General features: G+C 62.4%; 44 protein-coding genes, 1 tRNA gene, 2 rRNA genes and 1 pseudogene (1 of these 48 running past the window's edge). 26 read left to right on the plus strand and 22 right to left on the minus strand.

Going from position 1 to position 55,142, the window contains the following annotated elements:
• The 5 genes from DT068_RS26535 to DT068_RS26560 form a co-directional block, all read left to right on the plus strand.
• Positions 1-1,875 (plus strand): 23S ribosomal RNA (locus DT068_RS26535) (it extends 869 nt beyond the left edge of the window).
• A gap of 64 nt (positions 1,876-1,939) precedes the next feature.
• A 5S ribosomal RNA gene (rrf, locus tag DT068_RS26540) occupies positions 1,940-2,054 on the plus strand.
• 20 nt (positions 2,055-2,074) lie between these two features.
• Positions 2,075-3,640, plus strand: a complete 1,566-nt coding sequence (locus tag DT068_RS26545) for a hypothetical protein (protein WP_162914475.1) — start codon at positions 2,075-2,077, stop codon at positions 3,638-3,640.
• 133 nt (positions 3,641-3,773) lie between these two features.
• The gene (locus DT068_RS26550; protein ID WP_162914476.1) at positions 3,774-4,406 is read left to right on the plus strand and encodes a hypothetical protein; all 633 of its coding nucleotides are present in this window, start codon (positions 3,774-3,776) and stop codon (positions 4,404-4,406) included.
• A 355-nt stretch (positions 4,407-4,761) separates the two neighbouring features.
• Positions 4,762-5,994, plus strand: coding sequence for a hypothetical protein (locus DT068_RS26560; RefSeq protein WP_119392916.1), 1,233 nt, complete (start codon positions 4,762-4,764; stop codon positions 5,992-5,994).
• Here DT068_RS26560 and DT068_RS26565 read toward each other — a convergent pair.
• Both DT068_RS26565 and DT068_RS26570 read right to left on the minus strand, forming a co-directional pair.
• Entirely contained in the window at positions 5,978-6,412 is a 435-nt protein-coding gene (locus tag DT068_RS26565; RefSeq protein WP_119392917.1) for a GtrA family protein, read from the minus strand. The two genes, DT068_RS26560 and DT068_RS26565, sit on opposite strands and share 17 nt — an antisense overlap.
• On the minus strand, positions 6,400-7,920 hold the full coding sequence (locus tag DT068_RS26570) for a UbiA family prenyltransferase (RefSeq protein WP_368905266.1): 1,521 nt from the start codon (positions 7,918-7,920) through the stop codon (positions 6,400-6,402). The genes DT068_RS26565 and DT068_RS26570 overlap by 13 nt, the downstream gene beginning before the upstream one ends.
• A 162-nt stretch (positions 7,921-8,082) precedes the next feature.
• Here DT068_RS26570 and DT068_RS26575 point away from each other — a divergent pair, with 162 nt between their 5' ends.
• Both DT068_RS26575 and DT068_RS26580 read left to right on the plus strand, forming a co-directional pair.
• The gene (locus DT068_RS26575) at positions 8,083-8,724 is read left to right on the plus strand and encodes a glutathione S-transferase family protein (protein WP_119392918.1); all 642 of its coding nucleotides are present in this window, start codon (positions 8,083-8,085) and stop codon (positions 8,722-8,724) included.
• Between the two features lie 60 nt (positions 8,725-8,784).
• Positions 8,785-9,090, plus strand: coding sequence for a hypothetical protein (locus tag DT068_RS26580; protein ID WP_119392919.1), 306 nt, complete (start codon positions 8,785-8,787; stop codon positions 9,088-9,090).
• 146 nt (positions 9,091-9,236) lie between these two features.
• Here DT068_RS26580 and DT068_RS26585 read toward each other — a convergent pair whose 3' ends face one another.
• A complete protein-coding gene (locus tag DT068_RS26585) occupies positions 9,237-10,415 on the minus strand; it encodes a patatin-like phospholipase family protein (protein WP_119392920.1) in 1,179 nt (392 codons plus the stop codon).
• 129 nt (positions 10,416-10,544) lie between these two features.
• On the opposite strand from DT068_RS26585, the gene DT068_RS26590 reads away from it, so the two are divergent.
• Positions 10,545-11,327: a 3-hydroxybutyrate dehydrogenase gene (locus DT068_RS26590; RefSeq protein ID WP_119392921.1), complete on the plus strand. Its 783-nt coding sequence runs from the start codon at positions 10,545-10,547 to the stop codon at positions 11,325-11,327.
• Between the two features lie 19 nt (positions 11,328-11,346).
• Positions 11,347-12,096 carry an acetoacetate decarboxylase gene (locus tag DT068_RS26595; RefSeq protein ID WP_119392922.1) on the plus strand — a complete coding sequence of 250 codons (750 nt, stop codon included), beginning with the start codon at positions 11,347-11,349 and terminating at the stop codon, positions 12,094-12,096.
• A gap of 148 nt (positions 12,097-12,244) precedes the next feature.
• Here DT068_RS26595 and DT068_RS26600 read toward each other — a convergent pair whose 3' ends face one another.
• Positions 12,245-12,664: a MerR family transcriptional regulator gene (locus DT068_RS26600; protein ID WP_119392923.1), complete on the minus strand. Its 420-nt coding sequence runs from the start codon at positions 12,662-12,664 to the stop codon at positions 12,245-12,247.
• 49 nt (positions 12,665-12,713) lie between these two features.
• On the opposite strand from DT068_RS26600, the gene DT068_RS26605 reads away from it, so the two are divergent.
• A complete protein-coding gene (locus tag DT068_RS26605; protein WP_119392924.1) occupies positions 12,714-14,840 on the plus strand; it encodes a heavy metal translocating P-type ATPase in 2,127 nt (708 codons plus the stop codon).
• 96 nt (positions 14,841-14,936) lie between these two features.
• Entirely contained in the window at positions 14,937-17,270 is a 2,334-nt protein-coding gene (locus DT068_RS26610) for a bifunctional diguanylate cyclase/phosphodiesterase (protein WP_119392925.1), read from the plus strand.
• Here DT068_RS26610 and DT068_RS26615 read toward each other — a convergent pair whose 3' ends face one another.
• Both DT068_RS26615 and DT068_RS26620 read right to left on the minus strand, forming a co-directional pair.
• Positions 17,271-18,452: an MFS transporter gene (locus DT068_RS26615; protein WP_162914477.1), complete on the minus strand. Its 1,182-nt coding sequence runs from the start codon at positions 18,450-18,452 to the stop codon at positions 17,271-17,273. It lies immediately after the preceding gene.
• A 511-nt stretch (positions 18,453-18,963) separates the two neighbouring features.
• A complete protein-coding gene (locus tag DT068_RS26620; protein WP_162914478.1) occupies positions 18,964-19,857 on the minus strand; it encodes a CHAD domain-containing protein in 894 nt (297 codons plus the stop codon).
• 267 nt (positions 19,858-20,124) lie between these two features.
• On the opposite strand from DT068_RS26620, the gene DT068_RS26625 reads away from it, so the two are divergent.
• Positions 20,125-20,201, plus strand: a tRNA-Met gene (locus tag DT068_RS26625).
• Between the two features lie 39 nt (positions 20,202-20,240).
• Here the strand turns inward: DT068_RS26625 and DT068_RS26630 are convergent.
• On the minus strand, positions 20,241-21,152 hold the full coding sequence (locus DT068_RS26630; RefSeq protein ID WP_119392967.1) for a LysR substrate-binding domain-containing protein: 912 nt from the start codon (positions 21,150-21,152) through the stop codon (positions 20,241-20,243).
• Positions 21,153-21,286: 134 nt separating this feature from the next.
• Here DT068_RS26630 and DT068_RS26635 point away from each other — a divergent pair, with 134 nt between their 5' ends.
• Positions 21,287-21,574, plus strand: coding sequence for a SemiSWEET family sugar transporter (locus DT068_RS26635; RefSeq protein ID WP_119392928.1), 288 nt, complete (start codon positions 21,287-21,289; stop codon positions 21,572-21,574).
• 411 nt (positions 21,575-21,985) lie between these two features.
• Here DT068_RS26635 and DT068_RS26640 read toward each other — a convergent pair whose 3' ends face one another.
• Complete coding sequence (locus tag DT068_RS26640; RefSeq protein WP_119392929.1) at positions 21,986-23,293, minus strand: alpha/beta hydrolase; 1,308 nt, start codon at positions 23,291-23,293, stop codon at positions 21,986-21,988.
• Between the two features lie 501 nt (positions 23,294-23,794).
• Here DT068_RS26640 and DT068_RS28470 point away from each other — a divergent pair.
• Positions 23,795-24,001 (plus strand): annotated as a pseudogene (locus DT068_RS28470) (hypothetical protein); the annotation flags it as partial.
• A gap of 220 nt (positions 24,002-24,221) precedes the next feature.
• Here DT068_RS28470 and DT068_RS28230 read toward each other — a convergent pair.
• The 3 genes from DT068_RS28230 to DT068_RS26655 all read right to left on the minus strand — a co-directional run bounded on the left by DT068_RS28230 (position 24,222) and on the right by DT068_RS26655 (position 28,018).
• The gene (locus DT068_RS28230; protein ID WP_162914479.1) at positions 24,222-25,523 is read right to left on the minus strand and encodes an alpha/beta hydrolase; all 1,302 of its coding nucleotides are present in this window, start codon (positions 25,521-25,523) and stop codon (positions 24,222-24,224) included.
• A gap of 604 nt (positions 25,524-26,127) precedes the next feature.
• Entirely contained in the window at positions 26,128-27,063 is a 936-nt protein-coding gene (locus tag DT068_RS26650) for an ATP-grasp domain-containing protein (protein ID WP_119392931.1), read from the minus strand.
• A gap of 97 nt (positions 27,064-27,160) precedes the next feature.
• The gene (locus DT068_RS26655; RefSeq protein WP_162914480.1) at positions 27,161-28,018 is read right to left on the minus strand and encodes an ATP-grasp domain-containing protein; all 858 of its coding nucleotides are present in this window, start codon (positions 28,016-28,018) and stop codon (positions 27,161-27,163) included.
• A 306-nt stretch (positions 28,019-28,324) separates the two neighbouring features.
• Here DT068_RS26655 and DT068_RS26660 point away from each other — a divergent pair, with 306 nt between their 5' ends.
• From DT068_RS26660 to DT068_RS26675, 4 genes are read left to right on the plus strand one after another with little or no spacing between them, the layout of a single operon-like run.
• Positions 28,325-29,860: an amidohydrolase family protein gene (locus DT068_RS26660; protein ID WP_119392933.1), complete on the plus strand. Its 1,536-nt coding sequence runs from the start codon at positions 28,325-28,327 to the stop codon at positions 29,858-29,860.
• Positions 29,857-31,698, plus strand: a complete 1,842-nt coding sequence (locus tag DT068_RS26665) for a S41 family peptidase (RefSeq protein WP_119392934.1) — start codon at positions 29,857-29,859, stop codon at positions 31,696-31,698. Before DT068_RS26660 ends, DT068_RS26665 begins: the two co-directional genes overlap by 4 nt.
• 12 nt (positions 31,699-31,710) lie before the next feature.
• On the plus strand, positions 31,711-32,757 hold the full coding sequence (locus tag DT068_RS26670) for a uracil-DNA glycosylase family protein (RefSeq protein ID WP_119392935.1): 1,047 nt from the start codon (positions 31,711-31,713) through the stop codon (positions 32,755-32,757).
• Complete coding sequence (locus tag DT068_RS26675; RefSeq protein WP_162914481.1) at positions 32,711-32,926, plus strand: hypothetical protein; 216 nt, start codon at positions 32,711-32,713, stop codon at positions 32,924-32,926. Before DT068_RS26670 ends, DT068_RS26675 begins: the two co-directional genes overlap by 47 nt.
• Before the next feature lie 12 nt (positions 32,927-32,938).
• Here DT068_RS26675 and DT068_RS26680 read toward each other — a convergent pair whose 3' ends face one another.
• The 4 genes from DT068_RS26680 to DT068_RS26695 all read right to left on the minus strand — a co-directional run bounded on the left by DT068_RS26680 (position 32,939) and on the right by DT068_RS26695 (position 37,034).
• Positions 32,939-33,871: an ATP-grasp domain-containing protein gene (locus DT068_RS26680; RefSeq protein WP_119392937.1), complete on the minus strand. Its 933-nt coding sequence runs from the start codon at positions 33,869-33,871 to the stop codon at positions 32,939-32,941.
• A 122-nt stretch (positions 33,872-33,993) separates the two neighbouring features.
• The gene (locus DT068_RS26685; RefSeq protein WP_162914482.1) at positions 33,994-35,637 is read right to left on the minus strand and encodes a L,D-transpeptidase family protein; all 1,644 of its coding nucleotides are present in this window, start codon (positions 35,635-35,637) and stop codon (positions 33,994-33,996) included.
• 259 nt (positions 35,638-35,896) lie between these two features.
• Complete coding sequence (locus DT068_RS26690; RefSeq protein ID WP_119392939.1) at positions 35,897-36,295, minus strand: DoxX family protein; 399 nt, start codon at positions 36,293-36,295, stop codon at positions 35,897-35,899.
• 112 nt (positions 36,296-36,407) lie between these two features.
• Positions 36,408-37,034 carry a TetR family transcriptional regulator gene (locus DT068_RS26695; RefSeq protein ID WP_368905269.1) on the minus strand — a complete coding sequence of 209 codons (627 nt, stop codon included), beginning with the start codon at positions 37,032-37,034 and terminating at the stop codon, positions 36,408-36,410.
• A gap of 206 nt (positions 37,035-37,240) precedes the next feature.
• Between DT068_RS26695 and DT068_RS26700 the strand changes: the two genes are divergently transcribed.
• Entirely contained in the window at positions 37,241-37,495 is a 255-nt protein-coding gene (locus DT068_RS26700; RefSeq protein ID WP_119392940.1) for a GlsB/YeaQ/YmgE family stress response membrane protein, read from the plus strand.
• Between the two features lie 25 nt (positions 37,496-37,520).
• Here DT068_RS26700 and DT068_RS26705 read toward each other — a convergent pair whose 3' ends face one another.
• Complete coding sequence (locus tag DT068_RS26705; protein ID WP_119392941.1) at positions 37,521-38,549, minus strand: trans-3-hydroxy-L-proline dehydratase; 1,029 nt, start codon at positions 38,547-38,549, stop codon at positions 37,521-37,523.
• A 67-nt stretch (positions 38,550-38,616) separates the two neighbouring features.
• On the opposite strand from DT068_RS26705, the gene DT068_RS26710 reads away from it, so the two are divergent.
• Complete coding sequence (locus tag DT068_RS26710; protein WP_119392942.1) at positions 38,617-39,156, plus strand: TIGR00645 family protein; 540 nt, start codon at positions 38,617-38,619, stop codon at positions 39,154-39,156.
• On the opposite strand, the gene DT068_RS26715 is transcribed toward DT068_RS26710, so the two are convergent.
• The 4 genes from DT068_RS26715 to DT068_RS26730 form a co-directional block, all read right to left on the minus strand.
• Complete coding sequence (locus tag DT068_RS26715) at positions 39,100-40,536, minus strand: sodium:proton antiporter (RefSeq protein WP_119392943.1); 1,437 nt, start codon at positions 40,534-40,536, stop codon at positions 39,100-39,102. The two genes, DT068_RS26710 and DT068_RS26715, sit on opposite strands and share 57 nt — an antisense overlap.
• 78 nt (positions 40,537-40,614) lie before the next feature.
• Positions 40,615-41,775: an acetyl-CoA acetyltransferase gene (locus tag DT068_RS26720; RefSeq protein ID WP_119392944.1), complete on the minus strand. Its 1,161-nt coding sequence runs from the start codon at positions 41,773-41,775 to the stop codon at positions 40,615-40,617.
• Positions 41,776-41,818: 43 nt separating this feature from the next.
• Positions 41,819-43,195, minus strand: a complete 1,377-nt coding sequence (locus DT068_RS26725) for a glutamine synthetase family protein (RefSeq protein WP_119392945.1) — start codon at positions 43,193-43,195, stop codon at positions 41,819-41,821.
• An 18-nt stretch (positions 43,196-43,213) separates the two neighbouring features.
• The gene (locus tag DT068_RS26730; protein WP_119392946.1) at positions 43,214-44,566 is read right to left on the minus strand and encodes an aspartate aminotransferase family protein; all 1,353 of its coding nucleotides are present in this window, start codon (positions 44,564-44,566) and stop codon (positions 43,214-43,216) included.
• A gap of 126 nt (positions 44,567-44,692) precedes the next feature.
• On the opposite strand from DT068_RS26730, the gene DT068_RS26735 reads away from it, so the two are divergent.
• Positions 44,693-45,550: a D-amino-acid transaminase gene (locus tag DT068_RS26735; RefSeq protein WP_119392969.1), complete on the plus strand. Its 858-nt coding sequence runs from the start codon at positions 44,693-44,695 to the stop codon at positions 45,548-45,550.
• Between the two features lie 286 nt (positions 45,551-45,836).
• Here DT068_RS26735 and betA read toward each other — a convergent pair whose 3' ends face one another.
• Positions 45,837-47,492 (minus strand): choline dehydrogenase, encoded by a 1,656-nt coding sequence (gene betA / locus DT068_RS26740; RefSeq protein WP_119392947.1) that lies wholly within the window; start codon positions 47,490-47,492, stop codon positions 45,837-45,839.
• A gap of 116 nt (positions 47,493-47,608) precedes the next feature.
• Positions 47,609-48,511, minus strand: a complete 903-nt coding sequence (locus DT068_RS26745; protein WP_119392948.1) for a MurR/RpiR family transcriptional regulator — start codon at positions 48,509-48,511, stop codon at positions 47,609-47,611.
• Positions 48,512-48,704: 193 nt separating this feature from the next.
• On the opposite strand from DT068_RS26745, the gene DT068_RS26750 reads away from it, so the two are divergent.
• The 5 genes from DT068_RS26750 (at position 48,705) to DT068_RS26770 (ending at position 55,016) form a co-directional block, all read left to right on the plus strand.
• Positions 48,705-49,484, plus strand: coding sequence for an N-formylglutamate amidohydrolase (locus DT068_RS26750; RefSeq protein WP_119392949.1), 780 nt, complete (start codon positions 48,705-48,707; stop codon positions 49,482-49,484).
• Positions 49,485-49,518: 34 nt separating this feature from the next.
• Positions 49,519-51,000: an amino acid permease gene (locus DT068_RS26755; protein ID WP_119392950.1), complete on the plus strand. Its 1,482-nt coding sequence runs from the start codon at positions 49,519-49,521 to the stop codon at positions 50,998-51,000.
• Positions 51,001-51,066: 66 nt separating this feature from the next.
• Positions 51,067-52,443 carry a glutamine synthetase family protein gene (locus DT068_RS26760; RefSeq protein WP_368905273.1) on the plus strand — a complete coding sequence of 459 codons (1,377 nt, stop codon included), beginning with the start codon at positions 51,067-51,069 and terminating at the stop codon, positions 52,441-52,443.
• Positions 52,444-52,455: 12 nt separating this feature from the next.
• Entirely contained in the window at positions 52,456-53,850 is a 1,395-nt protein-coding gene (locus DT068_RS26765) for an aldehyde dehydrogenase family protein (RefSeq protein ID WP_119392952.1), read from the plus strand.
• 5 nt (positions 53,851-53,855) lie between these two features.
• Positions 53,856-55,016 carry an iron-containing alcohol dehydrogenase gene (locus tag DT068_RS26770; protein WP_119392953.1) on the plus strand — a complete coding sequence of 387 codons (1,161 nt, stop codon included), beginning with the start codon at positions 53,856-53,858 and terminating at the stop codon, positions 55,014-55,016.
• Positions 55,017-55,142: the final 126 nt, after the last annotated feature.

Below are 55,142 nucleotides of genomic sequence, written 5' to 3' on the forward strand. Positions count from 1 at the left end.
ATAGGATTACCAAACCTAACCAAACTCCGAATACCTGGAAGTAATGTGCAGCAGTCACACGGTGGGTGCTAACGTCCATCGTGAAGAGGGAAACAACCCTGACCTACAGCTAAGGTCCCCAAATCGTGGCTAAGTTAGGAAGGATGTGAGGATCCCAAAACAACCAGGAGGTTGGCTTAGAAGCAGCCATCCTTTAAAGAAAGCGTAACAGCTCACTGGTCTAAATAAGGGTCTTTGCGCCGAAAATGTATCGGGAATTAAGCCATGTACCGAAGCTTAGGGTGTGTACGCAAGTATACGCGGTAGCGGAACGTTCCGTAAGCCTGTGAAGGAGGACCCGTGAGGGCCTCTGGAGGTATCGGAAGAGCGAATGCTGACATGAGTAACGAGAGGAGTGTGAGAAACACTCCCGCCGAAAGTCCAAGGGTTCCTGCGTAAAGCTAATCTGCGCAGGGTGAGCCGGCTCCTAAGGCGAGGGCGAAAGCCGTAGTCGATGGGAACCACGTTAATATTCGTGGGCCAGCAGGTGGTGACGAATTCAAGAAGCTGTCTGAAGTTATCGGATTCCGAAGGCAGTCAATGAGTTCCAGGAAATAGCCCCTGCATCAGACCGTACCCGAAACCGACACAGGTGGACAGGTAGAGTATACCAAGGCGCTTGAGAGAACGATGCTGAAGGAACTCGGCAAATTACCCTCGTAACTTCGGGATAAGAGGGCCCCGTCGGTGGGCAACCATTGGCGGGGGGCACAGGCTAGGGGGTGGCGACTGTTTAACAAAAACACAGGGCTCTGCGAAATCCTAAGATGACGTATAGGGCCTGACGCCTGCCCGGTGCCGGAAGGTTAAGAGGAGGGGTGCAAGCTCCAAATCGAAGCCCCGGTAAACGGCGGCCGTAACTATAACGGTCCTAAGGTAGCGAAATTCCTTGTCGGGTAAGTTCCGACCTGCACGAATGGCGTAACGACCTCCCCACTGTCTCCAGCATCGGCTCAGTGAAATTGAATTCCCCGTGAAGATGCGGGGTAATTGCGGTCAGACGGAAAGACCCCGTGCACCTTTACTATAGCTTTACACTGGCATTCGTGCTGGCATGTGTAGCATAGGTGGTAGGCTTTGAAGCGGAGGCGCTAGCTTTCGTGGAGCCGAAATGTGAAATACCACCCTTGTTGACATGGATGTCTAACCGCGATCCCTTATCGGGGTCCGGGACAGTGTATGGTGGGTAGTTTGACTGGGGCGGTCGCCTCCCAAAGAGTAACGGAGGCGCGCGATGGTAAGCTCAAGCTGGTCGGAAATCAGCTGTCGAGTGCAATGGCATAAGCTTGCCTGACTGCGAGACTGACAAGTCGAGCAGAGTCGAAAGACGGTCATAGTGATCCGGTGGCCCCATGTGTGGAGGGCCATCGCTCAACGGATAAAAGGTACGCCGGGGATAACAGGCTGATGATTCCCAAGAGTCCATATCGACGGAATCGTTTGGCACCTCGATGTCGGCTCATCACATCCTGGGGCTGGAGCAGGTCCCAAGGGTTCGGCTGTTCGCCGATTAAAGTGGTACGTGAGCTGGGTTCAAAACGTCGTGAGACAGTTTGGTCCCTATCTGCCGTGATTGTAGGAGAATTGAGAGGATTTGTCCTTAGTACGAGAGGACCGGGATGAACGCACCTCCGGTGGACCTGTTATCGCGCCAGCGGTACAGCAGGGTAGCTATGTGCGGACGGAATAACCGCTGAAGGCATCTAAGCGGGAAATCCACCTCGAAACCATTTCTCCCTTGAGAACCGTGGAAGACGACCACGTTGATAGGCCAGGTGTGGAAGCGCTGTAAGGCGTGGAGCTTACTGGTACTAATCGTTCGAACGGCTTGATCGTTCTCATTTTCAATACCCATCGGGTATTGTCGGAAAAACCTAGTTGATTGTCTGTCTTTCGCCGGCCTGGTGGCTATGGCGAGGTGTCTGAACCCGATCCCATCCCGAACTCGGTCGTTAAACGCCTCAGCGCCAATGGTACTTCGTCCTAAGACGCGGAAGAGTAGGTCGCTGCCAGGCCTGCAAAAGACAGACCGAGAATGTGCAAACAACTTCTTCACCATTCCATCAAAACCCGCCGCGCGAGCAATCGCCGGCGGGTTTTTTGTTGTGGCAATAGTGCGCTAGTCTTCTCCCCCATGAGCAAGGAGAAAACCGGGCAGCCTGCCGTGTCGCAGCTCGACATGCGCGCTCACATTTCGCATTTTGGCGGTGCTCTTGGTTACGCCAAATGGTGCCGCAAAAACTCGCTGAAGTTTCTCGCCGGGAAAACGCCGGAGGAAATCGCGGCGGAACAGAAACTGTGGGCGCAGGAGAACACCCGCCGCTCGACCCAGTATGTGCGCTCTCCCGAGAAGCTGATTGAGGATATTTGCTTCGGGCGGATTTCATGGAGGGGTGTCGAGAGCCTTGACTGGCGGAGACTTGCGCGCGCCGTCGCGCTTACCCCGAGCGACACGCCATCGCGCGAATCACTTCTCGAACTTCTGCTCAAAATCAGGAAGGTATCGCCTCGTTTTCTGGTGGAGAGCGCAGTCTTTGGAGTGCGCGAGTTTCCCTGTGCTGTCGCTATTTGCAGCCTGCACGAACGGCGTAATCAATGGCTGAGGAAGCCCGAAGACTGGGTGCCGCCGCCCGACATCTGGGAGGCGAGAGTCTTTTCGCCGGCGGACAAGTGGAGGCGCGAGCTCGGCTCGTTGATTCGCCATCTCATGGTTGATCATCCGGTCCCGCTTTTCATGGATCAGGCGTGGCTCAGGACCGGAAAGAATGCTGAGTCGTTTCGCGAGCTGTATCTGCATGTGGGCAGCGGTAAGGACATCGGATCCGCCAGATTGCCCGTGCAACTCACTCCGGCGATGGCGGATCACATAATGCTGGTGCCCGGCGACTGCATGATCGAAAGCGCGCTGCTCTGGGGACAGATCCATGGTCTGGGTGGCGACAGAGGCCTGGCGGAAGCTGTTATTGGCAGCCGGTCCGGGATGATCTTGTCCCACAATGATTTCTGGCTTTCCGTATATAGCTTCCTCATCGTCCATCCGGACTTCGATCGCCGCAAGATAGGCTCGTTGATGGATTTCCTCTGGGCGCGAAAGTTTGCTCGGAGGAGAGGCTATGACAACGAGGGACGTCGGATCATCATTCCGCCACCACAGCCCGACCTTGCAATGACGGACCTGTCACCGGAAGTGCTTTCACTGCAGATCGACGCGTGGCTCCGCGAGACGGGACCGAAGTGGGACTATTTTTCGCCGGCCCAGCCGAAATCGGGCTTCAGTGGGCTTGAGATTCAGCAAGGCACCAGCACCTGGCGGATCGTCGAGCTACTCTCTCCCGCCGAACTGCGGGATGAAGCGCTGCGCATGAATCATCAACTCATATTCGCGCCTGATATCAGGGCGAAGCGACAATCTTATTCCTTCTGGTCCCTGCGGCGCGAAACGCCGTTCGGAACCCAAAGGCGACAGACAATAATGGTGTCGCAGAGGGGCGAAATCCTGGTGGCGCTCGGCAGGGGTGGCTACCCGCCCAAGGCGAGTGATTTCAGTATCTTGCAGATATGGTCGGAGCGCGCCGGGCTCGATATCGAACCTCTTTACTAGACTAAGCTATCTCTTTCATGCGAAGGGCGCCTCCGCCAAGCACCATTCTGTTCAAATTGCCACTTCGGCTTTACGCAGTATTGACGCCGGCGTGCTGAACTGGGCGCATCAGCACCAACACCGGAACCGTCTCGTGACGCAGGTTAGAGCCGACAAGATTGCGCCGCACCTCTGGACTCGGCTCGCTTTACTCGGCCCCGGCGACCTGTCCGTCAACCAAGCTGCCGTGGTGCAGCCCGAGTCCCTCATGGTTACCGGTCACGGCAGCCCCAACGACGCGCTGTGGTCCGAGATGGTGGAGATCGGTTGGACACGCGAAATCAGGTTGGACCAGCCGGTCCTCACCGCCTCGCGCGCATTCGCTTTCACCGACGCAGGCATCCGCGTCATGACGGAGGCGCTCGCCGAACTGGCCCGCCAGAGGGCGGCGCTGCTCGCAAAGATCGGGGGTTACAGCCCGGGTTCGGCACCCGCTAGCGTGACAGCGGTCTGTGAACGGATCGGCTATCTGTCGACAAAGCTCCTTGCCTTGCTGATCATGGCAAAAGGCCGGGCCTCCGAAACTCACGAAGGCGGCGGCCGTCACGCCGAATACCTGGCAGCCTTGGAGGCGATCGCGCGCGGTGTCGAAGCCGCGGCCCGCGCCGTCGGGGATGCTATCGCAGCCGGACCCGACAGCGACGACGGACGCGATTGGCTCGACCGGACGACCAAGGCGCTCGACTATGCCGACCACATGCTCGGCCTTCGGACGGAACGGTCTTAAGACTGAAGGCATTCGTGTCGCTCGTAACCGTCCGATGAGGGCTGCTGGCTTGCGGGAAGAAAACTACCGTTGAAACGGGAGCAAATCAGAGAATGACGCGTGCGCCTTTTCAAATTCTTCTTTTCCCCTTTCGCGCAGCCCGCTTCTGCGTCAGAGTTTCAGAGCTTTCGTCCGGCCATTAACGCGCCGGAGGAAACGGAGAGGCCGGCGAGCCATGGCCGGAAATGATGGGTGCAGGGGCTTCTTAACAATCTCCTCAACCCGAAGGGCCTGCTCGGCAGCCTTCAACCGGGCCTCAAGCGAATCAGCCGCACTTCCTCTATGATTCGCCTCCGCAATTGCCAGGGGCGGGAACATGCGCGCGGGCATCGAAACCATGGGGAAACGCAATCTGCTGCTCCTGCTGGGGGCGGGAGCCTTGTGCGTGCTGCTGCTGGCGGTGGCCTTCTTTAGGGCCTTGACCGAGGCCGGCGGCACCAATGCCTATGCGCTCGTCGCCGAGGGCCTGCTGTCCGGCAGGTCCGACGTGTCGGCCTGCTTCGGCGCGGATTGCGGCATGCGCGACGGCAAGACCTATATCGTCTTCCCGCCTTTCCCGGCGCTCCTCGCGATGCCGCTGGTCGCGCTGTTCGGCATCTACACCAAGGGCTTCGTCGCCCTCTCGATCGCGCTCTGGGCGGCAGCCCTTGCCTTGTGGAACCGCATCTTCAGGAGCTACGGCCTCTCCGACGACCAGCGGCTGTGGCTGGTGGCCGCGATCGGCTTCGCCAGCCCTCTTTACTATGTGGTGCTGCGCGGCGACGGCGTCTGGTTCTTCGCCCAGTCGGTCGCCTTCTTCTTCATCGCTCTTGCCATCCATGAGGTGGTGGTGGGCCGCCGTCCGGTGACGGCGGGGCTGGCGCTCGGCTGCGCGCTCCTGTCGCGGCAGATGTCGATCTTCTATGCGCCGCTGCTTCTGCTGCTGGCCTTCCGGCCGGACGAGCCGCTCCTGCGCATCACTGCAGCGCGCATCGCCGCCGCTTTCAAGCTCGGCCTGCCGATCCTCGCCGCTCTCGCCGTCTATCTGGCCTATAACTACTGGCGCTTCGGCGATCCTCTCGATTCGGGCTACAATACTATCCAGTTCACCGCCGATGGCAGCGTGCTCGGTGAAAGAGTGGCGGCTTACGGGCTATGGAATATCCACTATGTTCCGTTCAACCTGTTCTACTTCCTGCTCCAGGGTTTCCACGCCGATTTCACCGGCCCGGCGCGCTTGACGCTCGGCAGTCTCGACAATGCCGGCACCGCCATACTGGCGGCCAGCCCTTGGCTGCTGCTGCTGTTCTTCACACGCCTCGGCCGCATCGAGTTCTTCGCTCTTCTGCTGATCGCGGGCTTTTCGGCAGCGCTCCTGTTCTACCACTCCAACGGCTTCAGCCAGTACAATGCGCAGCGCTATGTGCTGGACTGGCTGCCGGCGGCGCTGCTCGTTCTGGTGCCCGCGCTCACCCAGGCGCGGCTCGAGATCTTCCGGCTGCTGGTCACCTGGGGCGTCGTGCTCAATGTGGCGACGGTCGCGGTGCTGGCGCTCACGAAGTCGGGTTAGTCCGCGGCTTCACCCGGAAGGTGATCTCGCGATGGGCGATATAGTTGGCGGCGGCGCCAACCGCGATTGCCGCGCCGTGCGCCAAGGCCTCGATGATCGGTGATCGTCCGGCGATGAACTCGCCCAGGGCCACGAGGCCCAGCGCCGTGACGAGGACGAGGACGGCCACCGCGATGTTGACCGCGATGAAGGCGATGATCTGGCCCATCAGCGAGCGGTCGCTCGCCGTCCACACATAGCGCCGGTAGAGCAGGAAGCCCGCCAGCATGCCGATCGCATAGGCGACCATGACGGCAGTCCCGAAAGGCATCCACAGAGAGAGGATCATGCGGGCGAACCAGCTCACCGCCGCGGCAAGCGTGCCGCAGACCAGGAAGGCGAGCAGCGGCCCCTCGAGCCTCGCGATCAGGCGAGCCATGGCAGTCGGTTCCCGAAAGCCGCGGCGAGGAAAGCGAGACCGAGGGCGGCGCCGAGCACGAGGCTCGGCCGGTCCCGCAGGGCGAAAGCAACCGGATCGTCATCGAGCTCGCCGCGCTGCGACAAAAGCCAGATGCGCGACAGCCACAGAAGGATGATCGCCGGCGCGAACCACAGGAATTCCGGCGCGCCATAGAAGGCGGCACGGAAGGCGTCGGCGGAGAGATAGAGCGACAGCAGCACTACCGACGAGAGCGCCGAGCCGACGCCCAGGGCCAGAAGGAGGGGCTCGTCGCGCGTGTCATAGCCGCGGCCGACGCTCTTCTCCATGGCATAAGCGCGCAGGCGGACCAGCTCGACATGGCGCTTGGCGAGCGAGATCGAGAAGAACAGCGCCATCGAGAAGACGAACAGCCAGGGTGACAGCGCCGCACCGATGGTGACGACGCCGAGCAGCAGCCGCAAGGTGAACAGTGCGGCGAGCGCCATGACATCGACGATCGGCACCCGCTTCAGCTTGAAGGAATAGAGCAGCGTCGTCGCGCCATAGAGGGCCAGGACGGCGGAACCCGCCGGACCCAAGGCAAGGGCGAGCCCCGCCGCGATGGCGAGGAGGCCCGGAACCAGCAGCAGGGCCACCGGAATGGGCATGCGTCCCGAAGCGAGGGGGCGGTTGCGCTTCGACCAGTGCTTGCGGTCATCGGCGAGATCGGACAGGTCATTCACCAGATAGGTGGCGGAAGCCAGGAGGCCGATGGCGAGGAAGGCGAGGCCGGCATCGAGCCAGGCGTCGACATTCCCGAGCTTGCCGGCGAGCGCCACCGGGGCGAGGACGAGCGCGTTCTTGGCCCATTGCTGCAGGCGGATCGATTTGAGCAGGCTCTTTGCGGTGAGGCGGGGGCCGTCGAAATCGACCGTCGGCTTGCCGAGCGCCCGCGCCTTGCGGCGTGTGGCCTGGGAAGCGCCGACGGTCACGACGCCCGCAGCATGTCTCCAGATATGGAGATCGGCCGGTGAATCGCCCGCATAGATGAAGCCTTGTGGATATTCGGCCCGAAGCGTGTCGGCCTTGCGAGCGCCCTTGAGGTTGCGCGCGCCATCAGAAGCGATGACCCGGCTCAGTAAGGCAAAACGGCGCCTGAAGCGGCTGGCGAGCAGCTCGTCCGCGGCGGTCGCCAGCACCACCGGCCGGCCGGCCCGCATCTCATTCTCGGCCAGGGGGACAAGCCCCTCATTGGCAGGGATGAGGTCGGTGTCGAGGGGGGCGATGGCTGCGAGCTTGCGCTTGAGATGCGCGCGCCCGCCGGCCAGCAGCCAATAGAAGCAGGAGAACACCACCAGGATGTTGCCGCGCAGGGCGACGACGAAGCTCTCGAACAGGAGGTCGCCGGCGATCAGGCAGCGGTCGAGGTCGAGGATCAGCGGCACGGTGAGGGGCATTTCGGCGAAATGCGACACCGTCTGGGCCTCCTGGACGCTTTTTTGCGCCCTTCTGCGCCGATTTGACATGGACCTGTGCACTCCCGGATTGGAGCAGGTCACCGAGCACGAACCGTGCCATCGGCCGCGCCGGGATGGCAGAGGCTCGGTTAAGATTAACGGCCGGCGCTGGACAGGCGGCGCCGATCCGGGTTTATGGACCCCGGACAGAAGCCTGCCGGGGGAGGACAGATGACACGCTACAAGCTTTATGGACGCTATGGCTGGGGCTCCGTCCTCACCGAGGCGCAGCTCGACTGGTATGGATTGGCCTTTGACTTCGTCGATGCTGGCGATCTCTTCGAGGACGCGTCGGCGCGCCGGTCGCTCGGCAAGCTCAATCCCCTGGCGCAGGTTCCCGTTCTCATCCTTCCCGACCAGCAGGTGATGACCGAGAGCGCCGCCATCACGTTCCATCTCGCCGATGCGGCGGGCAGCCATGAGCTTGTGCCGCAGTCCGGCGAGCCGGCGCGGCCGCGCTTCCTGCGCTGGCTCATCTTCATCGTCGCCAACATCTATCCGACCTTCACCTATGCCGATGTGCCAACCCGCTTCGTTCCGGACGGGAAGGCGGCGACAGGCTTCCGCGCCAATGTGGATGATTACCAGAAGAAGCTCTGGCGCATGGTCGAGGCGGAGGCGGGAGCCCCCTGGTTTCTCGGCGAACGGTTCTCGGCGCTCGATATCTATATCGCGGTGATGACGCGCTGGCGGCCCAATCGCCCGTGGTTCGAGGCGAACACGCCGAAGCTCGCGGCGCTGGCGGATCGCGGCAGCGACCTTCCCAAGCTCAAGCCGGCGCTCCTGCGCAATTACCCGCCGGAGACGGACTGAGCCTGTCCTTCCGGCGAGAGGCGCGGTATCCTTGCATCGTTCACAAGGGAGGTTCCCGTCATGCTGCGTATCCTGATTCCCTCGGCCAGCCTGCTTGCCCTGATGGCTTTCGCCGCAAGCGCGGAGGAGATAGAGGTCTTGGGCTGCGCCGCGGCGGGCGTTGAGCCCAACTGCATCATCCTCGAGGCGGCGGGCAAGACCTACAATATCACGGCCGCGCAGCCGACGCCGGTACCGGGGACCTATGGCAGGCTCAAAGGCACCATCGCCGACAAGATGTCGACCTGCCAGCAGGGCGTGATCGTCGATCCGGCCACCTGGGAGGTGGAGCCCGGCAAGCAATGTCCGGTCGAGACGTCGCAATAGATTTACCCTCTCCCTTGTGGGGAGGGTCGGCCCAAAGGGCCGGGGTGGGGGTCGGGTGGTCTCTCCGCATTTTGCAAGCGGAAGTACTGCGATACCACCCGACCCCCACCCCTAACCCCTCCCCACAAGGGGGAGGGGAATTTAAGCTAAGCCCCGCGGCGCAGGCCCTCGGCGAGACGGTGCACGTCATGCACCCAGATGCCGCCGCCATCGGGCGGCAGATCGAGCCACTGCTTCTGCTTCAGCGTATTCAGCGTGTCCTCATAGCCCGATTGCCAATGCTCGCGCATCGAGGTGCCGGAAAATTCGTAATCCTTGGCGTGCCCCTCATAGGCCTTCTGCTGATAGATCAGGTGGATGATGGTGAGTTCGGGCAGGTCCGAGAGCTCCTTGATCCAGCGCGCCTCGTCCTCGCTGAGATCCTTCTTGGGGATACGGGCAAGGGCGGCATGGGTGCGCAGCTTCCATTTCTGCAGCTTCCGGTACATGTCGGTGTTGTAGCGGGTGCGCGAGGAATACATGATGTCCTTATGGCGGCCCATGACGTCGGCCATCTCGCGCGGCAATGTGCCCCGGGCGCTGAACAGATCGACCTGGAAGACCAGCGTGTTCAGGCTGTCCTCCTGCTCGAGCAGATGCTGCAGCGGCGTGTTGGAGACGATGCCGCCGTCCCAGAAATAATCGGTGCCGATCTTCACCATCGGCAATGCCGGGGGCAAGGCACCGCTCGCCATCACATGCTCCGGCGTGATCTCCTCGTCGCGATTGTCGAAATAGACGAAATTGCCGGTCAGCACATTGACGGCACCGACCGAGAAGCGCGATCGGTGCTCGTTGATCAGCGAGAAATCGACGAGGTCGAGCAAAGTGTCGCGCAAAGGGGCGCTGTCATAGAAGCTCGTCGCGGTCCTGGCACCTGCCGGGCTGAACCACGGGTTCATCACGTGCGGGCGAAAGAAGCCCGGCTGGCCGTCGTTCAATGTCATGTAGGATGAGATCGAGTTGCGCATGCGGCGGAACATGTCGCCATCCGGCGTGAAGGACCAGATCTTGCGGGCGGTGATGCGTTCCCAGAACTCGCGCAAGCGGGCAAGACGACGCTCGCGCGGATTGCCGGCGATGATCGCGGCGTTGATGCCGCCGATCGAGACGCCGGTCACCCAGTCGGGCTCGATCCCGGCTTCATGAAGCGCCTGATAGACGCCCGCCTGATAGGCGCCAAGCGCGCCGCCGCCCTGGAAGATAAGGGCAACACGTTCGCAGCGTGCCGGCCGCCAGCCAACGCTTTTCTGACCGGCCGCCGGCTGTTCGACTTTCTTGTCCATGATCCGCCCCGAATTTTTCTCGTCCCCGGAAGCAAACCAATGCGGTGTGACACGCGCATGACGCCTTGTTGTCACAAGACTTAAATGAAACCTCCGTTAGCTCAGTTTCATCGTCCAGGGAGCTGAGACATGACGACAGAGAGAAGCGCCATCGTCACCGGATCGACGAGCGGCATCGGGCTTGCGATTGCGACGGCGCTGGCGCAGTCCGGCCACGACGTGATGCTGAACGGCCTCGGCAAGCCCGAAGAGATCGAGGCCACCCGAGCACGCCTCGCCGATCAACATGGCGTCGAGGTGCTCTATAGCGGCGCCGACATGTCGAGCCCGGAAAGCGTAGGCGAAATGGTGGCCAAGGCCGAGCAGGCCTTCGGCAAGGTCGATATCCTTGTCAACAATGCCGGCATCCAGCATGTGGCGCCGATCGAGGAATTCCCGGCCGGAAAATGGGACCAGATCCTCGCCATCAACCTGTCCGCGTCCTTCCATACGATCCGGCATGCGCTGCCGGGGATGAAGAGCCGCAAATTCGGCCGCATCATCCAGCTCGCCTCCGCCCATGCGCTGGTGGCATCGCCCTTCAAGAGCGCCTATGTCGCGGCAAAGCACGGCATCGCCGGCCTCACCAAGACGGTGGCGCTGGAAGGTGCGGAGCATGGCGTCACCGCCAATGCCGTATGCCCGGGCTATGTGCTGACTCCCTTGGTCGAGAAGCAGATCCCCGAACAGGCGAAAGCACGCGGCATCTCGGAAGATGCCGTCATCCGCGATGTGCTGCTGGCGGCGCAGCCAACCAAGCGCTTCGTCACGGTGGAGGAAGTCGCCTCCCTGGTCCTGTTCCTCGCCGGCGATACGGCGGGCTCGATCACCGGTGCCATCATCCCGATCGATGGCGGCTGGACCTGCCACTAACTCATCTGGGGATCGTTCCATGCGCATCGCCGATATCCTCGATCTGCCATCCATGCCGCTGGCGGGACCGAGCTATCCCAAGGGGCCGTATCGTTTCGTCAACCGCGAATACATGATCATCACCTATGAGACCGATGCGGAGCTCGTCCGCGAGCAGCTGCCGGAACCGCTCGAGCCCGTCGAGCGGCCGCTGGTTCATTACGAATGGATCAGGATGCCGGACAGCTCGGGCTTCGGCAGCTACACGGAATCCGGCATGGTCATTCCCTGCCGCCACCAGGGCGCGGAGATGAGTTTCGTGGCCCAGATGTATCTCGATGACGATCCGCCGATCGTCGCCGGGCGCGAGATCTGGGGCTTCCCCAAGAAATATGCGCATCCCAGGCTCGAAGTGGTGAAAGACACCCTGACCGGCACGCTCGACTATGGCGGCCAGCTCGTCGCCATGGGCACCATGGGCTACAAGCATGAGAGCATGGCGGGCAATGGCGAGAAGACCACCGCCATATTGAGCAAGACGCAAGTCAACCTGAAGATCATCCCGGGCGAGGACGGGCGCCACGATATCTGCGAGCTCATCGCCTATAATCTCACCGAGATCACCGTCAAAGGCTCATGGATCGGGCCGGGGCGGCTCCATCTCGTGCCGCATGTCAATGCGCCGGTCGCCGATCTGCCAGTACGCCGGATCGTCGGCGCCCATCATTTCATCGCCGACCTCACACTGCCCTATGGCCGCGTGATCCATGATTATCTCAAGCAGGATTGATTACTCTCAATCGTCATCCCCGCTTTCGCCGGGATGACGGTTTGCGAACTTTTGTTATCGTCCGGCAGTCGCTTCTGCACGCCCTTGCGGGAAGCGGCGATGATGATTGGATGAAGGATCATCGCCCTCATCCGCTTGATCCGCCGAATCAATGTGACGCCTGGCACAGCCGGTGATCGCTCAGGACTTCGATGACGCGGCAATCGCAGACGCGGCCATGGCCGCATTCCGCCACCATGCGCTTCAGCTCCTTCTGCAGCGCTTTCAGGCGGGTGAGGCGCTGCTCCACCTCATCGAGCCTGCGGCGGGCGATGTCGTCGGCCCGCTCGCAACTTGTCTGCGGATTGTCGGACAGGCTCAACAACTCACGGATGGCCTCGATCGGGAAGCCGAGCTCGCGGGCATGGCGGATGAAGGTCAGCCGTTTCTGGTCTTTCCTGTCGTAAAGGCGATGGCCGCCCTCGGTGCGGGTAAAGGGAGTCAGAAGGCCGATCGTCTCGTAATAGCGGATCGTCTGGACTTTGGTGGCGGTCGCTTCCGCCAGCCTGCCAATGGTCAAACCGGACATGCAATTTTCCTCTTGAACCTCTAGTGACTAGAGATTGTAGGGCTGGGTCATGATGTCAAGAGAGCCCCGCCAGCACAAATTCAAGATCACCGGCATGGACTGCGCCAGCTGTGCCCGCAAGATCGAAACCGCCGTCGGCCGCATCGAAGGCGCCAGCGCCGTCAGCGTCGGCCTCGCCAGCGAGACGCTCAGCGTCAGGCTGGCCGGGCCCGAACGGGCCGATGAGATCAGGGCAGCGGTCAAGAGCCTCGGCTATGGGATCGGCGCTGATGCGGCGACCGGCAGGGCGCAGCATGACCACGATCATGCCAAGCCCATCGAAGGCGCCTGGTGGCAGTCGGCCAAGGGCCGGCTCGTCCTCCTTACCGGTGGTCTGATCGCTGCCGCCTATCTGACCATGCTGATCGCGCCCACGGTCTCGGTCTGTGTATTTCTCGCCGCCTGCGTCGTCGGCGCCATCCCGGTCGTCCGGCGCGCCATCGCCGCGGCTCGGCTCGGCTCCCTCTTCATCATCGAGATGCTGATGGCGATCGCGGTCATCGGTGCCGTCATCATCAACGCAACCGAAGAGGCGGCCCTTGTCGTCTTTCTCTTTGCGGCCGGCGAATTGCTGGAAGGCATCGCTGCCGGCCGGGCCCGCTCCGGCATCAGGGCGCTCGCCGACATCGCGCCCAAGACCGCGATGGTCGAAAGCGAAGGCGGCCCGGTCGAGACGCCGATCAGCGCCATCGCGATCGGCCAGGTCATCGTCGTGCGCCCGGGTGACCGGGTGGCGGCGGATGCGACCATCCTGTCGGGCACATCGGCGCTCGATGAATCGGCGCTCACCGGTGAATCCGTGCCGCGCGTGAAGCAGCCGGGCGATCTGGTGCTCGCCGGCTCGATCAACACGGAAGCGATGCTGCGCTGCCGGGTGGAAAAGGCGGCCGAGGACACGCTCATCGCGCGCGTCGTGAAGCTGGTCGAGGAAGCGGCCGATGCGAAAGCGCCGACCGAGCGCTTCATCGACACCTTCTCGCGCTATTACATGCCGGCCATCTGCGCGCTGGCGCTGGCGGTGGCGCTGGTGCCCCCGCTCGCCTTCGCCGGCGACTGGTCGACCTGGATCTATCGCGCTCTGGCGTTGCTCCTCATCGGCTGTCCCTGCGCGCTGGTCATCTCGACGCCGGCGGCCATCGCCTCGGCGCTTGCGGCCGGCGCCAGGCGCGGCCTCCTGGTCAAGGGCGGCGGCGTGCTGGAGGCGATCGGCAAGGTGAAGGCGATCGCCTTCGACAAGACCGGCACGCTCACCGAGGGAAAGCCGAAAGTGACGGATATCGTGGCGCTGGCCGATGTGACGGAAGCCGACCTGCTGCGCATCGCGGCCGCCGCGGAAGCGGCCTCCTCGCATCCTTTGGCGGTCGCGGTCGTCGCCCATGCCAGGGCGTCGAAAATCGTTTTCACGCCGGCCAGCCATTCGCAGGTGCTGCCGGGCAAGGGGCTGAGCGCCAGGGTCGATGGCCGGATCGTCACCATCGGGGCGCCGGCGCGGCTTGGCGTCACCAGCGCCGATGTTCTCGAACGAGCGCGCGCCCTCGAGGCCGAGGGCAAGAGCGTCTCGGCGCTGCAGTCGCAAGGCAAGGTGCTGGGTCTCATCGCGCTGCGCGATGAGCCGCGCGCCGATGCCGTGCAGGGTGTGAAGGAGGTGCTGGGTCTCGGCATCCGGCCGGTGATGCTGACCGGCGACAACCGCGCCAATGCCGAAGCCGTCGGCAGGGCGCTCGGCATGGAGGTGAATGCCGAGCTCCTGCCGGAAGACAAGCTCGCTTTCATCAGAAAGCTCGCGCAAGGCGAGGGCGGGGTCGCCAAGGTCGGCGACGGCATCAATGATGCGCCGGCGCTGGCGGCGGCAACGGTCGGCATCGCCATGGGCTCGGGCGCCGATGTGGCGCTCGAGGCTGCCGATGCGGCGGTGCTCAACAACCGGGTCAGCGATGTGGCGGCGCTTATACGCCTGTCGCGCCGTACCCTCAGGGTGATCGGTGAGAATGTGACCATCGCCCTCGGACTCAAGGCGGTGTTCCTGGTCACGACCCTGCTCGGCATGACCGGTCTGTGGATCGCCATCCTGGCCGATACCGGCGCCACCGTGCTGGTGACGGCCAATGCGTTAAGACTTCTTAAGAGAGCTTCGTGAAACGGAAAAATCCCCTTAGGTAATTCTTAACTGCCGCCGTCCACGGATTTTTAGAACTTTACCTGCAATTTTCTGCATAGTTGAAGGGGCGGCACTATGCTGAAAGTTTTGACCTGTCTGACTGTGGAGCATGACCTGAGGCTCGTGGCGGTTGCAGCCGTGATTTGCGCCTTCGGCAGTCTCGTGGCCATGCGGCTCTTCATGCGGGCGCAGATCTCGGGAGGCCCCATCCGGCGGCAATGGCTGGTCATGGCAGGCGTCGCGGCAGGCAGTGCTACCTGGGCGACACATTTCCTCGCCATGCTCGCTTTCGCGCCAGGGCTGCCCACCGGCTATGATCCGGCGCTTACATCCTTTTCGCTCCTCGTCGCCATCGCGGCCTCGATCACGGCATTCGCTGTGGCCGGCTACCGGCCGTTGGTGGGTGGCGCGCTCGCCGGTCTTGGCATCAGCGCCATGCACTATACCGGCATGGCGGGATTCCGGACCGCCGGCATCGTCCAATGGGACCCGGTGCTCGTCGCCGTCTCGGTCATCGCCAGCGTCGCCTTCGGCATGTTCGCGCTCCATCTCACCCGCCTGGCCGACAACTGGCGCGGCCGTTTTGGCGCGGCGGGGGTTTTCGTCCTCGCCATCTGCAGCCTGCATTTCACCGCCATGGGTGCCGTCACCATCCTGCCCGATCCTCTGGTCGAGGTGCCGGTCGGCGCCGTGCCGAACCATGTGATGGTGTTCTTCATTGCGGCCGTCGCGGCGCTCGTCATCGCCATCGGCGTCTCCGCCTATTTCGCCGACAAGAGCGCCTATGGCGAGGCGCAGACGCGGCTCAGACGGCTCGCCAATGCCGCGATCGAGGGCCTGGTCATCGTCAAGGACAACCGTATCGTCGATGTCAATACGAGCTTCGAGGAGCTCACCGGCTATCGGCGCGACAAGATCACCGATCGCGGCCTCCTCGGCGACATCCTCACCGTCGAAGGCATCGACCCGCAAACGGAGAGTCTCAGGACCGAGGGTGTGCTGCGCAGCCATGACGGGCGGCAGATTCCGGTCGAGCTCCTGTCGAAGCCCGACGATGTCCTGGCCGGCGCCCGGGTCTATTCGGTGCGCGATCTCACCGAGAAGAAATCGGCGGAAGGGCGCATCCACTATCTCGCGCATTTCGATCCGCTCACCGGCCTGCCCAACCGCAATTCCTTCCTCGACCAGCTCGAGGCCGAGATCACCAGGATGCAGGACCAGAACCGGCGCTTCGCGCTGCTCAGCTTCGATCTCGACCGCTTCAAGGAGACCAATGACGTGTTCGGCCATGCGGCGGGTGATATCGTGCTGGCCGAGATATCGAAGCGGCTGAAGGCCGGCCTCAGGGCGTCCGAATATATCGCGCGCTTCGGCGGCGATGAATTCTTCGCCGTCCTCCCGGCCGGCGACGACCCGGAACCGGTCATGGCCTTTGCCGAGCGCATCCTTTCGGCAGTGCGCGAGCCGCTTACCGTCGACGACAACGAGCTGTTCATCGGCGCGAGCGTCGGCATAGCTCTCTTCCCGGATGATGGACGCACGAGCACCGAGCTCATGGCCAATGCCGATCTCGCCATGTACCGCGCCAAGGAAACGGCCGGCAGCAAGGCGTGCTTCTTCGAATCGGGCATGGATCTGCAGGTGCGTGAGCGCCGCAGCCTGGCGCGCGATCTCAGGCAGGCTTTGGCGCAGGACGAGTTCGAGCTCTTCTACCAGCCGCAGTCGCGGCTCACCGACAACCGCACCATCGGCTATGAGGCGCTGATCCGCTGGCAGCATCCGACCCGCGGCCTGATCTCGCCGGCGGAATTCATCCCGATCGCCGAGGAGACCGGGCTCATCGTGCCGATCGGCGAATGGGTGCTGCGCAAGGCCTGCGCCACGGCGGCGTCATGGGCCGAGCCCTACCGGATCGCGGTCAATCTCTCGCCGGTCCAGTTCACCCATGGCAATCTGCCCGAGACGGTGCACGGCATCCTCATCGAGACCGGCCTGTCGCCGAAGCGCCTCGAGCTCGAAGTGACGGAATCGCTCCTGATCACCGATCCCGACATGGCGCTGCACACGCTGAGGCGGCTGAAGATGCTCGGCGTCGCGATCGCCATGGACGATTTCGGCACCGGCTATTCCTCGCTGTCGACGCTGCAGTCCTTCCCCTTCGACAAGATCAAGATCGACCGCTCCTTCATCGACAAGCTCGGCAAGCAGCGCAAATCGGCCTCGATCGTCCGCGCCGTTCTGGCGCTGGGGCGCAGCCTCGAGATTCCCGTCCTCGCCGAGGGCATCGAGACCAAGGCGCATCTCGATTTCCTGCGCAACGAAGGCTGCGACGAGGCGCAAGGCTACTTCCTCGGCCGGCCGATGCCGGTGGGGCTGATGTTCCCGCAAGCGGCGGCGGTGCTGGCCTGATCAGAGGCTGCTGGCCAAAGGCCGGGCTGCCCGCTTCAGCAGCATCTGGAACAGCAGGATGAAGACGAGGGTCGCGGCCATGGCGACGGCGCAAAGCCCGAAGGCGAAGCTCGTCGACTGCTCGGTCGCGATCCAGCCGAAGAACCATGGCGCCAAGACGCGCGGCATGCCGGCGACGAGTGAGACGATGCCTAAGGCCCTGGCGCGGTTCTCCGTCATGTGCCGGGCGGTGATGGCGAAGATCGCCGGAATGACGCAGGCGGTGCCGAAGCCGGTGATGGCGAAAGCCAGCGTGCTCAGAAGGAAATCGCGCGACAGGCCGATCATCAGGAAACCTGCCGTCGCCAGCAGCAGAGAGCCGACGATCAGCGGCACATCGCCGAAGCGGGCGCGGATACCGTCGCCGCCGAAGCGCACGGCCGCATTGCACAGCCCGTAGAAGGCGGCGCCGAGGCCCGCAATTGCCGCGAGCGCCGGCGCCTGCTCGTCGAGAAGCTTCGCCGACCACATGATCGCCGCGGTCTCGCCGGTGATGACGAGGCCGGCGGCGAGACCCAGTATGATGAGCGGCATCATCCTGGGGGCAGGGGCGCCCGGCGTGGCGCGTGCCATGGCCGAGAACCGGCGCGGCAGCCGGCGATGGATAAACAGGATCGCCGCCAGCACGCCAAAGGCCAGGATGGCGGCCGCCCATAAGGGGCTTGCATCCACCATCAGGAGGCTGGCGATGAGCGCCGAAACCGCCATGGTGGCGGAGGCGGCGGCGTGGAAGCGCGTGAAGATGGGGCGCCTGAGATCGCTCTCCACATAGCTCGCTTCGGCATTCATGAAGACATCGAGCACGCCCTGGACCGCGCCGAAGAAGATCAGCGCCAGCAGGAACCAGAGGGGAGTCGCCGCCAGCAGCAGCACTGTCTCGCTCACCGCGATGAAAGGCAGGCTCGTCAGGATGATGGCGCGGTTGGTGGCGAAGCGGGCAAGGGTCCCGGCCCATGACATCGTCATGACATAGGCGATGCCATAGAAGGTGATGCCAAGGCCGAGCGTCAGGCTGTCGACCGAGGCATTGCGCGTGATGGCCGGTATCGAGCCCGCCCACAGGCCGGCGGACAGGCCATAGGCGATGAAGGCCGCGGTCACGGCGGCGCGCGGCGAAACGAAATGCCGGGGTTGGGGGAGCATGGCGGCGCGAACCCTATAATTGTGCGGCACTGATCCGGCAAGCGCGTCCGGCGCAGGGCTCATGCCCCAGCGATGACAAAACTGCATGACGGCACGAGAACACGGCCTCAGGCGTCTTCTGCACACCACTTTCCGTCATCCCGGCGCAAGCCCGGGATCCCCTGAATAAGCGCAGTTCGGGCGGCGCTGCTCGCATGGAGAGAATTCAATGGATCCCGACTTTCGCCGCTATTGGATTCACATATCGTAGAAGGGATTGCGACCTTGCCCTCTCCCCGCTTCAGCGGGGAGAGGGAGGGACCCATTGCGGAAGCAATGGGAGGGTGAGGGGCCTGTATGAAAGTTGCGCGCAGGCCCCTCACCCTTCCCGCCGCTGCGCGGCGGGCCCCTACCCTCTCCCCGCTGAAGCGGGGCGAGGGTGAAAGGCTCGCCCGCGAATTGTGTGCATATGATAGCGGCTTGCGCCGGGATGACGGCTTGCAGGAAAGTGTGGCGCTAACTCCTTTCGATGTCAGCTCGCCATATGCCGCCACAAGGCATCGATACGGGCGGCGAAGTTCTTCGGTTCCTCGGCGAAGAGATGGCCGGTCTCGCTGGCGATGCGGGCGAGGATGGATGTGCGCCGGCTGTCGATCAGCTCGAGCGCCCGGGCCTTGCACTGGATGGCGGCGAACGGGCTGTCGGCCCGGTCGAATTCCGCCGACAGATCGTCGAGGTCGTTGAGGTCGCCCAGATCCTCGCGCAGCTTCTGCAGCTCGGCCTCCCAGACCTTGAACAGCCTGGGCCACAGGGGGCTCAGGAGCTCGATGTGATGCAGGTGATGGATGACGGATTTGCGCGCCTCATGCAGCAGCGGCATCTCCTTGCGCTCGAGGCCCTGGCGCAGCAGCCGGCGGGCCTTCGAGAAGCACGCGCGCATGCCCTCGACGAACAGGCTGATGTCGCGCTTGGGCAAGGTCCATGAGGCGATGCGGCCACGCAGGGCCTCGACCCCGCCGAAGGCCTCCTCGATGCGCCGTCCGGCCTCTTCGGGGCTCACCGCGTCTTCCCTGAGATCGTGCGCCGCGGCCTCCAGCGCCGCATAGACGGCTTCATCGGCCTTCGCATCCGGGGCGTCGGCCCTGAGCTTGGCAATGGCCTCGATCATGGCCTCGGTGCGGCGCAAGCCGGCCAGGGCCTGGGCGGCATCCCTGAGTGTCTGGTTCTCGGCCTGGAAAGCCTGCGCCCCCAGAGCCGGCTTCATCAGGCGCAACAGGCTTCGGGCGAATTTCAGGCGGCGCCGTGCGGGATGGACGGTCTTGCCGGAACGGGCGTTTTCCAGATCCTGGGCCAAAGAGCGCATGGTCTTGCGCATCAGCCGACGCAACGCCTCACCCGCCGGATGATCCTCGGAGATCTTCGGCACCTTCTTCCCCTGCCTTCCCACCGCGCACCCCGGCGAAGTGGCACGCTTCGCCGAAAGGGCTTGCGCCTCAATATTTGGGGCAAATCCTGGTCGCCAAAGTCTTCAACTTTGGCGGGATTTGCCCACGGCACCCTGTCGGGGTTCCTTGTCACAATCAATGTTTTCCCGAGAAATTTCTTGGCAAATGGGGGTTCACAAGCCGTCATCGGATTGCTACATAAGCGCCGCGTTGGCGCATCCCTTGCGGTCGTCGGTTGCAGTTTTTGACGCGGGATGGAGCAGCCCGGTAGCTCGTCAGGCTCATAACCTGAAGGTCACAGGTTCAAATCCTGTTCCCGCAACCATTAGAAAAGCCTGTTATCCCAATGGGATAGCAGGTTTTTTTATTTTGGAGGGGCGCTGCCCCGCAAGCTCTCCACGAGATAATCCACGAAGCAGCGGACCCGGGCGGGCATGTGCGTTCCGCCGACGAACACCGCGTTGATCTCCTCGACGTCGCCCGGATTGAACTCTTCCAGGAGCGGCACAAGCGCCTTTGTCCGCAGGGCGTCCAGCACCGTCACAGTTCCCACGCGCGTGATCCCCACGCCCTGGGCGGCGAGCTGGCCCAGGGTCTCGCCATTATTCGCCTCCACGCCGCCCTTGATCGTCAACGCATAATCGCGGCCATCCTTGCGGAAGGGCCAGGTGGGCGCCATGCGCTTGAAGTTGAAGCCGAGACAATCATGGCCATGCAGGTCCTCAGGCAGCCGAGGCGTGCCGCGCCGTGCCAGGTAATCGGGAGAGGCCACGATCACCTTGCGCGTCTCGCCGAGCTTGCGGGCGATCAGCGGGCCGTCCGGCATGGGGCCGAAGCGTATGCCGATATCGGCCTGTCCGCCGGCGATGTCGACGACGGCATCGGTCAGGCTGATGTCCAGCAGGATATCCGGGTATCGCCGTCTGAATTCGCCGAGAAGCGGCACCAGGAACAATCGGCCATACAGAATGGACGTGCTCACGCGCAGGCGCCCGCGCGGTGAGCCCTGATCCGAGATCGCCTGCTCGGTCTCCCTCAGGTCGCTCAGGATGCGACGGGCAGCGATGAGGTAAGCGCTGCCCTCGGCCGTCAGGGTCAGCGACCGCGTCGTCCGCAGCAGAAGGCGAACGCCGAGACGGGCCTCGATCCGGTCGATGATCCTTCCGACCGAGGACGGCGCCAGATCAAGGCGGCGGCCAGCGGCCGAGAGGCTGCCGGAGTCCATCACGGCGGAAAACACCTCCAGATCGCTGATCCGGTCGGAAGAAACGCTCATCTTTGCATCCCGCGCAAAGGTCATTGGCTTGGGCGTGGGATACACAAAACCCCTGCGGGCGTCCAGTCTGAGAAGGGATGGACGGCGGGCGGCGGCCCGCAAATGGACCGAAGAGCACTGTATGGAGACCAGCCATGGACAGCATTGAATATCTGGGCCTCGTGGCCAGCAGCCTCGCAACGCTCGCTTTCCTGCCGCAGGTCGTGAAGACATGGCGCACCGGCAGCGCCAAGGATTTCAGCCTGACCACGCTCCTCATGATCGAGGCCGGCACAAGCATCTGGATCTTCTACGGCCTGCTGCGGGGCGCCCCGGCCATCTGGCTCGGCAACGGCGTCACCTTTGCGCTCGTCGGCCTGATACTGTCGGTTAAGATAAGAAACCTCCTGCTCGCGCGGACCACAAGGACCACGACAGCATAGGCGAGCTCTTCCGGGATGCTCATTCGAATGCCGATGCTATCGTCATGCCGCAATGCGCGCCAACGGAGAAATCCCGGCATCGTCCGAGGCCGGGCTCCGCAACCGGCCGTGGAAATCCTGGTAACCTCGCCAGGTTGCCGGGGCTTTGCGCCGATGGGGGGAAATCCCGCGAAACGCGATGCAACGCGATACAGGGAACTTACAGGGAGAATCGCCCAAACTTGCCTCCACCGGACCAGGCCGGCTTCCAGAACTTATAATGATTTCAGGTCATTGTACTCGATTGCTCGACATACATGCGGCCGAATTATAGTGCCGAAACAGGGAGCTGACCGAAGCTTCAAAGCTCTTGAACGGGACAGACCGATAACATGTGCGGAGAACCTTGCCGGGGCTGAGCTGCTCCTTCAGCTATTTGACCGGCGGCTTCCCGTTCACATCGACGAGCACGCAGCTGTGCCGGTGGGCGGAATCGGCATAGGGATCGGCGCCGGCTTTCCCGTCGCAGTCGAACAGCGCCATCTCCTCGGCGTCCAATTTGGACTCGGCAGCCTGATACCATGCTGAATTGCCATGCTCGTCGGCCGCCATGGCTTTGGGGCTGGCGGCGGCGCGATATTGCTCGAGGTCGGCTGGCGGCAGAGCGGGAAGCTTCACGCCTTTCGGGTCGCGGCGGGTGATGGCGATGGGGGCGATGCCCAGAAACTTCGCCACGGCTTCGCGCATGCCCAGCTGCCAGAGAGCCGCGAAATGCCCCATATCGGACACCACCACGGTGCGAAGCTTTCCCGCCCCGCGTACTTTCTTGCAGTAGGAGGCGAAGGCCTTGGCATTGCGGGCGCCGGGGACGAGCGGATCCCTGGTGCCGGCGACGACGAGGATCGGCGTGCCTTCGGCGCTCCAATAGGCAGCGGAATAGCCGAAGCCGCAGGCAGCGCCCGTCACGATGATGCCGTCGACCTTCTGGCCCAATGCTTGTGCGATATAACCGCCTTCCGAATGGCCATGCACATAGATGGCTTCGCCCGGATATTGATGGCTGAGCGTGGCGAGGGTGCGCAAGGTCTGGGCGACGCGCAGCTTCAGGATGCGCGTCTGCCGGTCGATGCCGGTCTCGCCCGGGGCGCTGCAGGTCTCAGGATCGCGTGGCTCGGCGAAGCTGTCCGGCATGACGACACGAAAACCTGAAGCGCGGTAGTAATTTACCAGCGAGGTGACCCAGCCGCTCAAGCCCTCCAGCCGGTTGCAGCCATGCAGCAGCAGGAGAATGCCGCGTCGCGTGCTGCCGGTCGGCTCCCAGGTCCTTCCTTTCGCAAAAGGCAGGTCCTCGCCCGGGGCGGCGGTGGCGAAGGGGATGCCGATCGGCGTCGCCTTGCCGGTGCGCCGGCCATCGACATCGAAGAGCACGCAATTGCGCTTGGCCAGGCTCTTGAACGGCGCCCGGCGCAAGGCCGCCACACAGCCGGCCAGCGCATATTTGCTCGCCGCGGCCGCCGACGGCTTGCCGGTGGCCTCGTTCCAATAGCCGCCCGGTCCAATGGCTATGGCCTTGTGCCCCTTCGCATTCGGATAGACCTGCAGCGCGTAGAATTCAGCGATGGCCGAAATATGAATGTCGTCATCGGAGGAGGATTGGGCGAAGGCTGAGTGAGCAAAGATAAGAATAAAGGTGATGGTGCTGAGAAGACACCTAGATTTTAGGCGTAAGAAGACTTGCATGATTGTACCCAAACGAGACCATATAGTGGTTGGTCGACTGAAACGTCGTCGCCGCAGGAAAAGCAAGTGTCAATACGGTCTTGGTTCTGTCAAGGGTTTGGACAAAGTTGCAAGCAAAATGAGTGATCACGACAAGCTTCAATTTGCTATGGCGGTATTTCCGTAGTTGTCCTGCCCAGTCACGGCAGGTCAGCAGCGCTCATGGCCCCGCTGTGTCTCTGCGGACACGGCCTTCTCCAATCGGCACACATTTATTTGTAACTTTGATCCTCCACCCCATTGCCTGCTCATTTCTTTGATGCAAGCATGTAACCGCAGGGTAAGGCAGCCGCGCAAGTGTTATGCTGTCGAAGTCAAACGGGGTAATCGCATAGAAGTTTCTGAGGGGCGGTGCATGAGATGTCGACGTCATCAAGCTGTGAATGCGCTGTTGCTGAATTTCTGGGTAACCTTGCAATGATGCCTCTTCCTGCTGTTATCCGCTTGTAAATAGTGCGCTGTCACCGAAATTCCCGCAATTATCTCTGGCATCACCACGGCGATGCCATCAATGCCGTCCTCGCCGCCGCCGGCTACAACTTCCGCCGCCTGATCCGCTGGCTCAGGCTTTTATGGTGCCTATGCCTCGCCCGGCTGATCGGCTTTGCCCAAGCTGATGGGGAGACTAACACGCTCCACAATCCCCGGCGCCGGCTTATCCCAGCTTGAAATCAGCTTCTTCACGGGCGACCAATCCTCTCCCTCACTTGACCGGCGGCTTCCCGTTCACGTCGACGAGCACGCAGGCATGAAGGTGGGCGGGATCGGCGCCAGCTTTCCCGTCGCATTCGGCCAAGGCCAGTTAACCGGCATCGAGACCCCGGAGTGGTGCCACCCGTTCACTTGATAAGTCTGTTGCCGGTCAAGAAATTTTTCGTGGTGACATCAGTCACTTAACCAGGCTCTTGTGGTCACTTACCAATTCACAGGTATGCTCATGTTCTGGCTCGCGGAAAGCGTCAGCACCTGCGCGTTCGTCACACGCGAACAAAGCGGACTCCTCAGCATCAAACCTAGTCGTTGAGATTCTGCTGGACGCCCATGTCCCCTTGTCATCGGCCGCAATTACAATGGAGCCGCTGGCTGAATGATACCTTTCTAGCTGTTCAGGCGTCAGCTTAGGGAAGCTGACACCTCCTTTTCGGCGTCTTATTACTATCGGCTCGGCATCCAGAAAAGCGCTTACGGCGTTGCGTACTTCCGGCCACCAGATGGCCGCGTAATGACCCATACCGGGAACCAAAACGGCACTGAGTATTCCTTCGCCCTGAACAGCTGAACAGAAATCGTCCCATTCCTGAACGGTCTGTGCGTGGTAAATGGCAGAATCCCCGCTGCCTGCAATAACAAGCACGGGAGTCCCTGGCGCTGTCCAATAAGTCGAAGTTTCGCCAAAACCACATTGACTACCAGTGACGATGATACCAGAGACCTTCTCACCAAGCGCCTGAACGACAGCTCCACCTTCAGAATGGCCGTGCAAGTAAATGGAGTCTTCTGGGTATTTCTTGCGGAGTACTGCGAGTGAGTGCCGCGTTTGAGCGATACGAAGTTTGAGATTGCGAGTTTGAGGATTGGCTCCATGCTCACCCGCTTGACCACAAGTTTCCTTGTCGCGCGGTTCCGCAAAGCTGTTAGGCCAGTAAACTTGGAAACCGAGCGCGCGGTAATAGTTCACCCAAGATATTGCCGATCCGCCTAGGGTATCTGTCTGCTTGCAACCGTGAACGATTATCATGATGCCGCGTCGTCGAGGAGTGCTGGGCTCCCACATTCGACCAGTTTCCAGAGGGACATCCGGTCCGTCTCGTACGACCCCAAATGGGATCCCTATTGGCAAGGCGTTTCCGGTAGGCCGATCATCCGTCGCAAAAAGGATGCAGTGTTGTACTGATAGGCTTTTGTAGGGAGAGTTCGCCAGCCTGGAATTGCAACTGAGGAGAGCTTTTGCTTCCGCGTCTTCGCGTGATGATAGACGGGAGACAGCAGCCCAATAACCACCCGGACCAACAGCTAACGCTCTATGACCCTTCAGCTTTGGATAGGCACGCAGGTAATATAGTTCAGCACTGGCTGTTATGTGAATGCCGTCATCGCTCGCAGGCTGTGCAACGCCTGCCGTGGGGCAATCGAAAAAAGAAATAATCGCGCCAAATAGAAGCCAGAAGTATAGGAGCAGGCGTTCTCTCATACTGCCCTTTCTGTTTTGCTAGTGCAGTTTGCGACAGTCGAACAACAGTCTCTTCGGTCGCCGAGGATGATTCCGGCACGCTCATTGAGCGTCGATGGTCTGATGCTATGTCTTTTTCCTTTCTTCGTGTATTGTCAAGGCCTTGGGCGTGGGAGCGTCTCGAGGGGATTTCGGTGACAGTGCATTTAATCTGAACGCCGATCCATCCGATCCTCCGTCCATGGCCCGCCTTGCCCGCGTCGTCGGGCCATTCATTGCCACTTTTCCAGGTTGCGGATGAGCGACAGTTATGCCCTTGTTCGTGGGTTGCAGTATCGCTATACGATGCCGGCGATGACGATGGCGAATTCTCATGTTTCGGCCTGTGCCTTATGCGGAACTGCGCTTCGATCAGGCGCGGAGGGCTGCCCGAATGCTGACTGTGAAGCCTGGTCGGCGACACCAGACATCGCTTGGGGAGAAACGCTCCTGTCGCCCGCCGATGATCCGGCGCCGAAGCCAGGCGAGATATTTGGAGCGCATATCGACTTTCCCGAGGATTAGCCAGTCAATCCCGCTCACGTCGTCCAACGCATGGAGATTAAGACAGGCGCATAGAGACTGCTCAGCTGGCCAGTTGCCGGGTTTTCTCGATGAGAGCCTTGGCGATCTTCTCCAGGCCATTGAACTGCCTGTAGTAGTCAAGGCCATAAGTGGCCTGCTGCTTCTCGCCGAAGGGGGATGACAGATGCCAGCTCCAGCCGTGCGAATTGATCTCCATGACGAAGAGCTGGCCTGAGTCGCGGTGCCGGACGACATCGATCGGCATGACCGGGATCATGGGCAGCTTCCGCGCCAAGCCTTGCGCGAAAGCGAGGACTTCCTCGTCATAGTTCAACTTCACTTCCCTGTCGCCGGTATTTGCCGCGATCGGCTGGTCCACATCATCGGTGCCGCGTGGGTCGGGAAGCACCAAGGGTGTCCTGAGGCTCGTGTGGATCGAATAGATGACCTCACCCAGCACAGCAAGGACCCGATAGCAGTTAACATTGTCGCCCGAATGCACATACTGTTGGACGATGAGCTGCTTTCCGCGACGATAGTCCTCCTCCGGCCATGACATCGGATCGGCCCAGCGGACATGTCTCGTGCGGCGTAGCCTGACACCTCTTCCGTTGCTGCCGATATTCGGCTTGACCACGGCAAACGGACCCCACCTCTTCTCATCGAGGACAAGGTCGGGCACCAGCCTTGCGGTTTGAGGAACCGGGTAGCCGGCCTTATGCACCATGCGCGCCTCCCTCTCTTTGGTGGTGGGCTGGTTGATCAGCTTGGTACCGCGCATATGATCCGCAAATTGGACGCCGGTCGGAGAAAATATCAGCGTCGGGTGTTCTGCTGCATGCCTCCAGAACAAGTTGGAATTTAGGTTTTGCGGCGTGATGATATGGACTTCGATGTCCGGAGCCTGGGTCGCAATAATGTCCCTGATGGTCTCAAAATCGGAGACCTTCTGGGCCTTCGGCTGGTGGAATATGATGAGGTTGAGGCGCCTGTCCATTCAGCTCACATATCGGCCGCGGCATCAAGCGGGAATCGATCAATCCCTGCCGCGCGTCACTGTAGCCGTCCTGCGGCGAGTCTAGCACTGGAATGCTTCAGGTTGCCATCTCTCTGGTCTTTTCAACAAGCGCCTTGGCGATCCTCTCGAGCCCGTTGAACTGCTTGTAGTAGTCGAGACCATTGGTGGCCTGCTGCTTCTGTCCGAAGGGCGAAGACAGATGCCAGCTCCAGCCATGGGAATTGATCTCCATGACGAAAAGCTGTCCGGACTCCTGGTGACGGATGATGTCGACGGGCATCACCGGGATGGCCGGGTATTTGCGGGACAGCCCTTGTGCCAGGGTGATGATTTCCTCGTCGTAATTGAGCTTCACCTCCCTTTCGCCGGCATTCGGCGCAATCGGCATGTCGACCACATCCATGGCGCGTGGGTCGGGAAGCGAAAGCCGCCACTTGGCGATCGACACGGCGGAATAGACAACCTCGCCCAGTACCATGAGAACCCTGTAGAAGCTGATATAGTCGCCTGTATGCACATATTGCTGGGCAACGAGCTCTTTCCCGTGCCGAATATCGTCCTCGGGCCAGGACTTGGGATCAATCCAGTGGACATGCCTTGTTCGTACCAGCCTGACACCTCGCCCGAGGCTGCCGACATTGGGCTTCAACACGGTGAAGGGCCCCCAAAGCCTCTCGTCGAGCGTGGTTTCGCGGGTCAGCAGCGTCGTTTGCGGCACGGCATAACCAGCCTTGTGAACGAGCTTGATCTCCTGGAGCTTGGCAAGCGGAATGCTGACGAGCCGCGTGCCTCGGATCTCGGGACCAAATTGAACCCTGGTGGGGGAGAAGATCAGCGTGGGACGTTGCGCCGCTCGTGACCAGAAGCTTTGTGGTGTCGGCGTATGAGCCGTAACGATGTGGGCTTCGATGTCTGGAGCCAGGGCCGCCATCATATTCCTGATCGTCTCGAAATCAGAAATCTGCTGGGCTTTCGGGTGATGAAAGATAATGAGATTGTAGCGTTGGTCCATCGAGCGCCTAGCTAACAACATCGGCTGCGGGAATCAATCCGATGCCGGCCGAGTTGCTGCGGGTGCCGGCCGGACGGCCAAGCGCGCTGCTGCCGTGATGACCTTCAGGGGGCCGGGCATTTGCCCGGCCGCCGGCGTCAGATGATGTGAGTTTTCTCACACTCCTTTCCCCCAAGTTCCGATAAGTTGCCGCAAGCAAGCTGACGACTTTCTCACTCGAGGTAGCTCATGGCCCTGGTGATCGCCGGTCGTGTCGTGCCTTGTGACCAAAATGATCCCGACGCCGTCTTTGCCGGGCGCGTCTTCATCGGCGATGACGGCACCATAGAGCATGTGGCCAAGGGCAGCGGGCCGGCGCCGGCAGGGTTCGCCACGGCACCCGTCATCGATGCCGGCAATGATTTCGTCATTCCGGGCCTCATCGATCTGCACAATCACATCGGCTACAACACGCTGCCTCTGTGGGCGGAGCCGACCAGGACCACGCCCTATATGCACCATGACAGCTGGCCGGGAGCGCCCAGCTACCGGGCCTCGATCACCTGGCCGTCCAAGACGCTGGTCGCGGCCGAGCCCGAGGCGCTGCTCGCCTATGTGCAGCTGCGCGCGCTGGTCGGCGGCACCACCGCCATGCAGGGCTGGCCCACCGCCAACCGCGAGCATGTGCAGGTGCTGCGCAATATCGACGACGAAACCGCCGGCGGAACCAGCCGGAACCTGATCTACACATCGACGTTGACGCTCGAGCCCCTGGAACTGGCGAAGAAGGCGCAGGCGCAGAAGGACGGCGCCGGCTTCATCTATCATTGCGGCGAGGGGGCTGCCGGCTCCCTCGTGCAGCGCGAATTCATCGACAGCGCCAATGCCGGCTGCCTCGGCAAGACCTTCATCGGCATCCACTGCAATTCGGTGATGCCGGCGGACTGGCAGAGATGGGCCAAGGACGACGCCGGCGCCGTCGTCTGGTCGCCCTTCTCCAATCTGTGGCTCTATGGCTCGACCACCGACATCGCGGCGGCGCGCCGCCAGAAGGTGGCCATCTGCCTCGGCTCCGACTGGGGGCCATCGGGAACGAAGAATGTCCAGGGCGAGATCAAGGTGGCGAAAATCGCCGGCAAGAAACTCGCTCTCGGCCTCACGGACCGCGACCTCGTCGCCATGATCACCAGCAATCCGGGTGATGTGCTGGCGCGCTGCTGGAAGCGGCAGATCGGCCGGCTGACCAAAGATGCCTTCGGCGATGTCACCATCCTGCGCGCCAAGGGTACGAAGCCGGTCTGGACGCAGATCGTCGAGTCGACCGAGGCGGACATCGTCCTCGTCGTCGTCGGCGGCGTGCCGCGCTATGGCGATCCCCAGCCGATGCAGGCGACGGCCGAGCCGAGCAGCAAATTCAAGCTCGCCGGCAAGGATCGGCGAATCGCCATCCGCAATCCGGACGATCCCGGCAAGCCCTGGAAATTCAGCGAGATCACCGGTCTCCTCAAGGCGGTGATCAAGGATCCGAAGACCGCCATCAACAAGGCGGAGGCCCGGCTTCGGGCCTATGCCGGACCGATGAGCGCGCCCGACGCGCCCTTGCTGCTGGCGCTCGACATGCCCACCGGAACCGCCGCCTTTGCCGGCAGCCTCAAGGACCATGCCGATGAGATCGTCGTTCCGCCGCTCAGCTCCCTCGTCCATGACGCGCAATTCTTCGCCGAGGTGGGCAAGAAGGGGTTCCATGGCGGCCTGCTCGACGGCCTCAAGGAATTCTACCTATGACACGCGCGCGGCAGAGAGGCGGCAGGAGGGGCGGAGAAAATGGCGGCGGTGCGCGGCCGCTCGAATTCTCATGGGCCGATCGGCTCGATATCCTCGACGGCCTGTCCGTTCTCATCGAGCAGATCTATGTGCATCTGCCGCTCAAGCGCTCGCTCTATGGCTTCGACATCATCCGCGCGCTCCAGGCCTTGCGCCTGCAATCGACCACGCTCACCGATCTTCAGTTTCATCGCGAGCTGACCACCCTGGTCAACCGGCTGCGCGACGCGCATACGCAATATCAGGCCCCGTGGACGAAAAAGGGCGTCGTGAAGACGCTTCCTTTCCTGGTCGAAGCCTATGGCCCTCCCGGCGATGTGACCTATATCGTCTCGAAGCTCGCGGTCGGCGCCAAGCTCGGCAAGAGCTTTGCCGAAGGCGTGGTGATCACCCACTGGAACGGCATGGATTTCGAGCGCGCCGTCGACCTGCATGCCGAGGTGGAGACCGGCGGCCGGCCCGATGCGCGGCAGGCGCGGGCGCTCGAATCCATGACCCTCAGGGCGCTGGAATATGCGCCGCCGCCCGATGAGGAATGGGTGGACATCGGCTACAGGGACAATCTGCACAGGAAACGGACGATCCGGCTCGCCTGGGACGATGTCGTGCCGGAATTCGCGCCGAATGCGGCCGGCATGTCGCTGGCCACGCGGTTCAGGCGAAGCATAAATCTCGGCGCGGAAGCGGTCCGGCGGGCCAAGAAATTCCAGTTCAACCGCGGCTATTGGGAGGCGGAACGGCGCGCCGCCGCGATCTCCGACCCGAAGAAGAGGCTGACGGCGGAGTTCCAGGACTTTCTCACCGCCGAGCCGCGCAAGACCCCGAGCGGGGTATTCGGCTATCTGCGGATCTGGAGCTTCGATGTGGATGACGACCGGCGCTTCATCGACGCCGCATCCGCCCTGGTGCAGGATCTGCCCGACCGTGGCCTCATCATCGACATCCGGAACAATCCCGGCGGCCTGATCTGGGCGGCCGAGCGGCTGCTGCAGATATTCACGCCCCATCCGATCGAGCCGACGAGATTTGCGCTGCGCGCCACGCGCTTCACGGCGGAAATGGCGCGCGCGGTGTTCAACCGGGACGAGTTCGGCGCGTGGACGGAATCGCTCAGCAGCGCTGAAAGCACCGGCGAGCCCTATTCGGCTCATATTCCGATAACGCCACCCGAGCAATGCAACGATTTGGGACAGCGCTATGGCGGGCCGGTGGTGGTGGTGGCCGATGCCAATACCTATTCTTCCGGCGATCTCTTCGCCGCCGGCATCGTCGACAACCGCATCGGGCCTTTGATCTGCGTCGGCCAGGCGACCGGCGCCGGCGGCGCCAATGTGTGGTCGGCCCGCGATATCGCCGATGCCCTGCGGCCGGCCAATCTGCCGGTGCCGAAGTTTCCCAAAGGCGTCGATTTCACCATGTCGATCAGGCGGGCCGTGCGCGCCAGCGCCGCCGGCGGGGCTCTCATCGAGGATGGCGGCGTCAGCGGCCAGACCTATGTCATGACGGGCGTGGATGTTTTCAACAAGAACCAGGATCTCATCGATCATTGCGGCAGGATTCTCGCCGCGCAGCCCTGGACGCGGATGAATGTCAAGCGCCGGGGCTCTGAATTCGAGGTCGAGACGGCGGGCCTCGACCGTCTCGATGTCTTCGTTTCCGGCCATCCGGCCCGCTCCTACCGGCTCAAGCGCGATGGGCGGCAGAGATTCAAATTGCGGCCGAAGAAGAACCAGATGGTCGAGATCGTCGGCTTCGACAAGGAGACCGTGCGCCAGAGGCGGCGCATCCCGATCGATTGAGAGGAGGTGGCTATGGCAGCTCCCGCGACAGTAAGTGCCGCAGGTTACTTCAGCGTTTCGCGCGCCGGGACCAGTCTCGGCGAAGGCGTCATCCGCATGCCGACGGCGACCAAGGGATCGCTCGCGCTCGGGGGCCAGACGATCGTGCTCAAGGGCGTTCCCGCGACCAGGACCTTCACGGGCAAGCTCGGCGGAACGCCGTTCACGCTCAAGATCAAGAACCGCAATCTGCTCAGCGGCAAGATCGGCGCGGACAAGCTGGAGCTCAGCCGGCTTGTCCTGCGGCCCATTCCCGCGGCCGAAATGGCGCAGTTCGATCCCGCGCCGCCGGCCGCCGTCCAGGCGATATTCACCGCAACGCCCGACTACCTCGCCGCAACCGGCGATCCCACGATCTTCTGGCACAATTTCGGCAACCTGTTCTATCGCGGCAGGCTCGATGGAACGGCGCGCGTCCTGTGCATCGCATCCGATCCTGGGCCGGCGGAGTGCCTGCCTTTCGCCAGGCGCTCGCTCATCGGCGATTCAGGCCAGAAGACGCAAGGATTCCTCGCCAGGCTGGGGCTGACCCGCAGCTATGTGCTGGTCAATGCCTTCTCCGTCGCCATGCGTCCCAGCGCCAGCGCCAAGGGGCTTGCGGTCCTGCAGAACAACCAGCCGATCAAGGACGCCCGCCACGCGCTCTATAACAGGCTGCTGGCGGGCGGCGCGATCGAGGCCATCATCGCCTTCGGCAACGTCGCCCAGCGGGCCTTCGCGATCTGGGCGGACGCCAATCCCGCCGCCAAGGCTGTTCCGCTTTTCAAGCTCGCCCACCCCGCCGCCGTCGATCGCAGCGGCAGCGGCAACGATGCCGCTCTCAAGGGCTGGGCCGCCGCAGTGAAGAAGCTGCGCCTGATCGTCACGCCGGACCCCGATGGCGATGCCGGCGGGCCCAATTTCGGCAAGTTCTTCACCGAGGCGGATTATGTGCGCATTCCGCGCCGGGATTTCCCAAAAGTGACGCCTCTCTATGTCGGGGATGATTCCCTGGGGACGCGCGGCGACGCCCAGGCATAACAACTGCGCCAAGCGGCCCAGGCCGGACGATTTCAAGACCCTCATCCTCACGCGACCCGCAGGTCAGGGCGATGAGCTGCGCTATCTCTATCAGGGCGGAAAGCTGATGGGCGCCAGGAACAAGGCCGGCCAGCCAGTGGCGGTGGATGAGTTCGGGATCGAGATTTGACGGCGGATGCCGTCAGATGGCCATTCGCCGCGTCGTGTCGATGAACGCTTTGGCGATCACCCTCAGGGCATCGAATTGCCCGTAGTAGTCGAGCGCGAATTTGCGCTGATACGCCAGACCGTAGTTTGACGAGAGATGCCAGGTGAAACCGCTGGAGTTCAGTTCCAGGACAAAGAGCTGACCGGTCGCATGATGGCGAATGATGTCGAGCCCCATCGTCGGAATAAGTGGAAACTTGCGATGGATACTCTCCGCCAGGGCTACGATCTCCCTGTCATTGGCGAGCTCGACGGTTCGTTCGACGCCATTTGAGGTTATATCTAGGTCGACAGGCTCACTGCCAGCCGGGTCGGGAATGGGCACGGCTTGTGTCGCAGTCGAGCTTCGCGAATAGACCGCATGCCCCAGCACCGTGAAGACGCGGTAGCTGCGTGTGTAAGGGCCGGTATCTACATATTGCTGGGCCAAGAGGTTCTGGCCGTGACGGGGATCATCCTTCGGCCACGAATTGGGGTCGACCCAGCGGACATCACGCGTGCGCATGAGCCTGATACCTTGACCTTGGCCACCTCGATTGGGTTTCACCACGACAAACGGCCCCCATTGTCCCTCATTCAATCTGGTTTCCGGTACGATTCCGGTTGTCCGCGGAGTTGGAAATCCCGCATCTGCAAATAGCTTTGCTTCTTCCAGTTTTGTCATCTGCGCGCTGATGATACGGGTGCCTCTGACCGTGGCGTCGATGTGAACTGGCAGAGGAGAGAATATCAGCGTCGGCAGCTTTGCGACGCGAACCCAGAAATCAGCCGGGACTGCACTGCCCTCTGATATGACATGGACAGCGATGTCAGGTGCCAATCCTGCCATCATGTTTCGGATGGTCAGGAAATCGGAGATATGCTGCCATCGCGTCTGATGAAAGATGACTAAGTTGTACAACGTCATCAAATCTGCGTCCCAAAGCCGGGACGACAGCTAAGCACATCGCCCGCGAAAAGCAAAAGCCCGGGAACTTGAATGTCGACCTTGAGCCCAAGGCTGCCGTCGAAACCGCTCGAGATGCCGCTTCAGCGCGACGACACAGACAGCGGACCGTCATCGGTGAGGGCGCCGGTCAGCACCTCGGCCAGCCGATCGTCGCGTTTATAGGGATCGCGGCGGAAATTCACCGCGCCATCCTTGTTCACCCAGGCGGTGAGATAGGTGACGTGCACCGGAATCTGCATCTTCAAGTTGATGATGCGCTCCTTACCTTGCGCGACCACGGCATCGATGCGCTCCTTCGTCCAGCCCTGACCGGCGAGGATGAGCTCAGCCAGGTCGAGCGGGTTCTGCACGCGCATGCAGCCATGGCTGAAAACGCGCAGGTCCTTGCTGAAGAGGCTCTTGGACGGCGTGTCGTGCAGATAGACGTTGAACTTGTTGGGGAACATGAACTTCACTTTGCCGAGCGCGTTCTTGGCTCCCGAATCCTGGCGCAGCGAATAGGGCATGCGATTCAAGGCCGACCAGTTCACCGCATAGGGGCTGATCTCCGTGCCGCCGCTGCCGAAGACGCGGATGCGCTCGCGCGCCAGCGCGCCCGGATTGCGCTTGAGCTTGGGCAGGTATTCGCCATTGGCGATACTGGGCGGCACGTTCCAATAGGGGTTGAGGACGACATATTTCATCTTCTCGGAGAAGACCGGCGTCCGCGCATAGGGCTTGCCGACGACGACGCGGGCGGTGTGCACGGTCTTGCCGTCCTTCACCACCTTCAGCTCCTGGTCGGCGACATTGACGAGTATGTAGTAGGGGCCGAGGTCGTCATCCATCCAGCGCCGGCGTTCCATGTTGAGCTCGATCTGGCGGATGCGGCTCGCCACCGGAACGCTCATCGCCTCATAGGTCGTGGCGGCGATGATGCCGTCCTCGGTGAGGCCGTGGCGATACTGGAACCATTTGACCGCCGGCACGAGGTCGACGTCATAGAGATCGCCGCCCTTGTCGGCGTCCGGGTTGAGATCGCCGGTGAGCCTCAGATATTGGCGGATCTGCACGACCCGCTTGTCGCGCATGCCGGGCTTGAGGGCGGAGCCCTTGCCGATCGCCGGAAAGCCGCCTTTGCCGGCGATGGCGCGGTAGCTGGCGAGGGCCTCCTTGAGACGCTGATATTCAGGCGTCTGCGGCTCGAGCGTCTTCACATAATCGGCGATGTTGTCGGCATTCTCCGCACCGTCGATCAAGGTGAGGGCGCCGAGCTCCCTGGCCGTGATGGCGTTCTCGCGGCTTGCTTCCTTGGGCAGCACGACGCCGCGATTGATGTCGCGGCCGAAATCGATGAAGGCACGGGTGAGCTGGAGCTCGAGCTCGGCGAGCTCGCGCGGGCTCGTCACCGACATCAGGCGGTCGAGCTCCGTAACGCGGTAGTTATTCGGGTTGAGGCCCATCCTGCCGGCGTCATGGAAGATGGCGAGGACATCGCGGGCCTTGGACTTGGGTCCGTTGTCGCGGACCCATAGAGGTTTGTAGCTGCGGTCGGCGGCATAGAAGACATAGACCTCGACAATGCGGTCATCCGATTGCTGGTTGCCCATGACCGGCTCGCCGCTGTCGATGATGGCGCGAAGCTCCGCCGCCACCTTCTCATTGTCGGCGGCATGGGCTTGCGGACCCGCCGTCCAAAGAAGGATGACGAGCGGCAAATAGGCAATCAGGCGGACAAAGGACATGCCGTTCCTCCCAGAGCAAATCCCGCCAAAGTTGAAGACTTTGGCGACAAGGATTTGCTCCAACATATTGGCGCGAATCCCTTCCGGCGAAGTGGTTCCACTTCGCCGGGATGCGCGCTACCTTACGCAGCGAATCTTAAGAGGGAAGCGATGCGGGTGCCAGAGGAATTCGGCAGAGCGTGCGAGATTTAAGGTTTCCGCACGGAAGAATAAAAAAGCCCGCGCAAGCGGGCTTTTTCCTGGCGATTTTGTGGCAGGATCATGCCTTGCCGCGGCTGGCATCGACGCTCCAGGGGCCGGGGCCCGCGGCGGCGATATAGAGGAAGACGAAGCAGAACAGGATGGCGCTTTCGCCGCCATTCAGGATCGGATGGAAGTTCTGCGGCGCATGCGCCATGAAATAGGCGACCGCCATCTGGCCGGACAGGATGAAGGCGGCGAGGCGGCTGAACAGGCCGATGACGAGCAGGATGCCGCCGACGATCTCGAGAGTGCCGGCAAGACCCATGAGCGAGAAGAGCTGAAGGCCGGCGAACATCTCGATCTGCGGGAAGCCCAGAAGCTTGGCCGATCCATGCGCGAAGAACAGCAAGGCGGCGATGATGCGCAGGACGCTCAGAAGCTGCGGCGACCAGCGCGAAAGAAACGTGAAGTCCATTTAACACCCTATATGGTTCTGTTTGACGGCCGGCGCTCCCTCCCAGGTCAGCCGGCGGCCCTCGGTAAACGGACCCGCAAGAAATTGCAACTGTGAAAGTTTCACTTTCTCGTCATCTTCTGACCAATCGTAAGATCGTGTCGAGATTGAAGGCATAGCGCTCGGCCAGGCGCTCAGGGGTCATGAAATCGCGCTCGAACAGGATTTCGCCGGTGAAGCGGTTGGTCAGGTAGTAATAGCCGACAGCCGCCATGGTGATGTTGAGCTGCACCGGGTCGATGCCGGGACGGAAGACGCCCATGGCCACGCCGCGGTCGAGAATCGACTTCACCAGTCCGACGAAAGGCGGGCCTGAGGTCCTGAAACGCTGCGAGTCCCTGACATGGCGGGCCTTGTGGAGATTGGCGCTGTTGACGAGGCTGAGGAACTCCGGCCGCGCCAGGTAGTAGTCCCAGGTGAAGCGCAGCAGGGCCGCGAGCGCCTGCTCGGGCTCGAGCTCGGCCAAAGGCAATTTGAGCTCGGCCGAGCGGATATGGCCATAGGCCTCCTCCAGGACCGCGGTGAACAGCTTCTCCTTGCTGCCGAAGTAATGATAGATCATGCGCTTGTTGGCGCGGGCGCGGGCGGCGATCGCATCGACACGGGCGCCGCCCAGGCCCTTGCGCGCGAATTCCGCCGTCGCCGCGGCGAGAATCGCCTGCCGCGTCGCTTCCGCATCCCTCAGCTTCCGTGCCCGCACGCCCGCTCCATCCGTCAATGGCGATTCCCGGATCAGAGTAACCGTCCGGTTACCCGACACAAGGACTATCGGCCGAGACGCCATCACCGGCGACATGGCGCTCGCTTTAAAGTTATCGGTTCAAATCTGACCAACCGGTACTAGAAGGCAAGCATCTTTCTGATAATCTCCGGCTGTTTTCGAGGCGCATCGGAGGGAAGGGGACCATGGACGGCACGAGCATCATCATCGCACTCATCATCGGCCTGATCGCGGGGTGGCTCGCCGGGCAGATCGTCAAAGGGGGCGGTTTCGGATTGATCGGCGACATCATTGTCGGCATCGTCGGATCGGTCATCGCCGGCTATCTGTTTCCGGCGCTTGGCATATCGCTCGGCGGCGGCATTGTCGGGGCGATCATCGCCTCGACGATCGGCGCCATCATCCTCCTGGTCATCATCAAGATGATCCGGCGCGCCTGACCGTCATCTGCACCGCCAAGGTTGCCTAGCTGTTGGGCCAGGTGTCGGCAATCTTGTAGCCCGCCGGCCACGGATCATCCGGATCGAGCAGCAAGGTCGTGTTGCCGGTGATCCAGGCGCGGCCCGAGATCGAAGGGATGATCGCCTTGCGGCCGGCCACCGGCACTTCCTCCTCGATGCGTCCGTAGAAGCGGGATTCGATGATCGAGCGGCCGATGAAGCTCTCGCCCTGCTTCAGCAGGCCCCGGGCATGGAGCACGGCCATCAGGGCCGAGCAGCCGGTACCGGTCGGCGAGCGGTCGAGCTTGCCCGGATTGACGACGCAGGCATTGCGGCTGGACAGGACGCCATCGATCCTTTCGGGCTCGCCGCACATGAAGCAGAAGGAAATGTGATCCCAGCCGGTCAAGACGGGATGCTTGAAGCCCAGTTGCTCATTCGCCGCAGCGACGAGCTTGCGGCCGATCACCGCGATATCGCGCGCCTCGTCGGGCCGCATGGCGAAGCCGAAATCCCTGGCCCTGGCCATGACGAAGCTGTCGCCGCCGAAGGCGATGTCGACCGTGACGGCGCCGATGCCCGGCACCTCGATCACCTGATCGAGCCGGTCGGCAAAGGAGGGGACGTTGCGCAAGGTGATGCGCTCGGCCTTGCCGTTCCGGCAGTCGGCGCGGATGCGGATGAGGCCGGCCGGCGCCTCGAGGGTGAGTTCCGTCACAGGCTCGGTCATCGGCAAAATGCCGGCATCGAGCAGGACGGTCGCGACGCAAATGCAGTTCGAGCCCGACATCGGCGGCGTATCTTCCGGCTCCATGATGATGAAGCCCATCTGGGCGTCCGGATGCCTGGGCGGAACCAGCAAATTGACATGGCGGAAGACGCCGCCCCGCGGCTCGTTGAGTACGAAATTGCGCAAAGTCCCGTCCGTGGCGATGAAGCGCGACTGCTCCCACAGGGTGTCGCCCGGCGGCGGCGCCACGCCGCCCACGATGACATCGCCGACTTCGCCCTCGGCGTGACAGCCGACGATCTGGATGGCCTTGCGGCTGCGCATGATTTCTGCCTCTTGTTTGCCCGAATTGGCAGGTTATGAGAAAGCCCGAATAAACGGAAGGAGCCCCATGAAATCCATCGAACGCCTCGTCGAATCGATCATCCTTGCCTCGCGCTGGCTGCTCGTCGTGTTCTATCTCGGCCTCGCTTTGGCGCTTGCCATCTATGCCTTCTCCTTCGGCAAGAAGCTCCTCGAATTCATCAGCAAGGTCATGGTGCTCGAGGACACCGATACGATCCTCAAGATGCTGGGGCTGATCGATGCGGCCCTGGTGGCGAGCCTCGTCGTCATGGTGATCATCTCGGGCTATGAGAATTTCGTGAGCCGTTTCGACAATGGCGAAGTCCACTGGCTCGGCAAGATCGATGCGGGCTCGCTCAAGGTGAAAGTCGCCTCGACGATCGTCGCCATCTCGTCGATCCACTTGCTGCAGGTCTTCCTCAATTCGGCGCAGTATACGTCCGAGCAGATCATGTGGCTGACGATCATGCATATGGCCTTCGTGGCTTCGGCGATCTTCCTCGCTTTCATCGACAAGGTGATGAAAGGCTCACATGTAGAAGACGAAGGTCAGGATCACGAAGAGCGGAAGCAGGATCGTGCATGACCACAGCATGTAACCGAAGAAGCCCGGCATCCTGACCCTGGCGCGCCGGGCCATCGAATAGATCATGAAGTTGGGCGCATTGCCGATGTAAGTGAGGGCGCCCATGAAGACGGCGCCGGCCGAGATGGCGGTGAGCGTCATGGCCCCTTCATTCATGAGGATCTGGGGATTGCCGCCCGCCAGCTCGAAGAAGACGAGATAGGTGGGCGCATTGTCGAGGAAGGCCGACAGCCCGCCGGTGAGCCAGAAATAAGCAGGATTGCTCGCATCGCCGCTCGCATCGGTCACCAAGGCGACGATCGGCGCGAACAGGCCGGCACCGCCGGCCTTGAGCATGGCCAGCACCGGGATGATGGTGATGAAGATGCCGGCGAAGAGCTTGGCCACCTCCTTGATCGGGTCCCATGAGAAGGTGTTGGCGTGGCGGTCGCCCTTGGGCGTCACCGCCAGCGAGACCAGGGTCACGGCGACCATCACGAGGTCGCGCAGGATATTCTCGATCTCGGCATCGACGCCGAGAATGTGGACGGTGCCGAGCTCGGTCGAGGCGCTGAGCAGGATGGCGCCGATGATCACGCCGAGAAGCACGATGTTGAGCCTGCCGGACAGCTTGAGCGGCAGGCGGTCGGGCGTGGGATCGGGTTTCGAATGGCCGTCCCGGCGATAGATGACGGTGTCGAGGACGAAGAAGAGGCCGAGCAGCACCGCCGACAGGAACAGCGTCTCGGACAGCAGGTGCTCGGTCGTCCAGAAGAAATCGACGCCGCGCAGAAAGCCCAGAAACAGCGGCGGATCGCCGAGGGGGGTGAGCGAGCCGCCGATATTGGCGACCAGGAAGATGAAGAAGATCACCACATGGGCATTGCGCTTGCGGTCGTCATTGGCGCGCAAGAGCGGGCGGATCATCACCATGGCGGCGCCGGTGGTGCCGGTGAAGCTCGCGAGCGCCGTGCCGGTGGCGAGAAGCCCGGTATTGACGGCGGGCGAGCCGTGCAGGTTGCCGCGCAGCACGATGCCGCCCGCCACGGTGTAGAGCGCCAGGAGCAGCAGGATGAAGGGGATATATTCGAGGATCATCGCATGGCCGAGCGCCGCGACGGCCGTGCCTGCGTCATGGAGCGCGAAGAGCGGAATGATGATGAGGGCGGCCCAGAAGGCGGCGATCTTGCCCTGGTGCCGCTCCCAGAAATGATGCGCCAGCAGCGGGAAGAGCGCGATCGACAGGAGAATGCCGAGGAAAGGCAAGGCCCAGGGGAAGGCAAGCCCGGCGCCGTCGAGTTCGGCAGCGTGGGCGGCTTGCGGGCTGAGGATCATGATGAGCGAAAGAACGGAGAGAAGGGCGCGCTTTATGTGCAAAGGCGTCGCTGCGTGTATGCTCATAGTGGAAAGCCCCTCACCCTCCCCATTGCTGCGCAATGGGTCCCCTCCCTCTCCCCGCTGAAGCGGGGCGAGGGTATCTCATCGAAGCCGCTCGAGGATCGAAACGTAATTGGCAACCGCGGCGCCCCCCATATTGAATATCCCGGCCAGCTTCGCATCCTTGACCTGCATGCCCTCCGCTTTTCCCTCGAGCTGGAGGGCGGCCATCACATGCATCGACACACCGGTGGCGCCGATCGGATGGCCCTTCGATTTGAGGCCGCCAGAGGGATTGACCGGCAATTTTCCATCCTTGGCGGTCCAGCCCTCGGCAATGGCGCGCGCGCCTTCGCCCTTGGGCGTCAGGCCCATGGCTTCATATTCAAGAAGCTCGGCGATGGTGAAGCAGTCATGCGTCTCGACAAGTGAGAGGTCGGAGAGCGAGGTGCCGGCTCGTTCATGCGCCTTTTTCCAGGCGACCTCGCAGCCCTCGAAACTGACGATGTCGCGTGCCGACATCGGCAGATAGTCCTGGACATGGGCGAGCGCCCGCAGATGAATCGCTTTCGGAAAGCGCAGCGCGGTCTCCGTATCGCACATCACGACGGCCGCGGCGCCATCCGAAACGAGAGAGCAGTCGGTGCGCCGCAAGGGACCGGCGACGCGTGGATTCTTGTCCGAGATCGTATTACAGAACTCGACCGACAGCTCCTTGCGCAATTGCGCATAAGGATTGGCGACACCGTTCCTGTGGTTCTTGGCGGCGATCATGGCGAGCGCCTCCGAGCGGTCGCCATAGCGCTGGAAATAGAGTTCGGCAATGCGCCCGAAGATGCCGGCGAAGCCACCCGGCGTGTCGCCTTCCTCGGCGCGGTAGGAAGCGTTGAGCAGGATGTCGCCGATCTGGTCGCCGGGCGCCGTCGTCATCTTCTCGGCACCCACCACCAGCACGAAGCGGCCGGTCCTGGCCTTGATGGCCATGTCGGCCGCATGAACCGCGGCGCTGCCGGTGGCGCAGGCATTCTCGACCCGGGTCGCCGGCTTGAAGCGGAGATCGGGCGATGCCTTGAGCGCGAAGGCGGCCGGAAAGGACTGCTTCTCGAAACCGCCGAAATTGCCGACATAGATGGTGTCGATGTCCTTGGGCGACAGGCCCGCATCGGCAATCGCTTCGGCGGCGATGCCGGCGATCAGGCTCTCCAGCGTCTCGGCCTCGAGCTTGCCGAATTTCGAATGCGCCCAGCCGATGATGGCGGTCATGGGTCAGCTCCTTGAGAAATAAACTCACTGACCCATAACATAATCATATGGTCCGCAGATACCACTCGAAATCGCGCGCCGTCGGCTCGGCGTTGAAGCGGTCGGCCTCGACCTCCTTCAGCGTGCAGAAGGTGTCGACGAAGTCCTTGCCGAAATACTCCTTGAGGATCGAGGCGCGCCAGAAGGCGTCGATCGCGTCATACCAGTTGCCGGGAATGTATTTGGCCCGCTTCTCATAGCCATTGCCGCTGACGGGCGCGCCCGGATCGAGCTTTTCGGTGATGCCGTGATGCATGCCGGCGAGAATGGCCGCCATCACCAGATAGGGATTGGCGTCGGCACCCGCGGGGCGATGCTCGATGTGGCAGGTCTCGGGCGCGCCGGCCGGGATGCGCAAGGAGACGGTGCGGTTGTTGACGCCCCAGCTCGCCGAGACCGGCGCATAGGAGTTGCGGCGGAAGCGGCGATAGGAATTGGCGTTGGGCGCGAAGATCAACATGGATTCGGCCATCGCCGCCTTGAGGCCGCCCAGCGCGTTGAGGAGGAGCTGGTTTTCCGCAGGGTCAGTGGCGGCGAAGAGGTTCTTGCCCATGCTGTCGGCCAGGCTGACATGGATATGCATGCCGGAGCCCGTCCATTCGGAATAGGGCTTGGCCATGAAGGTGGCGACGAGGCCGTGCTTCTCGGCCACCGCCTTGATCAGGCGCTTCAGCATGATGCCCTCATCGCAGGCCTTGAGCACGTCGCTCCTGTGGCGCAGCACGATCTCCATCTGGCCCGGCGCATATTCCGAAATCAGCGTCTTGGCCGGCAGGTTCTGGATGCCGGCAAAGCCATAGAGGTCGTCGAAGAAAGGCGCGAAGTCGTCGAGATCCTGCAGATGATAGGCCTGGTAATGCTGAGGCCTGGCGCCATTGGTGAGCGCCTTGGGCGCCCTGGGGGTTCCGGCGAAAGCCGACTCGCGGTCCATGAGGAAGAATTCGAGCTCGACCGCGCCGACCGGCGTCATGTCGAATTCCGTGAAGCGCTGGACGATCTTTTCGAGCGCATTGCGCGGATCGGCATAATGCGGCTTGCCGTCGAGATCGCGGGCCGACGCGATATATTGCGCCGCCGGTGCGCTCGTCCACGGGATGGTCACCATGCTGCCGGGCGCCGGCCACAGCAGGAGATCGCGGTCGCCCTCATCGAAGACGAGGCCGGTCTCGGGCACGTCCTGGCCGGTGGCATCGAGGACGAGGGCCGAGATCGGCAGGAAGCGGCCGTCGCGCCAGGCCGGAACCAGCTCGTCGCGGCGCAGGATCTTGCCGCGCTGGATGCCGCAGAGGTCGGTCCAGATCAGATGGAAGCTTTCGATTCCGGGATGGGCATCGAGGAAGCTTTGCGCTTCCGCCTGACGTCCTGGGGTGATGACGGTCATGATTTCAACTCCATCCCGTCAGACGAGCTCGGCCAGGCAGTGGTCGAGGCCCTGGATCAGGCTCTCGACATGGGCCTTTGTCGTCGCGGGACAAACAAGCATCATATTGTGGAACGGCGTGATGACCACGCCGCGGTTCAGAAGATAGTGATGGATGGCCATGTCGACCGGCTGGTGAATGATGCGCGCCGCCTCGCCGCCATTGCGCGGACGATCGGGGCTGCACATGAACTCCACCCGGGCGCCGACGCGCACGACATGCCACGGCGCCCCATATTTGATGATGACATCCGCGATCCCTTTTTCGAGCCGCTTGGCGAGCTCGATCAAAGGCGCGAAAGCCTCCCGGGTGAAATAGGTCTCGAGCATGGTGCGCATCAGCGCCAGCTGCAATTTCGAGCCTGACAGAGTGGTGCCGATGCCGGAATGTCCGGGTGTGCGGGTTGCGAGATAGGCGCGGATGCGCTGCGCGATCTCGTCGGAAAAGCCATAGACCGCGGCCGGAACGCCGCCGGCGATCGGCTTGCCGAGGACGATGGCGTCGGGCTCGAGGCCGCTGGCGCCTGAATAGCCGCCGGGGCCTGATGACATGCAATGGGTCTCATCCATCACCAGGATGGTGCCGGTGCGCCTGGTGATGGCCCGCAGCGCCGCGAGGAAACCATCATCGGGCAGCACCATGCCGATATTCGTCATCACCGGCTCGGCGAGGACGCAGGCGACGTCGCTGGGGCTAAGGGCTGCTTCGAGGGCGGCGATGTCGTTGAACTCCACCACTTTTGTCAGCTCGTTGAGATCGCGCGGCTCGCCGATCAGCGCCGGATCGGCAATCTGCCGGCCATTGGCGAGGCTGACAAAGGTCTCGTCCACAGCGCCATGATAGCAGCCATTGAAGATGAGGATCTTCTTGCGCCCGGTGATGGCGCGGCACCAGCGCAGCACGGAACGGTTGGCGTCGGAGGCGGTCGCCGTCACCTGCCAGAAAGGCAGGCCGAAACGCTCGGCCAGCAATTCACCGACAACCGGCGCATCGGGCGAGGGCAGCATGGTGGTGAAGCCGTCCTCGGAGGCCCGGCGCAAGGTCTCGGCCAGCGCCCTGGGGCTGTGGCCGAACATGGCGCCGGTGTCGCCCAGGCAGAAATCGACATAGGAATTGCCGTCGGCATCGGTGAGATCGACGCCCGAGGCTTTGGCGATGAACAGGGGAAAAGGTGTGCCCCAATCCACCATCCAGTGCATCGGAACGCCGCGCAGCCAGTGTTTCGAGGATTGATCCGCCAAGGTCCCGGATTTCGGATTGCGCTGGAGAAAAAGGGCCTTTTCACGCGTCAGCATCGCCTCGACCGAGGCATCCGTGATCCGGGAGGGCATGATATCCTTGCAGGTCGTTGATCTGGGGCATCTTCCTAGCCGGGGCAGGGGTGCGGGCACAACCCCCATGGATTTTCCCGCGAAAATCTGGTTTGAGACTGCGTCCACGCCATAAAGGGAATGCCGATGAGCCGCGTCGTCTATGTGAATGGAAGCTATGTGCCCGAAAATGAGGGGAAGGTGTCGATCTTCGATCGCGGCTTCCTGTTCGCCGACGGCGTCTATGAAGTGACGGCGGTGATCAATGGCAGGCTGGTCGATTATGACCCGCATATGGAGCGGCTCGAGCGCTCGCTCAAGGAAATCGAGATGGCCTGGCCGTGCAGCAAGGCCGAACTCAGGCAGATGCATGAGGAGCTCATCAAGCGCAACAAGCTCGATGAAGGCATCATCTATATGCAGGTGACGCGGGGCGCCGCCGACCGCGACTTCAAATTCCCCAAGGAATCGAAATCGACGCTCATCGCCTTCACCCAGGTGCAGAAGCTGCTCGATAACCCGCATGCGGTGACGGGCGTCAAGGTCGTCACCATTCCGGATATCCGCTGGGCGAGGCGCGACATCAAATCGGTGATGCTGCTCGCCCCCGTGCTCGGCAAGCAGCGCGCCTATGAGCAGGGCGCCTTCGAAGGCTGGATGATCGAGGACGGCAAGATCACCGAGGGCACCTCGTCCAATGCCTATATCGTCAAGGACGGCAAGGTCATCACAAGGCCGTTGTCGAACAGCATCCTCGCCGGCTGCACGCGGCGCATGCTGTTCCGCATGGCGAAGGAGCACGGCGTCGCCATCGAGGAGCGATTGTTCACGCCGGACGAAGCCTATGCGGCGGATGAGGCCTTCCTCACCAGCGCGTCGAACTTCGTCCTGCCGATCGTCGAGATCGACGGCAAGCGCGTCGGCGGCGGCCAGCCGGGCCCCGTGGTGCGCAAATTGCGCGAGATCTATCTGGATGAAGCGCGCGCCCAGGCGGGCGTGAAGTAAGCAAACTTCTTGCAAGCATTCCCCCTCGCCCGTTGCGAAGCAATGGGAGAGGGTGCCCGACAGGGCGGGTGAGGGTTCTTCTTCGGATATGATCCTGCCGGCCGTGAAAGAGTCGTGGCGCCTCACAAAATCTAAGAACGAAGAGCCCTCATCCGGCCTCTCGCCTTCGCGAAGCCGGAACTTCGTGTCGGCCGAGCAAGATCGCTTCGCTTCGGCGGAGCAAGGTCGGCCACCTTCTCCCATGCTGCGCACGGGAGAAGGGAAAACCTATTGAGAGCGCAATTATCTACCTCTGGCTTGTCCGCCAGTCCGGATTGATCCACGGCTCCTGATTGGACGGCGGCAGCGGATCGCGGCCGAGGATATGATCGGACGCTTTCTCGCCGATCATGATCGAGGGCCCGTTGAGATTGCCGTTGGTGATGCGCGGCATGATCGATGAATCGGCGACGCGCAAGGCATCGATGCCGATGACGCGGCATTCGGAATCGACCACCGCCATCGGATCCGTGGCCGCCCCCATGCGGCAGGTGCCGCAAGGGTGGAAGGCGCTTTCGCAGTGATCGCGGATGAAGCCGTCGAGCTCGGCATCGCTCCTGAGGTTCTCGCCCGGCTGGATCTCGCGGCCCTTATAGGGCCTGAGCGCCTCCTGCTCGAAAATCTCGCGGGTGAGGCGCATGGCGGCGCGGAATTCGGTCCAGTCGTCCGGATGCGACATGTAATTGAACCTGATGACCGGCGCTTCCCGGGGCTCGCGCGATTTCGCTTTCACGAAGCCGCGCGACTTGGAGCGCATCGGCCCGACATGGACCTGGAAGGAATGGCCCTTGGCCGCGGCCCTGCCGTCATAGCGGATGGCGATCGGCAGGAAATGATATTCGATGTCGGGATATTCGATGCCGGCCGATGAGCGGATGAAGCCACAGCTCTCGAAGTGATTGGTGGCGCCGAGCCCGGTCTTGAACAACAGCCATTCGAGCCCGATGAGGCCCTTGGCGAAGAGATTGAGGGCCGGCAGCAGGGACACGGGCTTCAGGCTCTCCATCTGGAAATAGACTTCGAGATGGTCCTGCAGGTTCTCGCCCACGCCCGGCAGATCCCGGAGGGGCTCGATGCCGAGCGATTTCAGATGCGCCGCATCGCCAATGCCGGAAAGCTGCAGCAGCTTGGGCGAGTTGATGGCGCTCGCCGCCAGGATCACCTCGCGGCGCGCTTGTGCGACCAGCACTTCGCCGCCGCGCTCATATTCGACGCCCGTGGCGCGCCTGTTCTCGATCACGATGCGGCGCACGAAAGCGCGGGTGGTAAGCTTCACATTCGATCGCTTGAGGGCAGGGCGCAAATAGGCATTGGCCGCCGACCAGCGCCTTCCCTGCCAGATGGTCTGCTCCATGGCGCCGAAGCCTTCCTGCCGGCGGCCATTGTAGTCTTCGGTGACGGGATAGCCCGCCTGCCTGCCGGCCTCGACGAAGGCGCGGTAGAGCGGGTTGGCGAGCTTTCCGCGCGTGATATGCAGGGGGCCTTGCGTGCCGCGCCAGTCATCCTCGCCGCCATGCGATGATTCCATGCGCTTGTAGTAAGGCAGCACATGGCGGAAGCCCCAGCCTTTGGCGCCCATCTCCTCCCAGCCATCGAAATCCCTTGCATGGCCCCTGACATAGACCATGCCATTGATCGAGGATGAGCCGCCGATCACCTTGCCGCGCGGTGTGACAAGGCGGCGGCCGCCCAAAGCCGGCTCGGGCTCGGCAATGAAGCCCCAGTCATAGGTGGACATGTTCATCGGATAGGACAAAGCGGAGGGCATCTGGATGAACGGGCCCGCATCGGTGCCGCCATATTCGAGCACGAGCACGCTGTGGCGGCCGTCTTCCGACAGGCGGTGCGCCATGGCGGAGCCCGCCGATCCCGATCCGATGATGATGAAGTCGAACGACTCCATGTCCCCTCCCTTTGAGCAAATCCCGAAGTGCTGCAACTTCGCCGGGATGCGCGCTGAAAGCCCTTATATCCTTGTTTTGATAGTGGATGGCACGGCGCCGGGCCGCGCGCAATGCGTCATGAATTGCGGCGTAAGCGTCCTGACAGGGTGATGCCCGGCAGGGCTGAAGTGAGGCTTTCGAGCTCGCGGATGCGGCTCTCGGTCTCAGGCCAGCGGCGGTCGACGATGTCGGCAATGAGCGCCTCGATCATGAAGAGGGTGGCGACATTGGAGTCCCAACCGGAGGGCGCGTCGATGCGCAGCGGAAATGCGTGGGTGGCCACGCTTGCGATCGGAGACATCCACTGGTCGGTGAACAGGACGATCTTCACCTTGCGGTCATAAGCGAGGCTGGCGAATTCGGCGAGGCGCGGATCGTAGCGGCGCACATCGAAGGCGATGAGGATGTCGCCGCGCTTCATGTTGAGCAGATATTGCGGCCAGGAGGCGGGCTGCGCCGGCATCAGCGTGACCTGGGGCCGGATCATGTGCAGGTGGGTGTGGAGATATTCGGCGAGCGGCCTGGTGATGCGCCCGCCGATGACATGCACGGCCTGATGGTGATCGGCGATGAGATCGGCGATGCGATCGAAGCTCCGGTGATCCACCAGCTTGAGCGAGCCGCGCAGGTTCTCCATCACCGCATCGGCGAAGCGGTTGAGCACATGGGCGTCGGGCGCGTCCTGCGACCAGCGCTGGTGGCGGGCGATCGGGTCCTGCAATTGCGCCTTGACCTCGCCGCGCAGGGCCGCCTGGAAGGACGGAAAGCCGGCAAAGCCCAGCTTCTTGGCGAGACGCAAGGCGGTGGGCGTCGACACGCGGGCGACCTTGGCGAATTCGGTGATGCTCGACAGGCCGGCGACCGGATAGCTGGCGAGGAGCGCATTGGCGAGCTTGTGCTCGGACGGCGTCAGCCGGGTCGAAGCAAGCCTGATGCGCTCGGCGACAGTTTCGGATTTTTTCGGGTTTTCCACCTTCATGCACAGGCTTTGTAACGAATTTGACAGGGGAAGGCGATTCTGAAATGATCCTTCCAGCGGGGTGGGCGCTTTCCGCCAAAGTTGTTCGACTTTGGCGATGAGAAAGCGCCCCAAATTGAGGATCGAGCCTTTGCCCGTCGGATCGAATCTTACGATTCGATCCAACGGGAAGGCTCTATGGGGATGCTTCTCCATGAGTGGGCTGCTTCGCCCGGATGAAGGCGAGCCGGTGATCGTCGTGAATGGAGACGGGAAGTCGCCCGTCGTCCTGGTCTGCGAGCATGCCGGCAAGGTGATCCCCAGGTCGCTGGGATCGCTGGGGCTTTCGGACGAGGAACTGAGCCGCCATATCGCCTGGGATATCGGCGCCGAGGCCGTTTCACGGCTCGTCGCCAAGGCTCTCGATGCGCCGCTCCTTGTGCAGCGCTATTCCCGTCTCGTCTATGACTGCAACCGTCCGCCCGAATCGCCCGACGCCATGCCGGTGATGAGCGAGACGACCCGCATCCCCGGCAACGACAATCTGACGCCCGAGAACCGGCTGGCGCGGATCAGCGAAATCTACCGGCCCTTCCATGACCGGGTGGCAAGGCTTCTCGACCATCGTGCCGCGCGCGGCATCTCTTCGCTGTTCGTCACCATCCACAGTTTCACCCCGGTCTACAAGGGCGCCAGGCGTTTGCTCGATCTCGGCGTCCTGCATGACCGCGATACGCGGCTGGCCGACAAGCTTCTCGCCGCCTTCGGACGGCTGAAGGACGTCGTCGTCAAGCGCAACGAGCCCTACGGGCCTGAGGATGGCGTCTGCCATACGCTCAACCTGCATGCGCAGCCGCGGGGGCTTGCCTATGCGATGCTGGAAATCCGCAATGATCTGATCGCCCAGGATGCGGGACAAAAACTATGGGCGGAACGTCTTGCCGAGGTCCTGGGCGCGCTGTCGCTACCGCAGCCCCGGCGCGCCGCCTCGTGAGGAAACGTGCGTAGACAATAACAGGAGGGAACCTATGTCTCAGTTGGAAAGCGGTGGCGTCAGCTACAAGAAAGCTGAAGCCGATTATTTCGAGAAACGACATCTCCAGCGTTATGCCGGAATCTGGTCGCTATGGGCGCTGGGCGTCGGCGCCGTCATCTCCGGCCATTTCTCCGGCTGGAACTTTGGCTTCGCGACCGGCGGATGGGGCGGCCTTCTGGTTGCCGGCGCCATTATCGCGGTGATGTATCTCGGTCTCGTCTTCTGCATCGCCGAGATGTCGCCGGCGTTGCCGCATACGGGTGCCGCCTATTCCTTCGGGCGCACCGCCATGGGGCCGTGGGGCGGCTTCATCACCGGCCTGTGCGAGAATGTCGAATATGTGGTGACACCGGCGGTGATCGTGACCTTCATCACTGCCTATGTGAACAGCATCTTCGGTTTCGACCCCACCTACTCGCCGATAATATGGGTCGTCACCTATCTGATCTTCCTCTGTCTCAACATCTTCGGCGTGGCGTTGTCGTTCCGGGTGACATTGACCGTCACGCTGCTGTCGCTGGCGGTGCTGATCATCTTCTGGTTCAGCGCCTTTCCGAACATGGATTTCAGCCGCTGGGCCCTCAATATCGGGCCGGACGGCGCCGAGCTTCCGGAAGGCAATGGCCCGCTGTTCCCGACCGGCATCTCGGGCATCCTGGCCTCGCTGCCTTTCGCGGTCTGGCTCTTCCTCGCCATCGAGCAATTGCCGCTGGCGGCGGAAGAATCGGTCGATCCCAAGCGCGACATGCCAAAGGGCATCATCCTCGGCATGGTGACGCTGATCATCTCGGCCTTCATGATCGTGCTGCTCAACCCGTCGGTCGTCGGCGTCGGATCCCATAAGCTCGGCTCCTCGCTGGAGCCGCTGCTCGACGGCTTCCGCGCCATCTATGGCGATATCGGCGTGGTCGTGCTCGGCATCATGGCGCTGACCGGCCTCATCGCGAGCTTCCACACGATCCTGTTCGCGCAAGGGCGGCAGATCTACTCCCTGTCGCGGGCAGGCTATTTCCCCAAGGGACTGTCGATCACTCACTCGACCTATCGGACCCCGCATATCGCGATGATCGTCGGCTCAATCGTCGGCCTCCTGATCATGCTGATCATCTGGTTCTCGCTCGGGGCCGAGAAGGGTGGCTCCATCATCGGCAGCGTGCTGCTCAACATGGCGGTGTTCGGGGCAATGTTCTCCTACATCCTGCAGGCGATCTCCTTCATCCTGCTGAGGAAGAACCAGCCCAATATGGAACGGCCCTATCGCAGCCCGCTGGGCGAATGGGGGGCCTGGGTTACGATCGTCATCGGGCTCGTCACGCTTGTCTACCAGGTCCAGGACCCGAACTTCTTCTATGGCGTGTTCTGGGTCGGCGTGTGGTTCGTGCTGGCGATCATCTATTTCGCGCTGGTCGGCCGCCACAAGCTCATCCTCTCGCCCGAGGAGGAGTTCGCGATGGAGCATCGCGCCAAGTCATAGCAGTCAACAAGGGCGGCGCGGGACAGTCCCGCGCCGCTTTCATTTTGCGTGATCGAGAGGAAGAAAATGGTTCAAGGCATGCTGACGCTCGCCCAGCTCAGACAAGAGGTTGCGGCCGGCACTATCGATACGGTTGTCGCGGCGTTGCCCGACATGCAGGGGCGGCTCATGGGCAAGCGTTTCCATGCGCAGTATTTCGTCGACGGCGCCCATGAGGAGACGCATGCCTGCAACTATCTGCTCACCGTCGATGTCGATATGGAGCCGGTGCCGGGCTACAAGGCGGCAAGCTGGCACCAGGGCTATGGCGATTTCGTCCTCAAGCCCGATCTCTCCACCTTGCGGGCGACCCCCTGGCTCGAGAAGACGGCGCTGGTGCTGTGCGACGTGCTCGACCACCATGATCATTCGCCGGTGCCGCATGCGCCGCGCAACATCCTCAAGAAGCAGATCGAGCGCCTCGCCAGGATGAAGATGAAGGCCTATATGGCCTCGGAGCTCGAATTCTTCCTGTTCGACGAGAGCTATGAGAGCGCCAGGCAGAAGAGCTACGCCAATCTCGCGACCTCGAGCCACTATATCGAGGACTATCACATCCTGCAGACGACCAAGGAAGAAGGGGTCATGCGGGCGATCCGCAACGGCATCGCCGGTGCCGGCATCCCGGTCGAGAATTCCAAGGGCGAAGCGGCGCCGGGGCAGGAAGAGATCAATGTCAAATATGCGGAAGCCCTCGACATGGCGGACCGTCATGTGATCCTCAAGAACGGCTGCAAGGAAATCGCTTGGTCGCTCGGCAAGGCCATCACCTTCATGGCCAAGTGGAATTACGGCCTTGCCGGCAATTCATCGCATATCCATCAGAGCCTGTGGTCGCTCGACGGCAAGACATCGATGTTCCACGACGCCAAGGGCGATCACGGCATGTCGGCGCTGATGAAGCATTATGTGGCGGGACTTCTCGCCCATGCCGGCGAGATCACCTATTTCCTGGCGCCCTACGTCAACTCCTACAAGCGCTTCATCGCCGGCACCTTCGCGCCGACGCGCGCCATATGGAGCTTCGACAACCGCACCGCCGGCTACCGCCTGTGCGGCGCCGACAGCAAGGCGGTGCGCATCGAATGCCGGGTGGGCGGCGCCGATCTCAATCCCTATCTGGCTTTCGCGGCACTGCTTGCCGCCGGTCTCGACGGCATCGAGAAGAAGATGGCGCTCGAGCCTGCTTTTGCGGGCGATGCCTATGACAAGTCGAAGAAGTTGCGCGAGATCCCCAAGACATTGCGCGATGCGACCGAGCTTCTCGACAAGTCGAAGCTGCTGCGCTCCGCCTTCGGCGATGGCGTCATCGACCACTATGTGCACACGGCAAAGTGGGAGCAGTTCGAATATGACCGGCGCGTCACCGACTGGGAAGTGAGGCGCGGCTTCGAGCAGTATTGAGGAGTTGAGAGAGTGGCCGACAGGATAAAGTGCGTTTCGCCGGTCGACGGCTCGGTCTATGCCGTGCGCCCGGTGGCGAAGAAGAAGGACGTGGCGGCGGCATTCTCGGCCGCCCACGCGGCGCAGGAGAAGTGGCGGCGCGTGCCTCTGCGTGAGCGGGCGAAATACTGCTCGGCCGCGGTCGATGCCATGCTCGCCATGAAGGACGAGATCGTGCCGGAGCTCGCCTGGCAAATGGGCCGGCCGGTGCGCTATGGCGCCGGCGAGCTCAGGGGCTTCGAGGAGCGGGCGCGCTACATGATCGCGATTGCCGAGCGGGCGCTCTCGGATATCCGCCCCGAGCCCAAGGAAGGCTTCCTGCGCTATATCAGGCGCGAGCCGCTGGGCGTCGTCTTCACCATAGCGCCCTGGAACTATCCCTATCTCACCGCCGTCAACTCGATCATCCCGGCGCTGATGGCGGGCAATGCGGTCGTCCTCAAGCATGCGGCGCAGACCATCCTGGTGGGCGAACGCTTCGCCAAGGCCTTCAAGGCGGCCGGCCTGCCCAAGGACGTGTTCCAAAATCTCGTCCTCTCGCATGAGCAGACGGCGCAGATCATCTCGGGCGGCCACGCCAATATGGTGTGCTTCACCGGCTCGGTCGCGGGCGGCAAGGCGATGGAGAAGGCGGCCGCCGGCCGCTTCATCAATGTCGGGCTCGAGCTCGGCGGCAAGGACCCGGCCTATGTGCGTCCCGACGCCAATATGGCGCATGCGATCGAGAACCTGGTCGATGGCGCCTTCTTCAATTCGGGCCAGAGCTGCTGCGGCATCGAGCGCATCTATGTGCACAAGAAGGTGTGGGGCGATTTCGTCGACGGCGTCGTCGACCTGACGAAGAAATACGTGCTGGGCTCGCCGCTCGAGGAAGCAACGACGCTGGGACCCCTGGTGAAGCCGGAAGCGGCGGATTTCGTGCGCAAGCAGATCGCCTCGGCGCTCAGGGGCGGCGCCAGGGCCCATATCGATCCCAAGGCCTTCGCGCATGACAAGAAGGGCTCGGCCTATATGGCCCCGCAAGTGCTGACGGGCGTCAACCACCAGATGTCGGTGATGACGGAAGAGAGCTTCGGACCGGTCGCCGGCATCATGAAAGTGAGCGACGACGAGGAAGCGATCCAGCTCATGAACGACTCGCCCTATGGCCTCACCGCCGCGATCTGGACCGAGGATGCGGAAGCGGCGCAGAAGATCGGCAATGAGATCGAGACCGGCACGGTGTTCATGAACCGCTGCGACTATCTCGATCCGGCCTTGACCTGGACCGGGGTCAAGGATACGGGCCGCGGCGCCACCCTTTCCGTCATCGGCTATGAAGCCCTGACGCGCCCCAAGAGCTATCACCTCAGAACCAAGACGAGCTGACGCAAATGACCATACCGAACCGCAACATCAACTTCCCGACGGCCATCAAATTCGGGGCCGGGCGCATCAAGGAGCTGGCCGAATTGTGCAAGGCCAACGGCATCAAGCGGCCGCTCTTCGTGACCGATCCGGGCCTTGCGCAAATGCCGATGGTCAAGGCGATCCTGGACGACCTCAAGGCGGCGGGCCTCGGCGTGGCGCTGTTCTCCGATGTCAGGCCCAACCCGATCGAGGCCAATATCCATGCCGGCATCAAGGCCTATCGCGCCGGCAATCATGACGGGGTCATCGCCTTTGGCGGCGGCTCGGGCCTCGACATCGGCAAGCTCGTGGCGCTGATGCATGGCCAGACGATCTCGGTCTTCGATCTCGAGGACATCGGCGACTGGTGGACCAGGGCCGATGCCAGCAAGATCTCGCCGATCATCGCGGTGCCGACGACGGCGGGCACGGGCTCGGAAGTCGGCCGCGCCGGCGTCGTCACCCATCCCGAGACGCATGAGAAGAAGATCATCTTCCATCCGGCGATCATGCCGAAAGTAGCGCTGCTCGATCCCGAGCTCTCGGTCGGCCTGCCGGCGAAGCTCACCGCGGCGACCGGCATGGATGCGCTGGCCCATTGTCTCGAAGCCTATTGCGCGCCTTTCTATCATCCGCTTGCCAAGGGTGTGGCGCTCGAGGGCATGGCGCTCATCAAGGACAATCTCGCCAAGGCGGTGAAGAAGGGCAAGGATCTCGACGCGCGGGGCAATATGCTTGTGGCCTCCACCATGGGCGCCACGGCGTTCCAGCGCGGCCTCGGCGCCATCCATGCGCTGTCGCATCCTTTCGGCGGCCTCTATGACGCCCATCATGGGCTCCTCAACGGCATCGTGATGCCCTATGTGCTGAAAGCCAACCGCAAGAAGATCGAGAAGGACATCGAGCGCGCCGCGGCCTATCTCGGCATCAAGGGCGGCTTCAACGGCTTCCTCAAATGGATACTGGCGCTGCGCAAGGAGATCGGGATCCCGCACAAGCTCGCCGATATCGGCATCGACACCAAACGGCTCGACGAAGTGGCCAAGATGGCGATCAAGGATCCCTCCGCCGGCGGCAACCCGATCCAGCTCAGCGAGAAGCAGTACAAGGCGCTGGCGAAGAAATGCGTGACGGGGGATCTGTAGACGCCCGTTTCACCGGTGAAAAATCTTACTGTGTCACAAACGCCTCGTTCGTCTTGTTTTGCGGTGCGGTGAGATAGGGGCTGCACAACAAGGGCATCGTGGCAGTGTGCTGACGAGAGAGGCGAT

The sequence above is a fragment of the Taklimakanibacter lacteus genome (assembly GCA_003576695.1).
GTDB lineage: Bacteria > Pseudomonadota > Alphaproteobacteria > Rhizobiales > Aestuariivirgaceae > Taklimakanibacter > Taklimakanibacter lacteus.

Bases quoted from the DNA above. Each gene is read 5' to 3' on its own strand.
- DT068_RS26545 (WP_162914475.1), top strand. From the start codon at position 2,075: ATGTGCAAACAACTTCTTCACCATTCCATCAAAACCCGCCGCGCGAGC.
- DT068_RS26560 (WP_119392916.1), top strand. From the start codon at position 4,762: ATGCGCGCGGGCATCGAAACCATGGGGAAACGCAATCTGCTGCTCCTG.
- DT068_RS26565 (WP_119392917.1), bottom strand. From the start codon at position 6,412: ATGGCTCGCCTGATCGCGAGGCTCGAGGGGCCGCTGCTCGCCTTCCTG.
- DT068_RS26570 (WP_368905266.1), bottom strand. From the start codon at position 7,920: ATGTCAAATCGGCGCAGAAGGGCGCAAAAAAGCGTCCAGGAGGCCCAG.
- DT068_RS26575 (WP_119392918.1), top strand. From the start codon at position 8,083: ATGACACGCTACAAGCTTTATGGACGCTATGGCTGGGGCTCCGTCCTC.
- DT068_RS26580 (WP_119392919.1), top strand. From the start codon at position 8,785: ATGCTGCGTATCCTGATTCCCTCGGCCAGCCTGCTTGCCCTGATGGCT.
- DT068_RS26585 (WP_119392920.1), bottom strand. From the start codon at position 10,415: ATGGACAAGAAAGTCGAACAGCCGGCGGCCGGTCAGAAAAGCGTTGGC.
- DT068_RS26590 (WP_119392921.1), top strand. From the start codon at position 10,545: ATGACGACAGAGAGAAGCGCCATCGTCACCGGATCGACGAGCGGCATC.
- DT068_RS26595 (WP_119392922.1), top strand. From the start codon at position 11,347: ATGCGCATCGCCGATATCCTCGATCTGCCATCCATGCCGCTGGCGGGA.
- DT068_RS26600 (WP_119392923.1), bottom strand. From the start codon at position 12,664: ATGTCCGGTTTGACCATTGGCAGGCTGGCGGAAGCGACCGCCACCAAA.
- DT068_RS26605 (WP_119392924.1), top strand. From the start codon at position 12,714: ATGATGTCAAGAGAGCCCCGCCAGCACAAATTCAAGATCACCGGCATG.
- DT068_RS26610 (WP_119392925.1), top strand. From the start codon at position 14,937: ATGCTGAAAGTTTTGACCTGTCTGACTGTGGAGCATGACCTGAGGCTC.
- DT068_RS26615 (WP_162914477.1), bottom strand. From the start codon at position 18,452: ATGCTCCCCCAACCCCGGCATTTCGTTTCGCCGCGCGCCGCCGTGACC.
- DT068_RS26630 (WP_119392967.1), bottom strand. From the start codon at position 21,152: ATGAGCGTTTCTTCCGACCGGATCAGCGATCTGGAGGTGTTTTCCGCC.
- DT068_RS26635 (WP_119392928.1), top strand. From the start codon at position 21,287: ATGGACAGCATTGAATATCTGGGCCTCGTGGCCAGCAGCCTCGCAACG.
- DT068_RS26640 (WP_119392929.1), bottom strand. From the start codon at position 23,293: ATGCAAGTCTTCTTACGCCTAAAATCTAGGTGTCTTCTCAGCACCATC.
- DT068_RS28230 (WP_162914479.1), bottom strand. From the start codon at position 25,523: ATGAGAGAACGCCTGCTCCTATACTTCTGGCTTCTATTTGGCGCGATT.
- DT068_RS26650 (WP_119392931.1), bottom strand. From the start codon at position 27,063: ATGGACAGGCGCCTCAACCTCATCATATTCCACCAGCCGAAGGCCCAG.
- DT068_RS26655 (WP_162914480.1), bottom strand. From the start codon at position 28,018: ATGATGGCGGCCCTGGCTCCAGACATCGAAGCCCACATCGTTACGGCT.
- DT068_RS26660 (WP_119392933.1), top strand. From the start codon at position 28,325: ATGGCCCTGGTGATCGCCGGTCGTGTCGTGCCTTGTGACCAAAATGAT.
- DT068_RS26665 (WP_119392934.1), top strand. From the start codon at position 29,857: ATGACACGCGCGCGGCAGAGAGGCGGCAGGAGGGGCGGAGAAAATGGC.
- DT068_RS26670 (WP_119392935.1), top strand. From the start codon at position 31,711: ATGGCAGCTCCCGCGACAGTAAGTGCCGCAGGTTACTTCAGCGTTTCG.
- DT068_RS26675 (WP_162914481.1), top strand. From the start codon at position 32,711: ATGTCGGGGATGATTCCCTGGGGACGCGCGGCGACGCCCAGGCATAAC.
- DT068_RS26680 (WP_119392937.1), bottom strand. From the start codon at position 33,871: ATGACGTTGTACAACTTAGTCATCTTTCATCAGACGCGATGGCAGCAT.
- DT068_RS26685 (WP_162914482.1), bottom strand. From the start codon at position 35,637: ATGTCCTTTGTCCGCCTGATTGCCTATTTGCCGCTCGTCATCCTTCTT.
- DT068_RS26690 (WP_119392939.1), bottom strand. From the start codon at position 36,295: ATGGACTTCACGTTTCTTTCGCGCTGGTCGCCGCAGCTTCTGAGCGTC.
- DT068_RS26700 (WP_119392940.1), top strand. From the start codon at position 37,241: ATGGACGGCACGAGCATCATCATCGCACTCATCATCGGCCTGATCGCG.
- DT068_RS26705 (WP_119392941.1), bottom strand. From the start codon at position 38,549: ATGCGCAGCCGCAAGGCCATCCAGATCGTCGGCTGTCACGCCGAGGGC.
- DT068_RS26710 (WP_119392942.1), top strand. From the start codon at position 38,617: ATGAAATCCATCGAACGCCTCGTCGAATCGATCATCCTTGCCTCGCGC.
- DT068_RS26715 (WP_119392943.1), bottom strand. From the start codon at position 40,536: ATGAGCATACACGCAGCGACGCCTTTGCACATAAAGCGCGCCCTTCTC.
- DT068_RS26720 (WP_119392944.1), bottom strand. From the start codon at position 41,775: ATGACCGCCATCATCGGCTGGGCGCATTCGAAATTCGGCAAGCTCGAG.
- DT068_RS26725 (WP_119392945.1), bottom strand. From the start codon at position 43,195: ATGACCGTCATCACCCCAGGACGTCAGGCGGAAGCGCAAAGCTTCCTC.
- DT068_RS26730 (WP_119392946.1), bottom strand. From the start codon at position 44,566: ATGCCCTCCCGGATCACGGATGCCTCGGTCGAGGCGATGCTGACGCGT.
- DT068_RS26735 (WP_119392969.1), top strand. From the start codon at position 44,693: ATGAGCCGCGTCGTCTATGTGAATGGAAGCTATGTGCCCGAAAATGAG.
- betA (WP_119392947.1), bottom strand. From the start codon at position 47,492: ATGGAGTCGTTCGACTTCATCATCATCGGATCGGGATCGGCGGGCTCC.
- DT068_RS26745 (WP_119392948.1), bottom strand. From the start codon at position 48,511: ATGAAGGTGGAAAACCCGAAAAAATCCGAAACTGTCGCCGAGCGCATC.
- DT068_RS26750 (WP_119392949.1), top strand. From the start codon at position 48,705: ATGAGTGGGCTGCTTCGCCCGGATGAAGGCGAGCCGGTGATCGTCGTG.
- DT068_RS26755 (WP_119392950.1), top strand. From the start codon at position 49,519: ATGTCTCAGTTGGAAAGCGGTGGCGTCAGCTACAAGAAAGCTGAAGCC.
- DT068_RS26760 (WP_368905273.1), top strand. From the start codon at position 51,067: ATGGTTCAAGGCATGCTGACGCTCGCCCAGCTCAGACAAGAGGTTGCG.
- DT068_RS26770 (WP_119392953.1), top strand. From the start codon at position 53,856: ATGACCATACCGAACCGCAACATCAACTTCCCGACGGCCATCAAATTC.